The organism is Weizmannia acidilactici (assembly GCF_008974185.1).
Taxonomy (GTDB): domain Bacteria; phylum Bacillota; class Bacilli; order Bacillales; family Bacillaceae_C; genus Weizmannia; species Weizmannia acidilactici.
This window is the reverse complement of sequence record NZ_BKZP01000004.1, coordinates 1-56470: the sequence shown is the minus strand read 5'-3', so window position 1 is coordinate 56470 and position 56470 is coordinate 1. Positions and strand designations below refer to the sequence as shown.

Sequence of the window (56470 nt, the reverse complement as noted above, 5' to 3'; positions counted from 1 at the left end):
TGGCTGCCGGATTCCCGGCGGAAAAAATCCATTTTCACGGGAATAATAAAAGCAGGGAAGAGCTGGAAATGGCGCTTGATGCCAATATTGGTTGTATCGTGGTGGATAATTTTTACGAACTCGGGATGCTGGAAAATCTTTGCGCAGCAAGAAACCGGAAAATCCGGGTCCTGCTGAGGGTGACGCCGGGCATCGAAGCGCATACGCATGATTATATTTTGACGGGACAGGAAGATTCGAAATTCGGGTTTGATTTGCAAAATGGGCAGGCAGAAACAGCTTTGAAGCAGGCTTTGGATTCCAAATGGCTCAAAGTCCACGGGCTGCACTGCCATATCGGTTCACAAATATTCGAAACGGCCGGGTTTGTTCTGGCCGCCCAAAAAATTATGGAAAAACTGGATAAATGGCACAAGCTTTACGGCTATTTTCCGCAGGTGCTGAACCTTGGAGGCGGCTTCGGCATCCGCTACACGAGCGAGGACAATCCGCTCCCGCCCGGTTATTATGTGACAGAGATCGTAAAAGAAGTCAAACATCAAGTAAATATGCGCCGCCTGCCAATGCCGGAAATTTGGATTGAACCCGGCCGGTCGCTTGTCGGGGAAGCGGGGACGACGCTTTATTCGGTAGGGTCGAGCAAAGAAGTGCCGAATGTCAGGAAGTATATTGCCGTTGACGGGGGGATGATCGACAATATCCGGCCGGCGCTGTACGATGCAAAATATGAAGCGGTGCTGGCCAACCGCCCGCTTGCAAAATGCGAGGAAACTGTATCGATCGCCGGCAAATGCTGCGAGTCGGGGGATATGCTGATTTGGGACTTGCCGCTTCCAAAGGCGGGCAGTGACGATCTTCTTGCCGTGTTCTGCACCGGCGCCTACGGTTATTCAATGGCTAACAATTACAACCGCATCCCTCGCCCGCCGGTTGTGTTTGTCGAAAACGGAAAAGATGAGCTTGTCGTCAAGCGGGAAACTTATGAAGATTTGATCCGCAACGACCTTCACCTGCGCGTGCCGCTTGCCGAATGAGGCGCGCGCCCGGGTGGAAAACTTATGCTTGTCTTCCGGCTGCGCTTATGATAAATATGAAGTTGTCGTCTTGCGCCTGTTTACTTTCTCTGAAATAAGCATATACTAATAAGTAAAGCGTTTGAATTAAACTGGATGATTACGAGGGATTCTGTATGTTAATTCGGTATAAGAAATCTTATGATAAGATTGCGATGGGCCTGTTATCATTTATGCCAGATGAAAAAGATTTAAAAAAGCTGCTGCAGACGAAAAATTTGTACGAGACGGAGGACAACTGGCAGCTTTTTTTGTGGAAAGAGGATGATGATATTGTAGGCCTGATCGGAGCCGTGCTGGACGGCGACACGGTTGAAATCCGGCATATCTCTGTAAATCCGTCTTATCGTGATCAGGGGATCGGAAAAAGCATGGTCAAGGCTTTAAAACAAATGTATGAAGGGAAAAAAGTGGTTCCGAATAAATACATTGTCAACTTCTTTCATAAGTGCGCCGAAAATGAAGACCTGTCCTGACCGGGTCTTCTTTTATTTCGGGGTTCGGGGCGGTGTGCCGGATAAATATGGCACTTTTCGGAGTCCGTTTCGCTCAGAAGCGTCGCAAGGTTCACCCGTCCGGGGATCTTCTTGTCCGCTTTTCCTATAGGAGTTTCATAAGTATGTGATCATCAGTAATGAATACGGACAATACCGACTAAAAGAACCCTCCGGCAGAGGCCGGGGGTTCTTTCTCAACAGTTACCAAATATAGGCGCTGCCGACAATAATTAACAAAATAAACAGCACGACAATCAACGCAAAACCGCTGCCCCAGGCAAAACCATCAGCCATGAGATACCCTCCCTCAACATTCATTACATGGTATACTATGTAGGCGGGCCGGAACGTGTATAGACTTTTGCCCATCCAGCCCGTACCCCAAGGTTTCCGTTGGATGTGCCCGGATTTTCGGCTATACTAAGTTTGGACGCTGCGAAAAAGGAACGGTGTAAATTTTTATGGAATATAAAGTGAAAATCGATGCGTTTGAAGGGCCGCTCGATCTACTCCTGCATCTTATCCATCAGCTTGAAATTGATATTTATGATATTCCAATGGCCGAAATCACCGAGCAGTATTTGGATTATATACATACAATGAAACAATTGGAACTTGATGTGGCCAGCGAATATTTGGTGATGGCCGCGACACTTTTGGCGATCAAAAGCAAGATGCTTCTGCCCAATCAGGAACAGGAAGAGCCGGAAGATGAGTTTGTCCCCGAGGAAGATCCGCGCGAAGCACTCGTCGAACGGCTGTTGGAATACAAAAAATACAAGGAAGCGGCCCGCAAATTGAAACGCCTGGAATCGAGCCGCAGCGAAATGTTTACAAAGCCCCCGAGCGATTTGTCGGAATTTGCGGCAGATGCAGGCGGGAAGAAAATCGGCGCCAACGTAACCATATACGATATGATCGGTGCATTAAATAAACTGTTGCGTAGAAAAAAATTGCAAAAGCCGCTGTCAACAAAAATTACGCGGCAGGAAATCTCGATTGAAGAAAGAATGGATGATATTTTAAAGAGATTGGAAGAAACGCCGGGAAGCGTCCATTTTAACGAATTATTTCCTTTTCCGGATAAGGAGCATATCGTCGTCACTTTTTTGGCTGTCCTGGAGCTGATCAAACGGCATGAAATCATCGTAGAGCAGGAAGAAAATTTCGGCGAGATACTGGTTGCGAGAAAAGGAGAGAAGTAATTTGGAAATTGTCCATTGGAAAGGCATTCTGGAAAGCCTGTTGTTTGCTGCGGGGGATGAAGGGCTGTCACTTAAGCAAATTTCCCATGTCATGGAAATCGAGGAATTCGAAGCCCTCGAGGTGATTAACAGTTTAAAAGAGATTTATGAAAAAGATCCGGACCGCGGTATTACCCTTGTTGAGCTGGCAGGTACCTACCAGCTGGCGACAAAAAAAGAGCATGCGCCTTATTTGAAAAAGCTGGTGGAATCCCCGAATGCAAATACGTTATCGCAGGCGGCTCTAGAGACGCTCGCGATTATATCATACAAACAGCCGATTACGCGGATTGAGATCGAAGAAATCCGCGGTGTGAAAACGGAACGGCCGCTGCAGACGCTGATGGCAAAAGGGTTAATCCAGGAAGTCGGCAGGCAGGAAGGGGCGGGACGGGCAATCCTTTACGGTACAACGAAAGAATTTCTCGACCATTTTGGGTTGAAAGATTTAAAAGAACTGCCGCCGTTTCCGGAACAATTGGAGGATGATTTTTCCGAGGAAGAGGCGAATTTGTTTTTTGAAAAATTTAATGTAGATCACAGTGTAAATGGATTTTCACCCTGATGGAAGCAGGCTCCCCAAAAAGTCAGTCGTTGACCCGGGGGAGTCCTTTTTTTGTTTGCGGTTATTTCTTTCCATCCGGCGCATAAACTTGTACAAAGCGTATGTAAGAAAAAGCTGAAAAAAAAGGAGCTTTTTAATGAAACGGTTATTCTTCTATGCGGCAGCCATGATGCTCATTTTTTCGGCCATGCCGCCGGAATCGGCTGAAGCGGCGCCATCCGTGCAGGCAAAAAGCGCCATTTTAATGGACCAGGATACAGGGCGGATTTTATATGAAAAAGGTGCTTATGAGCCGCGCAGCATTGCCTCGATTACGAAAATTATGACGGCCATCCTCGCGATCGAATCAGGCAAGATGGATAAGGAGGTGACAGTCACGGACCGCGCCGTACGTACGGAGGGTTCGTCTTTATATTTAAAGCCGGGGGACAAATGGAAATTAAAGGATTTGGTGTACGGGTTAATGCTCCGTTCCGGAAACGATGCCGCAAACGCCATTGCCGAAAATGTCGGCGGCAGCATCGATGGCTTCGTGTTTATGATGAACGAAAAGGCAAGGGAAATCGGGATGCGCGATACCCATTTTGCCAACCCGAGCGGCCTAGATGACCCCGATGGTGAACATTATTCAACTGCTTACGATATGGTGCTTTTAATGAGATACGCGATGCAGAACAAAACGTTTAGGGAAATTTCCGGCACCAAATTTTACAAAGGCTGGCGGAATAAAAACCGGCTGCTCACAGAGAAATACCGGTACTGTACAGGCGGGAAAACGGGTTATACGAAAATTGCCAGGCGGACGCTTGTGACAACCGCATCAAAAGACGGGCAGCATCTTATTGCGGTTACGCTGAATGACCCCGATGACTGGGATGACCATATCGCCTTGTTTGATTATGGGTTCAGCCATTACGGCAATAAGCTGATTGTGGAAAAAGGCCCTGTTGCCGCTATCCGCAACAAATTTTTCAAAAACCATGTTTATATCAAACGCAATATTGTGTATCCGCTCGCGAGGAACGAAGAAGACGGCGTGAAAGTAGATTTTCGGCTCGCAAAGCCAAAAAAAGAATGGAAAGATCCGGAAAACGTGCCTCAAATCGTCGGGAGGGCCGTTGTTACGCTGGATAACAGGGTGATCAGCAGCACGCCGATATATTACAAGAAGACGCCGTTTAAGGAAAGGAAAACATGGTATAAGCTTTTTAAAGAAACATTATTCATCCAATTGGGGCTGAAAAACTATGGTTAATTATATTTGGATCGGCATGACTGTTATCGGCCTCGTTTTTGCAGGTATCAACGGCAAAATGAAAGAGGTCAACCAGGCGATTTTTGTTTCCGCGCGCGATGCGGTCGCAATTAGCATTGGCCTGATCAGCGTCCTCGTTTTTTGGCTCGGCATGATGAAAATCGCGGAAGTGTCCGGCTTGCTTGCGAAACTTTCACGCTTATTCCGCCCGCTGATTACGAAATTGTTTCCCGAAGTGCCAGAAAACCATCCTGCGATGGGTTATATCCTGTCCAATTTGATCGCTAATATGTTCGGGCTCGGGAATGCCGCCACCCCGCTCGGCATCAAGGCGATGGAACAGCTGCACGAATTGAACGGGCGGAAACCGGAAACAAGCCGGTCAATGATTACATTCCTTGCTTTGAATACATCGGGGCTGACGATCATTCCGGCAACCGTTATTGCCATTCGTATGAATTACCATTCCGCGCAGCCGACCGAAATTGTAGCGCCCACATTGATCGCCACTTTTTCCACGACGATTGCGGCCATTTGTATTGACAGGTTTTTTTACCACAGACGGGCGAAACGGAGGAGATGAAGCGGCATGAGATGGATATCGCTTATATCAATCTGGATGATTCCGGCGATGGTCGGGTTCATCCTGCTTTACAGCACATGGAAAAAAATCCCCGCATATGAAACGTTTGTGGAAGGCGGCAAAGAGGGGATCAAAATTGCCGTTTCCATTATCCCGTTTTTGGTTGGAATGCTCGTAGCGATTACAATATTCCGGGCATCAGGGGCGCTTGAATTTTTTGTCGGCTTTCTGAAACCTGTGCTGAATTTGTTTGGCGTTCCCTCTGAAATCGTGCCACTCGCTTTGATCCGGCCTGTGTCAGGAAATGCCGCGCTCGGGATTATGACCGACCTCATCAAGACGTACGGCCCCGACTCGCTGATCGGGAGAATGGCATCCGTGATCCAGGGCAGTACAGATACTACGCTTTATGTGGTAACCGTCTACTTCGGGGCGGTCGGGATCAGGAAAATGGGCGATGCCTTAAAGGTGGGGCTGCTCGCCGATCTGGTCGGCATCATCATCGCTGTCACAATAGTGCTTTTACTGTTTTAACGGCCGTATTTTTTTGTAGATATGCGCCAAACTTTCTTTGAAATTTTATCCGGTTATGCCATAATGCTAAAAGGAAAGTTTATCCGAAAAAAATATTTGAGGTGTAACGGATGGAACGTTTGCAGAAAATGATTGCCCAATCAGGCATGACATCCCGAAGAAAAGCGGAACAATTGATTATAGAAGGAAAAGTGAAAGTAAACGGGGAAGTCGTAACGAAGCTCGGGACAAAGGTTTCTTCCCAGGATAAGATCGAAGTGGAAGGAATCCCGCTAGAGCATGAAGAAAAAGTATATTACCTGTTTTACAAGCCGAGAGGGGTGATTTCCGCCGTCAGTGATGATAAAGGAAGAAAAGTAGTAGCCGATTATTTCGGGGATGTTGCGCAAAGGGTTTATCCGGTCGGCCGTCTTGATTATGATACATCAGGGCTTCTTTTAGTGACGAATGATGGTGAGTTTGCCAACCTCCTGATGCACCCGCGTTATGAAATCGACAAAACCTATATCGCAAAAGTTGACGGTATCCCTTCAAAACTGGAACTGAAGCAGCTTGAAAAAGGCATCCGGCTCGAAGAAGGCATAACCGCGCCCGCCAAAGCAAAATTGCTTTCCGCAGATAAACGGAAGAAGAAGGCAATCGTCCAATTAACGATCCATGAAGGGAGAAACAGGCAGGTGAGGCGCATGTTTGATAAAATCGGATACCCGGTTGAAAAGCTGCGCCGCGAAGCGTACGGGACTTTGACGCTGAAAGGCTTGAACGCGGGTGAAAAAAGGGAGCTCTCTCCGCATGAAGTGAAGACTTTAAGGGCGCTGGCCCAAAATGGCGCCAAAGCGTCCAAGTAGCGGGCAGTCCAAAGCGTGGCCCCGCTCTTTCTACTTTTATTCACAAAACTTTCAAAAATCAGTAAAAAAACGGGAGAAAATGTTATAATATATGATAGTTATGTGACAGTTTCGGGACAGGGGGATCACAAATGTCACTAACGAAAAAGAGACGCCTTTTGGTCCGTACCGCCATCCTTGCTGTTCTGATCGCGGCTGCAGGATACACGCTTTATGCAAATGCAACGAAAGGGACGCGCGGCAAGCTGCAGGCCGGCGACCAAGCTCCTGATTTTGTGCTGAAAGATTTGAACGGCAAAACATACCGGCTTTCGGATTATAAAGGCCGCGGCGTTTTTTTGAATTTCTGGGGCACTTGGTGCGATCCATGCAAAAAAGAGATGCCCTATATGAACGAACTCTATCAAACTTACAAACAAAAAGGTGTGGAAATTCTTGCCGTCCATGTGAAGGATACGAGATTCCTTGTGGATCAATTTGTGAAACAGTACGGCCTCGACTTTCCGGTATTGATCGATAAAAACGGCGATGTCCAGAACGCTTACAACATCGATCCGCTTCCGACGACCGTTTTGATCGCACCTGACGGAAAGGTCAAAAAAATTATTGTCGGAAACCAAAACTTGTCCAAAAAAGATATTCGAAACATGATGGATATGATCAAGCCTTAGCCGAGGAGAAATGCCATGAAGGAGATCAAGTGTGAGTGCGGACATGTGAATCCGCCGGGAACGATCTTGTGTGAGTCATGCGGAAAAGCGCTAACCGAGGAGGCGGGAAGTGCAAAGCTGCATGATATGCGGTATGACGGGAGTGCGCGCAGGTCGCAGACGTACAAAAAAACGCCGGTTGATAAAATCTGGAATTTTTTTTCTTCAGTGAAAACCGGTGTCTGGCTGATTGTCATTACACTCATTGCCTCTGCGCTTGGAACCGTTTTACCACAAACCGATTACATCCCTTCCAATGTCGCCCCTGCCGTATATTACCAAGATCAGTACGGCTGGTTCGGCAAGCTTTGGTACACGCTCGGATTTGATGATTTGTACGGTTCCTGGTGGTATATGCTTTTGATTGCACTGATCGGCGTGTCACTCGTCATCTGCAGCCTTGACCGGTTTATCCCGCTGAGGCGTGCCCTTGCGAACCAGAAAGCAACGCGGCACGAAGGGTTTTTGAAACGGCAGCGGCTCTATCGGAAAATGGACGGCCCGATCGGTGAAGAAACTTATGCGCAAATCAAACGTAAGCTTGAAGCAAAGCGTTATAAAGTACTGGAAGAAGACGGCAATTTATTTGCCGAGAAAAACCGTTTTTCCCGCTGGGGTCCGTATGTGAACCATATCGGTTTGATCATTTTTTTGATTGGCTGCATGCTTCGGTTTATTCCTGGCATGTATGTTGATGAACTCGTCTGGGTGCGTGAAGGAGAAAAGAAGGTGCTGCCCGGCACAAACGAACAGTATGTGATCCTCAATAAGAAGTTCACGGTGCAGCTCTACAATAAAAAAGACAATCAAAATTTCGAGGCAGCTTTAAACAGAATAGGCAATGTAGCGAAAGATTTCGAGACGGATGTTGTGCTCTACAAACAGGGGGCAAAGCACGTGCTGGGGGAGGAAGCGCCGCTTAAAAAAGTGAAGTCGTACGCCATCCGGGTCAATAAACCGCTGAAATTCGGGGGCTACGCCGTTTACCAGATGGATTACAAGATGGACGAATTCCAGTCTATGTCATTTGCTTTGGAAAAGAAAGCAAACAAAAAAGTGTATGGCACGTTTAAAATTGACTTATACCACCCAAAAAGCGAGTATGACCTCGGCCAAGGGTATAAAGTGAAGCTTCTTGGCTACTATCCTTCGTTCTCTGGATTTGCAAAAAACGGAGAGCCCGAGACCGATTCCTATATTCCGAACAACCCTGCTTTCCTTTTTAGTTTAATCTCCCCTGAACATCCGAAAGGGGAAAAGAGCTTTGTTGCGATCCGGCAGACGGTGGAGCCGCTCGGGAAAAACGATTATAAACTCGCTTTTGCCGGACTTGAAACAAGAAATGCTTCCGCCCTTGCTGTCCGTAAAGATGAAACCCTTTGGGTGCTGGCGTTGGGCGGCGCAATCTTTATGATCGGCGTCGTCCAGGGGGCATACTGGAACCACCGCCGTTTTTGGTTGAAGTGCGAAGGTGGGCCGGTGATGCTCGCGGCCCATACGAATAAAAACTGGTACGGCCTGAAAAAAGAGCTGGAGTGGGTGCTTGAAGGATCCGGCATACCGGTCCCCGTTGACCGCCAGGATAAAAAGAACCCCGGTAAAAAAGATACTGGACGTCCGGCATGAAATAAACGACTTGTTTGCCCTGCAATCGGGATTAGGGAGGGGAAAAATTGGAGAATCTAGTCCATGTCAGCAGCGGGCTGTTGTTTACCGCATTTATTCTGTATTTGGCCGGCACGATGCTTTTTGGCGGTGCGATCCGTTTCCCAAAAAATAAAGACGGTGAAACTGGGGCCGAAAAAAGCGCGCGCTGGGGAAACGCTGCGATTGTTGTAACGGCAGTCGGTTTTATTTGCCAGATTGGGTATTTTGTTATGAGATGGATTGCGTCCGGCCATGCGCCTGTGAGTAATTTGTTTGAATTTACAACTTTTTTTGGTATGATGCTTGTTGGAGCATTTATGGTCATCTATTTTCTTTACAGGATCGCTGTGCTTGGGTTGTTTGCCTTGCCGATCGCACTGCTCATGATCGCCTTTGCCAGCATGTTTCCGAGGGAGATCAACCCGCTTGTCCCGTCGCTGAGAAGTTACTGGCTGCAGATCCATGTCACGACGGCGGCTGCCGGGGAGGCAATACTGGCAGTCAGTTTTGCGGCAGGTTTGATCTATCTCGTCAAAAATATCAATCAGGAGCGTTCGAACAGGCAGACATTTTGGCTCGAATTTGTTATGCTTTGTTTAATCTGCATATTCGGGTTTATTGCTGTCAAAACCGTTTTCGGCGCTTTTCATTATGAGGCAGCCTTTAACTGGGTGGATAAAAACGGCACTTTCAACACGGGGGAAAATGCCCTCATTTACCAAATGCCGGCGCTAATCGGCCCGCATGAAGGGGAACTTGTTACCGCCGGTAAGATGAAACCTTTCTTCTTTGTTCCGGCTTTTATCAATGCAGTGAAATTGAATACGGTTATTTGGTCGGCTATTGCCGGGCTCATCCTTTACGCGCTCATCCGGATCATTTTCAGAAAGCGGATTGGCGCGCTGTTAAAACCGCTGACCAAAAATTTAAATTCCGATTTAATTGATGAAATCGGCTACCGGTCCGTTTTGATCGGTTTCCCGGTTTTCACGCTCGGCGCCTTGATTTTTGCGATGATTTGGGCGCAAGTTGCATGGAGCAAATTTTGGAGCTGGGATCCGAAAGAAGTGTGGGCGCTCATTACTTGGTTGTTTTATGCCGCCTTTCTCCATCTGCGCATGTCAAAAGGCTGGCGCGGCGAAAAATCGGCCTGGCTAGCGGTGATCGGTTTTGCCATTATCCTATTTAATCTTGTAGCGGTCAATCTTGTGATTGCCGGGCTGCATTCATATGCATAAGTGTTGCGGCCTGTTTAATGGGCCGCCCGAAAATTCCGGATGCGGCAGTAAATCGGCTGTAATGGCCGGTCTTTCCGCAATGCGGACGCGGACATTGACTTAGGAGGAATAGCCATGGATCAGGATGTAAAAATTTTAGTTGTCGATGATGAAGAAAGAATTCGGCGCTTATTAAGGATGTATTTGGAAAGAGAAAATTACGCCATCGATGAGGCGGGGGACGGGGACACCGCATTGAAAATGGCTTTGGAAAATGATTACAGTTGCATTTTGCTCGATATTATGATGCCTGGCAAAGACGGTATTGAAGTGTGCCAGGAGTTGCACCAAAAAAAAATGACGCCCGTGATCATGCTGACCGCAAAAGGCGAGGAAGCAAACCGGGTGGAAGGGTTTGAAGTCGGCGCGGACGACTATATTGTGAAGCCGTTCAGCCCGCGTGAAGTGGTGCTGCGGGTGAAAGCACTGCTCCGGCGTTCGCTGCAAACGTCATTTTTAAGCCCGGATACAAAAGCGAAAGATCTTGTCGTTTTCCCGCATATCACGATCGACAATGATGCGCACCGTGTGACGGCGGACGGAAAAGAAGTAAACTTGACGCCGAAAGAGTATGAGCTTTTGTATTTTCTCGCCAAATCGCCGGATAAAGTGTTTGACCGCGAGCAGCTCTTAAAAGAAGTATGGCATTACGAATTTTTCGGGGATCTGCGCACAGTTGACACGCATGTCAAGCGTCTCCGTGAAAAATTGAACAAAGTCTCCGAAAATGCGGCGAAAATGATTGTAACCGTTTGGGGTGTAGGCTACAAGTTCGAGGTCACTGCAGAATGAGGATTTGGCGGACGGTTGTCGGAAAACTGTGGATGACCATCCTGCTGATGGTGGCATTTGTTCTCTTGATCCTTACGGTACTTTTGCTCAAGTTTTTTGAGGATTACCACATCAACCAGATTAAGCAGGATTTGTCGAACACGGCCCAAAAAATCTCCAACATTATGGAGGAGCACCCGAGCGGGCAAGTGGGGAAAGAAATTGCCCTCGGTGTTTTGGATAAAAATGAGAAGGTTATGATCGTTTACAATAAAAAAGACATTTTTTATCCGACCGGTGCGGAGAGCTACAAAGGGATATCGTATCAATCGATTTTAAAGGACAAGCAATTGTCGCAAGTTTTCAGGGGGAAGAAAAAAGTAATGAAAGAATTAACGCCTCCACACAGTTCTTCGCGGAATGAATACAACCATGTCATTGTGACGGCTGTCCCGCTCTATGCGGCTGGCAAAGAACCGGGAGCCGTGTTTGTCTACCAGTCTTTGGAAGCCCTGCAGGAAACGACACAGCAAACGACGAAAATCATTTTGCTGGCCGCGGGCATCGCGATCGTGCTGACAACCGGTTTTGCTTTTTTCCTTTCAACGAGGATCGGCGGTCCGCTCCATAAAATGCGCGAAGCCGCTTTTGAAGTGGCAAAAGGGCGTTTTGACAAAAAAGTGCCGATCTTAACACACGATGAGATTGGGGAACTGGCAACTGCGTTTAATACGATGGGCCGGCAGCTGAAGTTTAACATGGATGCATTAAAGCAGGAAAAAGAGCAACTGAGAAGCATCCTGAGCAGTATGGCCGATGGTGTACTGACGTTTAACCGCGACGGCACGATATTAATTATGAATCCGCCGGCGGAAACGTTTTTGCAGCACTGGTACCACGTACAGGGTGATCAAGCGAAAGATGCCGCGCTGCCGGATGGCCTTTCCGCCCTCTTAAGAAAAGTGGTGGAAACGGAAAAAGAGCAGACGGATGAAATTGAAATAAACGGAAGGTTTTATGTAATGATTGCAAGCCCTCTGTATAACCAATCGCACATCCGGGGCGTCGTCACCGTGATCCGGGATATGACCGAAGAACGGAAGCTCGATAAACTACGCGATGACTTTATTGCCAATGTTTCTCACGAATTGAGGACACCGGTCGCCATGCTGCAGGGATACAGTGAAGCCATTATTGACGATATCGCCGCAAGTGAGGAAGAAAAGAAAGAGTTTGCGAAAATCATTTATGATGAAACGCTGCGGATCGGACGCCTTGTCAACGAATTGTTGGATTTGGCGAGGATGGAAGCCGGGCATTTTTCGTTCCGCATCGAACCAGTTCCTTTTAAAAGTTTTATAGAAAGGGTAACTCATAAATTTAACGGGATTGCGAAAGAAAAAGGGATTGAACTGTTATGTGAGGCATCGGACCGGGACCTTGTCATTGAAATGGACGCTGACCGGATCGAGCAGGTGCTGACGAATTTAATCGATAATGCCCTCCGCCATACTGCCCCGAACGGATATGTGAAAGTGAAGGAAGAAGAAGTGGAAGACGGCGTTTATATCCATGTGGAAGACAACGGCTCCGGCATCCCGAAAGAAGACCTGCCGTTTGTCTTTGAACGCTTTTATAAAGCGGACAAGGCCAGGACGCGCGGTAAATCCGGCACCGGGCTCGGCCTAGCGATTGCAAAAAATATCGTCGAAGGCCATAACGGCCGCATCTTTGTGAAAAGCAAAACAGGAGAGGGTACCACATTTTCCTTTTTCCTGCCGAAAAAAGCTTGATCCTATTAGGGGGACAAGCTTTTTTTTTGCATATTTTTTTCGTTTCTGCGCATGCTAAATGGTAGTTTTGCATGAAAACAATTTGGTGAAAGCTGGAATCGAGGTGGGTTCAATGCCGGGTTACATAAAGATGTTCGTTCATGCGTCCATTGCTGCGGCATGCATCGTCTTGGGCGCTAGGGAAAGTCTGGCGTCTGAAAACGATATACGTGAAACGACAAAAAATTGGATTTTCCCGGCTGGTGGCACGATCAGCGATACGTTCCATACGAGGGGAGGGGCACATAAAGGGATTGATATTGCCGGCAAATACCGGGAAAAAGTTTTCAGTGCCGACAAAGGTATCGTCATCCGTTCGTATTATTCAGCTTCTTACGGAAATGTCGTGTTCATCCGGCATCCTTCCGGGTATGAAACGGTTTATGCCCATCTTGACGAAAGGGTGGTAGAAAAGGGACAGCGCATAGAAATGGGCGGTTTGGTCGGCTATATGGGCACGACCGGCGATTCAACGGGCACCCATCTTCATTTTGAGGTGCATGCGGGGAAATGGACCCTGGATAAAAAGAATGCCATTGATCCGTTTCTTGTTTTCGGTGCGGGTGAACGAGGGCAGTTGGTGTCTGCCAAAGCCCATGATCCGTACGGGATTGCCGCCGCATCGGCACCGGGGCATGCAGCCTATATCGTAAAAAAAGGCGATACGCTTTGGAAAATTTCATTGCTTTACCATACGAGCGTGGACAGGTTAAAAAGCTGGAACAACATGCGTACCGACCAAATCTATGCCGGGCAGGTACTTGAGATAGAAAACGGGAACAATCGATAGAAAATATCGTATAAACTGCTTCACAAATCTGGGGCATCTATGTATAATAAATTGTAGTAAAAATTTCATACGATTTATCTTCGGGGCTGGGTGAAATTCCCGACCGGCGGTGATAAGGCATAGCCTTTCAGTCCGCGAGCCGGTATTTCCGGCAGGATTTGGTGAAATTCCAAAACCGACAGTATAGTCTGGATGAGAGAAGATAAAGGTTGCCAGTGTTTAATACGGTACCGTTAAACGCTTATTTGGATTGTGCCTAAACAAAGCCCCTGACATTTGTCAGGGGCTTTTCATTTGGCCGTCCACGGCACCTTTCTTCCTTAAGATGATAAATCGATCATAAGGAGAGAGGGTTCACATGAAAAAATGGGATTTAAAAAAATTTGTTTCCATCGCTTTGCTTAGTACACTCGCTTTTATTCTTATGTTTATTAAATTTCCGATTCCGCCGTTCCCATCATTCTTAACGGTGGACTTCAGCGACGTACCGGTATTGGTGGCTGCACTTCTTTACGGCCCGATGGCTTCGGTGGTGGCCGAATTGATCAAAAACATCCTGAACTACCTGTCGCTCGGCAGTGAAGCGGGCGTGCCGATCGGGAATGCGGCAAACTTTTTTGCCGGCATACTGTTTGTGCTGCCGACCTACTTTATTTACAGGAGGATGCGGACGAAAAAAGGGATGACTGTCGGTTTAATCGCCGGTACAGTTTCCATGTCCGTTTTCATGAGCATTTTAAATTATTTTGTCATTCTTCCCGCTTATCTGTATTTTATGAATTTTTCGGTCGGCAATGTAAAGCAATATATTGTCGCCGGCGTGCTGCCGTTTAACCTTGTAAAAGGCGTGATCGTCACGATACTCTTCATGCTAATGTTTACAAAGATGAAAAACTGGATTGACAAGCAGTCTACAACCGGCATAAAAAAAATATAATGAAAAAGCAGGCATGAAATGATGCCTGCTTTTTCGGTGGAGGTTTATTCATATTTTAAAGGATCGCCGTCAAAAGGTTTGTCGGAAATTTTAATGGATTCCGTCGGGCAACCTTCAAACGCGTCCATTAAATCATCCTCTAAAACTTCCGGAACTTCCGCAATGCCTTTATTGTCATCTAAGATCACAAAAGATAGACCTTCGTCATCATAGTCGAAAATATCTGGAGCGCTTGCGGAACAAGCCCCGCAAGCGATGCATGTGTCCTTGTCCACAATTGTAAATTTTGCCATCTTTATTCCTCCCCGCTGGTTCAATCTATTTGCGCAAATGGCAACGGATAAAGAAAAACCGGCATCCTTCTGCATAAAACTGCGTGCAGAGGAGTGCCTTCATTTCTATATAATTGTAAAACTATTTCCCTTTTATTTCAATAGGAGAACCTTTTGGACGGGATGAAGTATGTCGAATAAATGAAAAATTTGTAAACAAAACAGCCATTCCATGTTAAAATAAGATATACTCCCTTATTTCAAGCCTTGCCCCAAATATCCCCTTTTAAGCAAAAGAACAGGAGTGGATCCCGATGTCTTTTTTGCAGGCTGTATTGCTGCATTGCTTCACTAACCTTAATGGAGAACGCACCCCTTATGCCATTTTCCATTTATTAAACGGGAAAAAATCGGCGCAAACAATCCAGGATGCCCATTTTTTCCGGATCGGGGAACTGTTCCAAACGTATCCTTTTATCTCCCGTGAGCGTTTCGCAAGGGAAGTCCATTCCATGATATCCGGCGGTTTGCTGCGGCAAAGCGGCCGGGATGCTTGTATCGTCACCGAAAAAGGCGCCGCGCTGTTATTGGAAATCGGAAACATGGGGCTGAAGTTTCCTTATTTAAATGGTTTGAAATACCAGGAGACGGCGAATATGTTTTGGAAAAGGCTGAACCTCGCCACGCAGGTTGTATCCAATTTAATCTATGAAAAAAAAGCCTATTATCCGGTGCAAAGAGATCCGGCGCTTCAGGCATGGTTAAAGCATTGGCTGAAACAGCATGCAAGGCACCGCGCCGGACTTGCGGAAAATATGTATGAAGAATACGCCCGCCTGTTATCGGATCATCCCCCGGAAAAGCCTGATATTTTTGTGCTGCGGCTGACGGGTGCCGGACATATTGGCCGCACAATCGGGCAGGCAGCAGCTCGTTTGGAGCTAGATCCGGCTGAATACTGGTACCGTTTTTTGCATCTCCTTCATTTTATGGTCCGGCGTGTCGCAGAAACTCCCGAAACCTTTCCGCTTTTTTATACAATGATATGCGACGTGCATCAGAAAATGCCGCTGACAAAGTCCGCTTCGAAAACGTTCGAACTGTTGAAAAAAGGGAAATCGATTGCCGAAATTGCCGGCCTAAGGGGGCTGAGGCAAAGTACGATTGAAGACCATCTGATTGAGATTGCGTTAAACGATCCGGATTTTCCCCTCAACCGGTATGTGGCAAAAGAGGACGAAAATAAAATCCTCAACGCGGCGGTTGAGCTTAACACAAAAAAACTAAAACCAATTAAAGAAAAAATCGGGGATGTCCCGTATTTCCAAATCCGCCTTGTTTTGGCAGGAAGGATGGGCCGCAATGGATCTGAACAGCATCCTTAAAACGAAATTCGGTTTCGATCGTTTCCGCGAAGGGCAGGAAGCGGTGATCCGCTCTCTGTTGGGCGGTGCGGATACATTGGCCATGCTCCCGACCGGAACCGGGAAGTCTTTATGCTACCAGCTGCCTGCCTATTTGTTAAAAGGGTCGGTAATTGTCGTTTCCCCGCTTTTATCTTTGATGCAGGACCAGACCGAGCAGATGAAAATGCGCGGGGAAAAAAGTGTTATCGCCTTGAATTCATTTTTGACAGGAACGGAACGGGAGACGGCGCTAAGGCATTTGCAGCGGTACAAGTTTATTTTTATTTCGCCGGAAATGCTGCATCAGCCTTATATTCTTTCACGGATAAAACAGCTTGAAATCGGGCTGTTTGTTGTCGATGAAGCGCACTGTATCTCCCAATGGGGGTACGATTTCAGACCCGAATATTTGAGTCTTGGCGAAGTCCGTAAAAGTTTAGGAATGCCGCTTACCCTGGCCTTGACCGCCACCGCGACGGAACAAGTAAGGGAGGATATTTGCAAATATCTCGAGTTGAGGGCTCCACAGCGTTTTATTTATTCTGTCAACCGACCCAATATCGCCTTTAAAGTGGACTGTACCGGCTCTTACCGCGAAAAAGAAGAAAAACTCATTGCTTATGCGAAAACGTTAAAAAAGCCGGGAATCATTTATTTTTCCAGTAAAAAGGCGGCTGAGGAAATGGCGGAGCGGCTGCGGCTTGAAGGAATCGCCGAAACGGCCGCCTACCACAGCGGTGTCGACCAGGAGCAAAGGATTTTAATCCAGCAGCAATTTATATACGGGCAGATCGGCATTATTTGCGCAACGAGCGCGTTCGGCATGGGGATCAATAAGGCGGATATCCGCTTTGTCATCCATTTCCATTTCCCGTTGCAAATGGAATCTTATTTGCAGGAAATCGGCAGGGCCGGCCGTGACGGTTTGCCGAGCATTGCCATCCTTTTGTACACGGCGGGCGATGAGCTGCTTCCGCTCCAGCTGATTGAATCAGAGCTTCCGACCCATTCCCAAATTGCTGCGTTCAGCGGATGGAAGGGGGATGTAAAGGATGCGGAATTTGCTTTAGGGTGTACCGAGCAGCAGTACAGTTTCCTCCAGCATTACAAAAAACTGCAATTGCCGGAAGAAGAATGGACCCTTAAAGTGGCTTCCATCCGCGACGAAAGGATGGCATACAAGCGCCGCAAGTTAAAGGAGATGGAGCACTGGGTCCGTTCCGAAGCATGCCGCCGGCAGGAAATTTTACGTTATTTCGGGGAACCGGCCTTCTCCGAAAAGGAGAATTGCTGCGATATTTGCGGATTTGATGTCGGCCTGTACGAAGAAAAACAGGCGGTGCAAAGGGTTGCGGAAACGCTGCCGGCATGGGATTTTTTGCTGCAAAAAATATTCAGAAGAAGTGAACAAAATGGTTAGAAAAAAGCAGACAGATATCATTAAGGAATTGAAGGACCGTGAACTGATTTTCCATCTGGTCTTGACGCAGCTGATTCTCATCTTTGTTTCTGTTGTGCTCGGCTTGTTTTTATTTCCGGATGCCGCTTCTTTTTTCCGGCACTTCCGCATAGATTTAAGCGTATGGGGATATGGTTTAGTAAACGGGATCATTGTCGTGATATTGGATTCCGCGCTGATGAAAATCCTGCCGAAAGCTTATTATGACGACGGGGGTTTGAATGAGCGGATTTTCCGCACTCGTTCCGTTCCCGCCATCATAGCCTTGACCGCATTTGTCGCCTTTGCGGAAGAACTGCTGTTCCGGGGGATGATCCAGACGCATTTCGGCCTGGTTTGGGCAAGCATGATTTTTGCCGCCATGCATATCCGCTACTGGAACCACTGGTACTTAATTGCAAACGTGTTGCTGTTGAGCTTTTGGGTAGGGCTCGTTTACGTATTTTCGCATGAAAACCTGCTTGCGGTGATGGTGATGCATTTTACTATTGATTGTTTATTGGGGATCCGCATCAAAAAATGGGGCGTTTAGCCCGCGTTTTGGGAAGGGGTTACCATGTCCGACGAATTATTTGAAAAAGAAATGGAAAAAGGACGGCAGAAGCTTGAAAAAGTGATCGAAAAGAAGCCGTCAGGGCAGCGGAAAGGGACTGAGCGGTATCCGGCCTACGCATCCCGCACGGAGCGGAGGGACCATGGGCGGACGAAAGAGCAGTCCAAAATCCCGCTCATCAATGTACTGGTTGTATTTTTTATGCTTGTACCGGTTGCCGTATATTTTTGTTATACATATTTGTTCCATCGATAATTTTCCTGCTGTTCCGGCTTCCGTCTGTCATGGAATATTGGACAGACGCATATAGTTGGGGATAGGGGTGATCGATATGGAGCCGTCAATCAGCGGGCTTGGCCATGGCACGGATGAAGCAACAAAACAAATGCTCACAAATGTAGTAAAGCGCAAGAAGAAATACGAGCGGTACCGGAAACGCCATCTTGCCGTTTTATGGACAAGCGTTTTTTACACGTTCGGCTGGGCTTATGTTGTCTACCGGTCTTTTGGGGATTCCGGATCCATGTTTGCCACGTTTTCCGGCATAGCCGCCAGTCCTTTCCAAATGTTTTTGCTGCTTTGCGCTGCCGCCCTATGGGGGATGAGCAAAATTTGGTTCGACAAAAGGGAAAAGGCTGAAAAAGAATTCCATGCGCTCCGCTGCGAAATCATTGACAAAAGCAAAGATTTATGGAAAGGGGAAAGTTGGAAGGAGCGTCACAAAGTATTTGAAATGATGCAAAAAGAATTCGACATTAACTTATACCATGAAAATAAATAAAAAGGCTCGGGCGGGGGAAAGCGGATTTTGCAGTCAATAGAAAAAATAAGAAGATGGCGGGCATCTTCTTAAAAAATTTTTTTTCGGTTTCTTTCTTCTATTAAAATTTGCGCGGCTTCCCGGAACCGCTGCGAATGGATGATTTCCCGCTCCCTCAAAAAACGGAGCCCGTCATTTAAATCCGGGTCGTCGCTTAAATTGATGATCCACTGGTAGGTGGCCCTTGCTTTTTCCTCTGCGGCAATATCTTCATATATATCCGCGATCGGGTCGCCTTTTGCCTGGATGTATGTCGCCGTCCAAGGCACACCGGCCGCGTCATGGTAATGGAGTGCTTTTTCATGGTCGACATAATGGCGGTCTAGCCCGGCAGCTTCCAGCTGGTCGGGTGTCGCGTCTTTTGTGAGTTTATACACCATTGTCGCAATCATTTCGAGATGGGCGAATTCTTCCGTGCCGATGTCGTTTAAAAGCCCGATCACTTTATCCGGTATCGTATAGCGCTGGTTCAAATATCTGAGCGCTGCCGCAAGCTCCCCGTCCGCGCCGCCGTACTGTTCGATAAGAAGTTTTGCTAGCTTTGGGTTGCAGGTACTGACCCGGACCGGATACTGCAGTTTTTTTTCATATATCCACATTCGGTTCATCCACTCCTTTTGAAGTTATACTTGCCATGGCCAAGGTGCTTCTTTCCAGTGGAAAGGGTAAGGAGAGTAACTATAACCGAAGCTCGTCAGCGGACCGAACTGTTTTTCAAATTCCTTTTTTACTTTTTTCCTGGCGCCTGTGAGCGTATTATATTGTTCAACGGTTGCCTTGTCGCCTGGATGCGTATCCAAATAAAGGTTCAGTTCCAAAATCGTAAAATCGAGCGCCTGCAGTTCTTCGAGCAATGTATAATATTCTTTCGGAAGCTGTTTCATGATGATCATTCCTTTGCCCGTTCATAAGGGCTGTAATAAGGGTCATAAAGCGGCATCCAAAGTGTTCCGCGCGCCAAAGCTTCTGCAGGCGGAAACTGCGGCAAATTCGGCGGCTGGAATCCCATGTAAAGGTGCGGCGGCGTTGAATACACTTTTTCCTTTATCGGCGGGCAGGGGTCAAACGGCCCGATAAAAGGATGGTATGTTTTAAAAGGTGTGCTCATCACAATCCTCCTGACATTTATAGTCTCTTCCATTTTATGTGCCTGATTCAGCCGCCATGACAAAAATCAAAACGGAATTCTTTTCATCTACCGCGATTAAGATATAATACTGATATAGGCGGAAGTTTAAGGAAAGCCGCGGGAACGTGCCCGGTTTTGTTTTTTGGGCCGGCCCGAGATTTTCAGAATAGGAGCTCATATATGTTCGCATTTTTATGGATTGCGGTTTTGTGCGGAATCATTTTATTGGTATATATGCGGTATGAAGCATCCATGAACAGGCTGATCACACACGAGTTTTGTGTGGATGCCTATCCGGACGGGCAGGAACCGTGCACGTTTTTTTTTATTTCCGATATCCACAGGCGGAAAATCCACCCCCAAATCGTGGAAGAGGTGCTTGGCAAGGCGCGGTTTACCATCATCGGCGGCGATTTGCTCGAAAAAGGAGTGCCACTTGGCAGGGTGGAAGAAAACTTGCGCCTGCTGAAAAAAATCGGCCCCGTTTTCTTTGTGTGGGGAAATAATGATTATGAGATTGATGCGGAAAAACTGAACGGAATTTTTTCCGCATCGGGCGTCCACTCGCTGCGGAATACGGCGTATTTTCTCCATCTAGGTGGGGAAAAGCGGATTGCGCTGATCGGTGTCGATGATTTAACGATGGAGCAGGAGAATCTCGATGAAGCGCTCGAACAAGTGCAGCCGGATGATTTCCGGATTTTAATCAGCCATAATCCGAAAATGGTTTACCAGCTCCACGAATTGGACCATATCCATGTGATGTTAAGCGGCCATACGCACGGCGGTCAGATCCGCCTTTTCGGAATTAGCAGGTACAGGAGCGGTGGCGTAAGAAAAATCCGCAACATGATCCACTTAACAAGCAACGGTTACGGCACCACCCTTGTTCCGCTGCGACTCGGCGCGAAGCCGGAAACGCATTTAATTACAATTAAAAGCAACCGCGGTTCAAGCGGCCTATGAACCTTCTTTCCCCCACTACATACTATATTGGTAAGAGCCGTATGCAGGGGGCGGAAAAATATGAAACTCGAACGGATTTCATCCAACAAAATTAAATACTCCATTTCGTTTGATGAGTTGACGGAACGCGGCATCCTTGTAAATGACCTGGATTCGCCCGTTTGGAACCATTTATTTGATGAAATGCTTGAATTGGCGGATGAGGCATACGATGTTGGCGGGAGCGAAATGCTCTCGATCGAAATATATTCTTTGAGTGTCCATGAAATGGTATTAATTTTGACTTTGGGAGAGGAGGACGAGGCAACATCCGGACGGGATTGGTTTGATGAAGACAACCCGCTGCAGGAAGACGTGTACTGGTTTCAATCCATTGAAGAGGTCATTGCGCTGGCACGATTTTTAAAAAATGTGGGCCAAATCGCCGAAACAAGCCTTTATTGTTTTGAGGAACGTTATTATCTGCTTGTTGAACCTGGGGCAAAAATGGCGCCGTTTTTCCTTGAATACGGGGAACGCGCGAGGATTTCCCCTTTTATGGTACGGGAATACGGCCTTGCAGTGTTTGAAAACGGCGCGCTCCACAGGATCCTCGAGCATTTCCGGTAAACGGCCGGCGTGCATTTGCGGTTTTCATTCGCAAATGAAAGTTGTATACTAATTTTAAAAGCAGATATTTCTTATGTATCTAGGAGGTTTGCGATAATGGCAGCCGATAAGGGTGCAGATCACCAAACAACGGAAGCAAGTCGAGATGTGCTAAAATCAACACAGACAATTATCCATGAGGCTCTTGAAAAGCTTGGATACCCTGAAGAAGTATATGAACTTTTAAAAGAGCCGATTCGCATGTTAACGGTGAAAATTCCCGTCAGAATGGATGACGGTACGGTTAAAATTTTTACGGGGTACCGCGCGCAGCATAACGATGCGGTCGGACCGACAAAAGGCGGCGTCAGGTTCCACCCGGATGTCACGGAAAACGAAGTAAAAGCTTTGTCCATCTGGATGACATTGAAGTGCGGTATCGTCAATCTGCCTTACGGGGGAGGAAAAGGCGGTATCGTCTGCGACCCGCGCAAAATGTCTTTCCGCGAACTGGAAAGCTTGAGCCGCGGTTATGTCAGGGCGATCAGCCAAATCGTCGGCCCGACAAAAGACATTCCGGCACCGGATGTGTTTACGAACTCGCAAATCATGGCCTGGATGATGGATGAGTACAGCCGGATCGATGAATTCAACTCGCCGGGGTTTATTACGGGCAAACCGCTTGTGCTCGGGGGCTCGCACGGCCGTGAATCGTCAACGGCCAAAGGGGTGACTATCTGCATCCGTGAAGCGGCGAAGAAAAAAGGCATAGAATTAAAAGGCGCCAGGGTTGTGATCCAAGGTTTCGGCAATGCCGGAAGCTTCCTTGCAAAGTTCATGCATGATGCCGGAGCAAAAGTAATCGGCATTTCGGATGCTTACGGCGGGCTGTATGACCCGAAAGGCCTTGATATCGACTATTTGCTGGACCGCCGCGACAGTTTCGGGACGGTTACGACGCTGTTCAAAAATACGATTACAAACAAGGAACTGCTCGAGCTGGACTGCGATATTTTGGTTCCGGCGGCCATTGAAAACCAAATTACTGAAGAAAATGCCCATAATATCCGGGCGCAAATTGTGGTAGAAGCGGCAAACGGCCCAACCACGCTGGGGGCTACCGAAATTTTAACGAACCGCGGCATCCTGCTTGTGCCGGATGTGCTTGCATCGGCCGGCGGCGTAACGGTTTCGTATTTTGAGTGGGTACAAAATAACCAGGGGTATTACTGGACGGAGGAAGAAGTCAATGAGAAGCTTGAAAAAGTTCTTGTCCAGTCGTTCGATACGGTTTACAAAACCGCCCAGTTCCGCCGGGTAAATATGCGCCTTGCCGCTTATATGGTCGGCGTGAGGAGGGTGGCGGAAGCCTGCAGATTCAGGGGCTGGATTTAAAAGGATGCGCACGTAAAATCTCCTGTCGTGAAACGGTGGGAGATTTTTCAATGGGTGGCCTTTCATGTTGCGGCCGCTTCAGGGGGAAACTTTTTTACATATCGACAGTTTTCGTGAAAGGGATGAGGAAATATGCAGAAAGAAGATTGTATCATTATCGGGGGCGGCCCGTGCGGATTGGCAGCCGCCATAAGTTTACAGGGAATCGGGAAAAATCCGCTTGTCATCGAAAAAGGGAATATTGTGAATGCCATTTACCATTATCCAACGCACCAAACATTTTTCAGCTCAAGCGACCGGCTTGCGATCGGTGATGTGCCGTTTATTACAGAAAACTTAAAACCGAAGCGCAACCAGGCGCTCACGTATTATAGGGAAGTGGCGAGGCTGAAACAGCTCCGCATCAACCGGTTCGAAAAAGCGGAAAGCGTGGAAAAGCAGGCGGACGGAAATTTTGTTGTAAAGACTTCGAAAAATGAATATGAAACACCTTATGTGATCGTTGCAACCGGGTATTACGACAACCCGAACATGATGGATGTGCCGGGGGAAAATTTAAGTAAAGTGTTCCACTATTTCAAAGAAGCGCACCCGTTTTTTGACACGGATGTCGTTGTCATCGGAGGGAAAAACTCGGCCGTTGATGCCGCTATTGAGTTGAATAAGGCGGGGGCGCGCGTAACGGTCCTGTACCGCGGGGACAAATATTCTGAAAGCATTAAGCCGTGGATTTTGCCGGAATTCGACTCGCTGATCCGCCACGGGAAAGTGAAAATGGAATTCCGCGCGAATGTAAAAAAAATCAAAGAACACAGCGTAGTTTATAAAGCGGGCGGGGAAGAAAAGGAAATCAAAAACGATTTTGTGTTTGCGATGGTTGGTTATCATCCAGACCATTCTTTTCTGCGTGGAATGGGCGTCGAAATCGATCCGGAAACGGGGCGGCCGCAATACCGGGAAGACACGATGGAAACAAATGTCGAAGGGATTTTCATTGCAGGCGTCATTGCGGCGGGAAATAATGCCAATGAAATTTTTATCGAAAACGGACGTTTCCACGGCGGCCTGATTGCTGAAGCGATTCGGGCGCGGGAAAATGTTTAACCGGCCTTTTGTGCCGGAATGGTTTTTCCGGGGCCGGTGTTTCTTTTCCAATCTTTTCGTGTTACGATAAAGATAACACATTAACGGGACGCGGAAACACGATTCCTTAAGAAAAGAGAGGTTGGTTATGCTTGTCCTTTTATCAGCCGGCATCGCCCCCGGGTTTGCCCTGCTCTGTTATTTTTATTTGCGGGACCAGTTCGAACCGGAGCCGATTCTTGCTGTAGCCAAAGCTTTTTTGTACGGTGCGCTCGTAACGCTGCCGGTGATGTTCGTCCAGTTTGTCATCACGCACGAAAACTGGCTTTCGGGCAGTCTCCGGTATGCCTTTTTCCATTCCTCTTTGCCCGAAGAATTTTGCAAATGGCTGATTTTGGCAATCATTGTATTTTATAACAGGGAATTTACTGAACCATTTGACGGAATTGTATACGGCGTCAGCGTTTCGCTCGGTTTCGCCACGATTGAAAACATCTTGTCGCTGTTTTCAGGCGGGGTGTATCTTGCATTTGGCCGCGCATTGCTTCCGGTATCAAGCCATGCTTTATTCGGAGTCATCATGGGTTATTATTTAGGAAAAGCAAGGTTTTCACCGCACAAAAAAGGGTGGCTGTTCCTTTCTTTTGCCCTGCCGTTTACATTGCACGGCTTTTATGACTTGATCATGCTTACCCAGCAAAAATGGCTGTATTACATGATCCCGTTTATGTTCGGGCTCTGGTGGCTCAGCCTGAAAAAAGCAAAGCAAGCGCACAGCCTTTCCGCCCAGCATTTTGCGCAGGAAGCTGCAGGAACGCAGCAAACTTTATAATCTTTTTGGAATTTCTCTGTTTCTTATTTACGGTTGATGATCGCTTTCCGCGGTCTTATCCAGGCCTCCTTGCCCGTACTTCACTGCGGGGTTTCTTCTTGCCCGCTTTTCCTGCAGGAGTCTCGTAAATTCCGCGATCATCAACAAGGTCAATTACCTATTCATCATACATAACTTAAAAGGGGTGTCCTTGGTCAGTTACTGACTTTGGGACATCCCTTTTTAATTTTCCGGCAGGATACCAGCCGTACAAAAGCTTTTGCATAAAATTCCCGCATTCTCCAAAAACTACGGTTAATTCTTCACCAATTTTGGGGGTATGCGGAATGAAATACAACGGCTGTATGAAATTCCTGATCGTGCTGGCGGCTATGGCAGCGCTTTATACTGCCGGAAGTGCAGAGCCAGCATACGCATTCACGGATCAGGTTATCCAAAAAGGGGCGGTTGGGGACGATGTGATTGAACTGCAGGCGAGGCTGCAATATATAGGTTATTACAGGAGCGCCATTGACGGTGTTTTCGGATGGAGTACATACTGGGCTCTGAGAAATTTCCAGGCGGCTTTCGGGCTTCCGGTCGACGGGCTGGCGGGCGACCGAGTCAAAGCAAAACTCGTGAAAGCATCGAAATATGACGCCGCTTACGTGAAATCCATGGTCAACAGCGGTAAAAAATTTACGTATTACGGCGGTGCGAAAAAACAAACTTCAAACATGTCCGTAAATAAAGCCGCCACAACATCCAATGTGCCGAACGGCTTTTCGCAAAACGATATCCGCCTCCTGGCTCAGGCCGTTTATGGCGAAGCACGCGGCGAACCGTATGAAGGGCAGGTGGCGGTGGCGGCGGTCATCCTGAACCGGGTCGACAGCCCGTCTTTTCCGAACACGATTTCCGGCGTCATTTTTGAGCCTGGCGCATTTACGGCTGTTTCCGACGGGCAGATTTGGCTGACGCCGAACGATACGGCGAAAAAAGCCGCCTTGGATGCAATCAACGGCTGGGACCCGTCGGGAAATGCGCTTTATTATTTTAATCCCGCGACTGCAACGAGCAAGTGGATCTGGTCGAGGCCGCAAATTAAGCAAATTGGCAAACATATTTTCTGCAAGTAAGGGGGATCAAACATGGCAAAACGGATATTGATCGTTGTACTGGCCCTTGGGCTTGCGGGGACGGCGGCCTGGGCTTACAAGGAGCACCGCGATAAGCAGGCGGTTTTATTGAATGCCGAAAATACGTACCAAAGGGCATTTCATGATCTTACTTATAAAATGGATCTGCTTCACGATGAAATCGGCAACACGCTCGCGATGAATTCGCAAAAATCGCTTTCGCCGGCATTGGCGGAAGTGTGGCGCCTGACATCGGAAGCGCATGCCGATGTCGGCCAGCTGCCTTTGTCGCTGCTTCCGTTCAATAAAACGGAAGAGTTCCTGGTCAATATCGGGAACTTCAGCTACCGGACAGCCGTGCGCGATCTGGACAAAGAGCCGTTAACAGACAAAGAGTATGCTTCGTTAAAAAAATTGTATGCGCAAAGCCGTGATATTCAGGATGAATTGCGAGATGTCCAGAAAAACGTCCTGCAAAACAATTTGCGCTGGATGGATGTCGAGCTGGCGCTTGCCACCGGGAAGGAAGCGAAGGACAATACGATTATCGACGGGTTTAAGACGGTGGAAAGGACGGTTAAAGGCTACGACAATGCAGACTTGAACAGCCCTTCTTTTGCGAACTTCCAAAACCGCGATGATAACTATAAACATTTACAAGGCAGGATGGTCAGCAAAAAAGAAGCAATTGAAACAGCCAAAAACTATGCGGGCATCAAAAACACCCGGTCCGCTGAAGCGAAACCGAATGAAAAAGGCGCGCATTTTTCCTTTTACAGCGTATCGCTGAAAGACAAAGACGGTCATGAAATTACCGCCGACATCACGAGAAAAGGCGGATATCCGATCTGGTTTTTTCACAAGCGCACGATCGGCAGACAAAACATTAGCTTAAACGAAGCATCGCAAAAAGCCGCCCAATTTTTAAACAAGCACCATTTTGAGAAAATGGAGATGTTTGAAAGCTCGCAATATGATAACATAGGTGTCTTTTCCTTTGTTGCGAAACAAGGTGATGTGCGGATTTATCCGGAAACGGTTAAAATGAAAGTGGCGCTTGACAATGGACAAGTCGTCGGGTTTATGGCCGATGACTTTCTAAGGAGCCATCAAAAACGGGTCATTCCAAAGCCAAAAATCAGCGAAAAAGAGGCGAGAAGCCGTGTAAATCCGAAGCTTAAGGTAATGGAAAAACGTCTTGCCATCATCACGGGCGATTTAAACCGTGAAGTACTTTGCTATGAATTTTTGGGCGTATTGAATGATGATACGTACCGGATTTATATCAATGCCGAAAACGGGGACGAAGAAAAAGTGGAAAAGCTGAAAGATACGGAAAGGACGTACGGCAAGTCCATTTAGCCATTGCCCGGCAAATTCGGCCGGGCTTTTTTGGCGGAAGAATCATCGGCAAGTGAATTTCTCAACAAAAAACATGCAAAAAATGGTACAAAATGGCCCCGCCTATGTCATAATAAAATTGGAATCGTTTAGAAGGGGTTTTGGAACATGTTAAAAGTCGGGATGCCATTGGCGCTTGAGGACAAAGACACAGGCAGGAAATACAGATGCAAAATAGCCGACATCCGGGACGGGGGCATCTATATTGATTACCCGATCGACGTGGAGACGAACCGGATCGTATTTTTGTTAATCGGGCAGGCGCTGTTCGTGGAATTTGTTTCGGATAACCGGATTGCCTACCGTTTTTCGGCAAAAATCACCGGCAGGGAACTCGGCAATATCCCGATGCTCATTTTATCAGAACCAGCTCCGGAACAAATCCGTAAAATCCAGCGCCGGCAGTATGTCAGGGTGGATGCGGCGCTCGATATCGCGCTCCGCTTTCCCGAATCCAATATTAAAATGACAGCGGTAACGAAAGATATCAGTTCTGGGGGCTGCGCCGTCTACATTCCGGAAGGTGTACGGCTCAGGGAGAATGAAGAGGGGAAAGCGCTGCTCGTACTGCCGATGAAAGACGGCCATGTGTACCTGAAAATGTTGATTTCCGTCGTCCGGCTTTTTGAAAGCAGCGGCAAACCCGTGGTATCATTAAAGTTCCTTGATACGACCGCCTTGGACAGGCAGCGCATTATGCGGTTCTGTTTCGAACAGCAGGTGGAGCTGCGTAAAAAAGGATTTGCCGGATAACAAATATGTTTCATGGATAGGAGGATTCCCCATTTTATGGTACACTATAAAAGGGTGTAACCTTTTATCCGTTGCCCCAGCGGCAAATGGTCATGCTACAGCAACAAGAGAGAATAGGGTGAATTCGTTGTATGAAGAAAATCAATATTGCCATCGACGGTCCCGCAGCGGCCGGGAAAAGTACGGCGGCAAAAAAAGTTGCCGAGAAATTGAATTATATTTACATTGATACAGGGGCTATGTACCGGTCACTTACATACAAAGCGCTTGAGAACGGGGTTGATGTGGAAGATGGCAAAGCGCTTGCGGAACTTTTGTACAGGACCGAAATCCGCCTCATGTCCGGGGAGTGCGGCCAGGTTGTTTTCGTCGACGGAGAAGACGTTACCGGAAAAATCAGGGAAAGGGAAGTGACGAATTCAGTTTCCGCCGTTTCAAAACACCGCACCGTCCGGGAAGAAATGGTGAAGCGTCAGCAGGCACTTGCCAAAGGCGGCGGTATTGTCATGGATGGCAGGGATATCGGCACGAGAGTTTTGCCGGATGCCGAATTGAAAATTTTCCTGCTTGCCAGTGTCGATGAGCGTGCGGAAAGGCGCCATGCCGAAAATTTGGCGAAAGGAATCCCTTCCAACCTCAACGAGCTGAAACGCGAAATTGAGGAGAGGGACAGGCTTGATTCGGAGCGTGAAGTTTCGCCGCTGTGCAAAGCGAAGGACGCCGTCGAACTGGATACGACCCATCTGGGCATTGAAGAAGTTGCGGACAAAATCCTTGAATTGGCGCGGGAAAAAATTGCCCAATAAACGTGCAGCTTCTTTGCTTGACAAAATGCAAAATTTGTTAGAAATTTTATAGGAAAGAGTTTCTTTTTGAATAATACGAATTTAATTTGAAAAGAACGGGTATATTCAATTGTAGTTGAAGCGCCGGATAAGGAGGAAGTACATATGTCAGACGAAATGAATGAAATAGAAGTAAGGTCCCTCTCCGTAGGGGACAAGGTCAAAGCGGCCGTGGTCAGAGTGGAAGAAAAACAGGTGCTCGTTTCCATTGAAGGAAGCAAAGTGGACGGCATCATCCCAATCAGCGAGCTTTCCAATCTCCATATTGAAAAAGCCTCGGATGCCGTAAAAGAAGGGGACGAGCTGGATCTTGTCGTCACGAAAGTGGAAGAGGACGCCGTCATTCTTTCGAAACGGAAATACGATGCCGAAAAAGCCTGGGATGAGTTAAAGGAAAAATTTGAAAACCAGGAAATCATAGAAGCGGAAGTGAATGAAGTTGTAAAAGGCGGCCTTGTTGTTGACCTCGGCGTACGTGGCTTTGTCCCGGCTTCCCTCGTGGAAGACCATTTTGTGGAGGACTTTTCCGATTATAAAGGGAAAACGCTGTCCTTTCTCATCGTTGAATTGGATGAGGAAAAAAACCGGCTGATTTTATCGCACCGTGCCGTTGTCGAAAAAGAAAAAGAAGAAAAGCGGCAGGAAGTGCTTGACCATCTGGAAGCCGGGCAGGTTTTGGAGGGGACCGTGCAAAGGCTGACGAGTTTCGGCGCTTTTGTCGATATCGGCGGCATTGACGGGCTTGTGCATATTTCCCAGCTTGCCCATGAGCGGGTGGAGACCCCGTCCGACGTTGTAAAAAAAGGGGAAACCATAAAAGTAAAAGTGCTGTCGGTTGACCGTGACAACGGGCGGATTTCACTTTCGGTCAAAGAAACGCTGCCGGGCCCGTGGGAAGGTATCGCGGAGAAAGCGCCGAAAGGTATTGTCCTTACCGGCACCGTAAAGCGCCTTGTTTCCTTTGGGGCGTTTGTTGAAGTTTTCCCTGGTGTTGAGGGATTGGTCCACATTTCGCAAATTTCCCACAGGCATATTTCCACCCCGCATGAAGTGCTGAAAGAGGGGCAGCAGGTCAAGGTCAAAGTGCTCGATGTAAACGAAAAAGATCACAGGTTGTCATTAAGCATCAAAGAACTGGAACAGGCGGATACAGAGGCGGATTACGATCTTCCTGAAGAAAATACCGGCTTCCAGCTCGGTGATGTGGTCGGTGACCAGTTGAAAAAATTTAAACAGTAAAAAAGAGTGCGCAACGCACTCTTTTTTACTGCCTTTTGCGCGCTTCTTCCGGGCTTTCGAGACGGGTTGCCCCGGCGTAATGGAACGCCTGGTCGCGGTCGCTTTCCACCCGTCCGCTTTTACGTAGTTTTTTCTCCTGGCGGTCTTTGCCCATAACACTCACCCCCGCTTATAGTATGGCTAAAAAATCATCAATGTTGCGATTAGTCCGGCGCAATCTTTCCCATAATGGAAATAAAAGGAGGTGCGCCATGGACGGTTCGCTTTTTTTGGGCATCATGTGGGGAATTTGGATTTGGGCGACATTTTTGCTGGAAAAAGGGCACCCTTTGAGACTTACGTCCGCTGTCCTTTCTTTGTTTTTCATTATTGCTTTTCCTTACCAATTGTCGGTGGGCGGCTTAAAGCTGCAATGTCCTTTAGCCGTGATGCTTGCTGCAGGGTACTTATTTTTGGCGCGGTTTTCAGGTTTTGCGCTTTTTTACCGGCTCGCTGGCGTATGGATTGTTATGACGGGCTATGCGGGGCTGCTTTTGTTTGAAATGTATGATCCGGTATGGATTTTGGCGGACCGCACATTTTGTTACAGCATTTTATTGTTTATCCTCGTGCACCTGATTTTTGATTCGCCGCTTACCGGCATTGCAACCGCTGTGATCGGGACGGCGCAGGGGGAAATCATTTACTCGCTGATTTTGATGAAATGGGGCTTTTCCCAGACGGCCGGCGCGCCTCCGTACTTGGATATGATTGGATTGTTTCTTGCCTTCCAATGCGGATGGGGAATGTTTAACCATTGTTTCAATGCTTTATCCGGAAAAGTGGGTGCGAAAAAAGAAAAACAGGGTTAGTTTATTGTCGTATTGCCTGGGCGGGAAAATATTGTTAAACTACTAAAGTTGATATTGTTTGCGAAATGAGACAGAAAGGGTGAATCATGTGGCAAAACCGGTTGTGGCAATTGTTGGGCGCCCGAATGTGGGAAAATCGACCATTTTTAACCGCATTGTCGGCGAAAGGGTTTCCATAGTGGAAGATGTCCCGGGAGTGACGAGAGACCGCATTTACAGCTCAGCTGAATGGTTGACCCATGAATTTAATATTATTGATACAGGTGGCATCGATATCGGGGATGAACCGTTCCTCGACCAGATCAGGCAGCAGGCCGAGATCGCCATACAGGAAGCGGATGTCATTATTTTTATCACAAGCGGCAGGGAAGGCGTCACTTCAGCTGATGAAATGGTGGCAAAAATTTTATATCGTTCGAAAAAGCCGGTTGTGCTGGCCGTCAACAAAATTGACAATCCCGAAATGCGTGCGCAAATTTACGATTTTTACGCATTGGGCTTCGGCGACCCGTTCCCGATTTCCGGCGCGCACGGCCTCGGGCTCGGCGACCTGCTCGATGAAGTTGTCAAGCATTTCCCGGAAAAAACCGATGAGGATTACGGCGAGGATGTGATTAAATTTTGTTTTATCGGCAGGCCGAATGTCGGGAAATCGTCTTTGTTTAATGCAATCTTAGGGGAAGAACGCGTCATCGTCAGCGACATCGAAGGAACAACAAGGGACGCTGTCGATACCGTCTATACTTATGAGGGCCAGACTTATGTTATGATTGATACAGCGGGTATGCGCAAAAAAGGGAAAGTCTATGAAAACACGGAAAAATACAGCGTGCTGCGCGCATTAAGGGCAATTGAACGGTCGGATGTGGTCTGCGTTGTGCTGAACGGTAAAGAAGGGATCCGCGAACAGGACAAGCGGATTGCGGGATATGCCCATGAGGCCGGCCGGGGCGTGATCATTGTTGTGAATAAATGGGATGTCGTCGAAAAAGATGAAAAAACGATGAATCAGTTCACGGAAAAAATCCGAGACCATTTCCAGTTTCTCGATTATGCGCCGGTCATTTTTGTGTCGGCAAAGACGAAAAAGCGTCTCAACCAGTTATTTCCGCTGCTCCAGACGGTCAGCGAAAGCCATGCGATGCGCGTACAGTCGAGCGTGTTAAATGAAGTGATAGCGGATGCGGTGGCAATGAACCCGACCCCGACAGATAAGGGGCGGAGGCTGAAAATTTTTTATGCGACGCAAGTGTCTGTCAAACCGCCGACGATCGTTGTCTTTGTTAATGATCCCGAACTGATGCATTTTTCCTATGAGCGGTTTTTGGAAAACCGTATCCGCGATGCATTCGGGTTTACCGGAACGCCGATCAGGATCATTACCCGCGCGCGCAAATAAAAAAGAAGAAGGTGTTTCTTTTGTCAAACGATAAAGTGATCGCAGTGCTCGGGGCGGGCAGCTGGGGAACTGCCTTGTCCATCGTTTTGGCCGACAACGGTTATCGGGTCAGGCTGTGGGGCAATAAAAAAGAGCAAATTGACGAAATTAACCGTACCCATATGAACGCGTTTTATTTGCCGGGGATCGAGCTTCAGCCCGAAATTAAAGGGTATTTTTCGCTGGATGAAACGTTAAAGGGCCTTGATACCATTGTGCTTGCCGTGCCGACAAAAGCGATCCGCGATGTTTGCCGGCAGATTGTGGAAGTGCGGAAAATGCCGCTTTCCATCATTCACGTCAGCAAAGGGATAGAGCCGGGTTCGCTGATGCGCATTTCCGAAATGATTGAGGAAGAAATCCCGGAAGCGGTCCTTCAAGATGTGACTGTTCTCTCCGGACCGAGCCATGCCGAAGAAGTCAGCCTGCGCCATCCGACAACCGTAACCGTTTCGTCGAAAAAGATGCAGGCCGCCAAAAAGGCGCAGGATATTTTCATGAATTCTAATTTCCGGGTATATACGAATCCGGACATCATCGGGGTCGAAATGGGCGGCTCATTGAAAAATATTATTGCGCTTGCCGCCGGGATTTCGGACGGCCTCGGTTACGGCGACAATGCGAAAGCGGCCTTGATGACGAGGGGGCTTGCGGAAATCGCCCGGCTCGGCACGAAAATGGGCGCAAATCCTCTAACGTTTTTGGGGCTTGCCGGGATCGGAGACCTGATCGTTACATGTACGAGCGTGCATTCACGCAACTGGCGGGCCGGCAATATGCTCGGCAAAGGAAAAAAACTGGATGATGTGCTAAACAGCATGGGCATGGTGGTTGAAGGTGTCCGGACGACGAAGGCCGCCTACCAGCTCGCCCATAAATTTAATGTAAAAATGCCGATTACAGATGCCCTCTACCATGTTTTATTTGCGGATCTCAATCCGAAAGAAGCGGTTGACCATTTAATGGGGCGTTTGAAAAAGCATGAAATGGAAGATTTAATGGACATGCTCGATGAACAGTTCCAAGGTTGATAGCTTGCCGTTGCATGGACGGAAGTAGGCTTTCTTATGATGCCAAGAAGGCCATGCATGCATATTCTTTAAGGAAAATGAAAAAGCTTTAAACTGGCAGGCTGGGTATTTGTCATTTTTTTGCCGGAGCGCATGTATTTGTTGCCCCGGCTTTTGTTTTGCCGCCAATTATTGGAAAATTTGAAAACTTATGATATAATGTCCGCAAAGTTTTACGGAAAAATGGCGGTATTTGTAAAATGCAAAGGGGGGGGTAATTTTGTCACGGGGGATGGCAAACATGTGGATCTCGCTTTTCGGCATGGGTCTCTTCTTTTTGGCCATGGTCATGATCATGGCCAGCAGGTACAAGCTGAAATCAAGTGTGATGAAATGGGCAGCAGCGGCCTTGGCTTATGCGTGTCTTGCTGTCGGCGGCCTGATCATGGCCTATATCGTGCTGAGCGGGCCGGCAAATTAGATCCGGAGGGGGGATGGTTTTTGGGATTTAAGAAACTGCTTTTGGTGTTATCGGCGGCATTTTTTTGCGCTTTTTTAGGCGGCTGTCTGTATCCGCAGGCAGAAAAGGCGGGAAGCGGGATCCTGGATGATGCGCAGCTTGCAATGGTGCAGAAAGCGGTCGAAGAGTACCGGAAAGATAACGGCGGCCTGCTTCCGATCATAACGAAGGGGCAAAATACGCCGGTTTACCAAAAATACCCGATTGATTTTAACAAGCTGAAGGCGCCGAAAAACTATTTGCCGGAACCGCCGGCAAACGCCTATGAAAGCGGAGGAACCTTCCAATATATTATTTTTGATCCGGAAAAAAAGCCTACGGTGAAAATTTATGACGTCCGCATTCCGGATAAAATAAGAGAACTGCAGATCAGGATTGCTTCCCAAGGTTACCCGCCGTTTAAAAAGGAGATTGCAAGAAACGTATACACCTTGGATTTTAAAAAACTGGGCTACAAAAAAGCCCCATATGTCGTATCGCCGTATACGCACCAAAAACTTCCGCTTGTCATTACGGGAAAAGGGGAAATCTATGTCGATTACCGGAGGGATCTAGCCAAGGCTTTAAAAAGTAGCAAACGCCCTTTTAAAAAGGGAGAGGATATCCGTGTGCTTTTAACGGAGGGATCCCCTTACGTTCCCGCATATTCCCTTCCTTATACAGTCAATGAAAAAAATGAGCCGGTATTTATGGCAAATTAGTCATAACCCTTTCTTCTGCCAATATATTGTTAGAGAAAGGGTTTATTTTTTTACGGGTTATGATCATGATTACATCCCGCTGTTCACAAGGTATTTTAAAGCGGAATCCGTGGGACTCCTGCGGGAAAAGCGGGCCGGTCGAGTCCCCGCAACGAGATGCGCCGGATGGGGGGATCGGACCGCCCGTAGAAAGCGAGCGGATTCTGCTGTAATAACCCTTCATCAGGCCCTTTTCTGTAAATCTATAAAAAAATTCATTTCATAGACATAAGGCGGTCGGACAACATCATACACATATAGTGTCCTATCATCAACTCAATGATGCTTTGTCCCGGGAACGAATGTGGGGAGGGAATCTTTTTGGAAAAGGTAGATATTTTTAAAGATATTGCAGAACGTACAGGTGGCGATATTTATTTAGGCGTTGTAGGCGCAGTCAGAACAGGCAAATCCACTTTCATCAAAAAATTCATGGAACTGGTCGTGCTTCCGAATATTGCAAATGAAGCGGACAGAACCCGGGCGCAGGATGAACTGCCGCAAAGCGCGGCCGGGAAAACGATTATGACAACCGAACCGAAATTTGTGCCGAACCAGGCGGTCGCCGTCCATGTCGATGAAGGGCTTGACGTGAACATCCGGCTTGTCGACTGCGTCGGCTATACGGTTCCAGGCGCAAAAGGGTATGAGGACGAAAACGGGCCGCGCATGATCCACACGCCTTGGTACGAAGAGCCGATTCCTTTCCATGAAGCGGCGGAAATCGGCACACGAAAAGTGATCCAGGAACATTCCAGCATCGGAGTCGTCATTACAACGGACGGCACGATCGGCGAAATTCCGCGCGAAGATTACGTGGAGGCGGAAGAACGGGTTGTTGCGGAATTAAAAGAAGTCGGGAAACCGTTTATCATCGTCGTGAATTCGGCAAAGCCGCACCACCCGGAAACGGAAATACTGAGAAAAGAACTGCAGGAAAAATACGATCTGCCGGTTTTGGCGATGTCCGTTGAAAGCATGCGCGAGGCCGATGTCTTAAATGTGTTGCGGGAAGCGCTGTTTGAATTCCCGGTTCTGGAAGTAAATGTAAATCTACCGAGCTGGGTGATGGTGTTAAAAGAGAACCACTGGCTAAGGGAAAATTACCAAAACTCCGTGAAAGAATCGGTGAAAGACATTAAACGGCTTCGCGATGTCGACCGCGTTGTGCAGGCGTTTAACGAATATGACTTTATTGAAAGTGCGAGCCTTGCCGGCATCGAGATGGGTCAGGGGGTTGCGGAAATCGACCTCGAGGCGCCGGATGAACTGTATGACCAGGTCTTAAAAGAAATTGTCGGCGTCGAAATCCGCGGAAAAGACCATCTGCTCGAACTGATGCAGGATTTTGCCCATGCAAAGTCAGAGTACGACCAGATTTCCGATGCCTTAAAAATGGTGAAACAGACCGGTTACGGTATCGCTTCCCCGTCCTTGCAGGATATGAGTCTTGACGAACCGGAAATCATCCGCCAGGGGTCGCGTTTCGGCGTCCGGCTCAAAGCGGTGGCGCCTTCCATCCACATGATCAAAGTCGATGTGGAATCGGAATTTGCGCCGATCATCGGGACGGAAAAACAGAGCGAAGAACTTGTGCGGTACCTCATGCAGGATTTTGAGGATGACCCGCTGTCGATTTGGAATTCCGATATATTCGGCCGCAATTTAAGCTCGATCGTCAGGGAGGGGATCCAAGCAAAACTGTCGCTCATGCCGGAAAACGCCCGCTATAAACTGAAAGAAACGCTTGAACGGATCATCAATGAAGGATCGGGCGGCCTGATCGCCATTATTTTGTAAAGGGGATACGCGGTATTCCCTTTTTTGTTGCCTGTAACCCTGGATTCCTCCATTTCCACCTTTCATTTTTGGAAAAAAGATGAAAAGTTTCCCTCTATTAGCGAATTTTTCTTGCACCCACCATGCGATTATGATAATCTTTTAACAGAATTGGTGTTGCTGAAATGCCTAATTCTATCGGTTTTTAACGTTTAATATGATGAAAAACCGTATACAATGATGACTAGAAACTGGAAATGCCTTCTAAGTTTCTCTGGGAGGAGGTGAATGGAATGAACAAAACTGATTTAATCAATGCGGTGGCGGAAGCTACGGAACTTTCCAAAAAAGACACCACAAAAGCAGTTGATGCTGTTTTCGATACAATCCAAAATGCATTGGCAAAAGGAGACAAAGTCCAATTAATCGGTTTTGGCAACTTTGAAGTGCGCGAACGCGCAGCCCGAAAAGGAAGAAACCCTCAAACCGGTGAGGAAATCGAAATTGCAGCAAGCAAAGTGCCTGCATTCAAACCGGGAAAAGCGCTTAAAGACGCAGTAAAATAATTACATATGTTTGGCTTTGAGCGAAAAAAAGGCTGCCTAGGCAGCCTTTTTTTAATACAGGCTCCAGGAATTCCAAAAAAGGATGCACCTGTGTTTTGCAAATTTTCCGGATTACGGCTGTAAAAACTGGGCAAAATAAAAGTACCTTTTAAATTCGTGCGTTTTTTCAACAATCCGCTTTGACTGGCCCCTGCACTATGATAAGATTAAACATATATTATGGATTTTACGGAAAAGAGAGAGAAAGGAGGGGCAGGATGAAAGCAGATTCGCAGGCGGATTTTATTGTGGTAAAGGCTTTGCAGGACGGTGTGAGTGTGATCGGGTTGTCAAGGGGCACTGACACAAAACTAAACCATACGGAAATGCTGGATCAAGGAGAGGTGCTTGTAGCGCAGTTTACCGAACATACTTCCATGATCAAGATCCGAGGGAATGCGCAAGTTTTAACAAGCATCGGGGATTTGGAAAGCGGGCCGGAAAAATAAACCGAAACCAATTTCTTAACGGCCGATTTCCATATGTGATATAATTAACTACAGCTTAATTTTAGGCGAGATCAACGAAGAAACGGGGAAAGGGTTATGTCATTGCTTGAACGGGAGCAGCAAGTTGCCGCGATTAAAAAATTGATAGAGCAGGAAGTTGCACATGATTATTTGAATCAATATATCGATGCCCCGTACATAGATGAAGACCGGATATTGCTGTTAACCACAAGCCTTGCGGGGCAGCCGTATTCGGAAAATGAAGTGAAGCAGTTTGTTGCGACCGCCATGCTGATCCAAATTGCCCTTGATACCCATGAAAAAGTGACCAATGTGAACGAAAAGCAGAGAAACCGCCAGCTGACGGTATTGGCAGGGGATTATTTCAGCAGCCTGTATTACAAACTGCTCGCAGGTGTGCGCAATGTGAAGCTTGTCGGTGTGTTGGCGGAGGGGATTAAATCCGTCAATGAGTATAAAGTGATGCTTTACCGGCTTGATGATTCCGATGCAGAAACATTCGTCGGCCATTTGAAAAAAACCGAATCCGGGATCATCACGAAATTTATGCAGTTTTTTAATTCGCAGCCGCTCATCCGTTTAAGCGAAGAACTGCTTTTGTTTAACCGGCTGTTAAGGGAAAAAGAAATGGCCGAAAGCGGCGGTTATTCCATGCTGCTTGATGCGCTCAAAACATTTACCTTTCCCGGCGAAAAACGGCCTTTTCAACAGCTGCCGCATGACAAAAAACGCATATTGTTTTATCGATGCGAAAATATCGTGAAAGAAAGTTTTCATGCGCTGCAGGGCGCCAGTGAAACTGTATCCGGCGCAAACCAAATGCTTTTGGACAGAATCCGCCTGCTGCTGGGCCGGTACGCCAATACAACGAGATTATATGCGGAAGAAGGGTAAAACTGATGATGCCAAAAGAAGAACGGGTTCACGCTGTTTTTGAAAAAATCTCAAAAAACTATGATTATATGAACTCGGTGATCAGCCTCAGGCAGCATAAAAGATGGCGCAATGAGACGATGAGAAAAATGGCTGTTAAAAAGGGGAGCACCGCACTTGACCTTTGCTGTGGCACGGCGGACTGGACGATTGCCCTGGCGGAAGCCGCAGGGGAAAGCGGTAAAGTGACCGGGCTCGATTTCAGCGAAAACATGCTTGAAGTCGCAAGGAAAAAAGTGGATGCGCTTCAGCTGAAAAATGTCGAACTCATTCACGGCAATGCAATGGAACTACCGTTTGAAGACAATACATTTGATTATGTGACGGTCGGGTTTGGATTAAGGAATGTCCCGGATTACAGGCAGGTTTTGCGCGAAATGCACAGGGTTCTGAAGCCGGGCGGCATGGCGGCCTGCCTCGAAACGTCCCAGCCGACAGTGCCGGGGTACCGGGAACTTTATTATTTTTATTTTCGCCGGATCATGCCGCTCCTTGGGAAATGGTTTGCCAAAAGCTATGAAGAGTATTCATGGCTCCAAGAGTCGGCGCGGAATTTCCCGGGAATGGAAGAACTGGCTGAAGCTTTTTCAGAAACGGGATTTGGGCGTATTTTGTATAAGCCGTTTGCCGGCGGCGCCGCGGCAGCGCATATCGCTTTTAAAGAGAAATCATGATCGGGTGGAGACGGAATGAAAGTACAAATGCTGTATTCGTTTTTAAAAAAGGACATTGATCTCATTGAAAAAGAATTGGAAAATGCCGTTGCTTCGAACTCCACTTTAATCAAGCAGGCCTCCGTCAACCTGTTGAAGGCAGGGGGGAAAAGGATCCGCCCTGTGTTTGTGCTGCTTGGCGCCAAATTCGGAAACTACGAAATTGAACGCGTAAAAAATGTGGCGGTTGCTTTGGAGCTGATCCATATGGCGTCTCTTGTGCACGACGATGTCATTGACGATTCCAAACTGCGCAGGGGAAAGCCGACTGTGCAAGCCGAATGGGACAACAGGATAGCGATGTATACGGGAGACTATATTTTGGCAAGCGCCCTTGAGTATATTACAAAAGTGGACGACTTGTCCGCACATCAAATTTTGGCGGATACGCTTGTCGAAGTATGTGTCGGTGAAATCGAACAAATCAAGGATAAATACCGGTTCAACCAAAATTTGCGCTGCTATTTGCGGCGGATTAAGCGGAAAACAGCTTTGCTGATTGCAGTCAGCTGCCAGCTGGGGGCGATTGCGGCGGGCGCAAGCGACAAGATCCACCGGCAATTGTTCCGTTTCGGCTACAATGTCGGCATGAGCTACCAAATTATCGATGATATTTTGGATTTTACCGGCACGGAGAAGCAGCTCGGGAAACCTGCGGGAGAAGACCTGCGCCAGGGCAATGTAACGCTGCCAGTGCTCTTTGCCATGGAGGATCCCGCTATTAAAAAGCGGCTCGAAAACGTCCACGAGCATATGCCAAAATCTGAACTGGCTGCAACGATCGACATGATCAAACAATCCGGTGCGATCGAAAAATCGTATGAAGTCAGCCGGTGCTACCTCGTCAAGGCGCTCGATTCGCTTCACGGGCTTCCGGACAGCCGTTTTAAAAAAACTCTTGAGGATCTGGCGCGGTATATGGGAAAAAGGAAATTTTAACAAGGCTAATCGGGAGGGTGCCGCCGGGGTGCCCCCTTATTTTTCGTTCCGGGAAAAATCGAAGCGCTTACTTGAAAAATATTGAGATTTTACCGGCAAAATGATACTATCTTTTATGGCTGTACATAATTCTGGAAATCAAAACGAATGGAGTGGATGTATTTTGGAAAGGACTTTTTTAATGGTAAAACCGGACGGGGTACAAAGGCAGCTGATCGGGGAAATCGTTTCCCGTTTTGAAAAAAAAGGATTCCGCCTTGTCGGGGCGAAGCTCATGCAAATTTCGACGGAGCTTGCCGAGAAACATTACGCGGAACATAAAGAGCGGCCTTTCTTCGGCGACCTGGTGGAATTTATCACTTCCGGCCCGGTCTTTGCAATGGTTTGGGAAGGTGAAAATGTCATCGCGACTGCACGGCAAATGATGGGCAAAACAAATCCGGCTGAAGCCGCGCCGGGAACGATCCGCGGCGATTACGGCATGATTGTCAGCAAAAATATCATTCATGGGTCGGACTCCGAAGAAAGCGCAAAACGCGAAATTTCGCTGTTTTTCCGCGAAGACGAGCTGCTTTCTTACAGCCGGCCTCTTGATTCTTCCATCTATTGACCGGCAATTCACAGTTTGGCGCATTTTTTCTCCGCGCCAATCTTTTTTTATGCTAAAATATGCATATACAATCGGCTCTTAATCGGCCTTAAACACGCGGCTATGTTAAAATTTATTGTTGATTATCGCGAAATTTGCTTGTTTTCCGTACGCGTCGCGAGCCTCTTCGCTTGATACCTTGCTGCGGGGTCTTGCCTGGCTTGCTTATCCCGCAGGAGTCTAAGAAATTAGCGATCGTCAACATTGATCACGAACATAGCCAAACAAATTAGAAAAACCATGGGGAAATGCATGATGAGTATTGGACTGGATGATTACGGCCGTTTCATTGCGCAGATGAAAAAGAAAACAGGGATTGATTTATCCCTTTATAAAGAAGCGCAAATGAAAAGGCGGCTAACAACTTTATATGAAAAAAGGGGCTTTTCCTCTTTCTGCGAGTTCTTTCAGGCATTGGACCGGGATGAACGGTTGCTTGAAGAATTTTTGGACAGAATGACGATAAATGTTTCAGAATTTTACAGAAATAAATCAAGATGGGATGTTCTCGAACAGAAAATACTGCCCCGTTTGCTGAAAGAAAGGGGAGACAGGTTAAAAATCTGGAGTGCGGCCGCTTCGACGGGCGAAGAACCATATACGATCGCCATGATCCTATCGAAATTTATGCCGCTTGACAAAGTGAAAATTTTGGCGACGGATATCGACAAAAATGCAATTGAAAAAGCTTTGGCAGGGGTTTATTCCGAGAGATCGATCATGGAAGTCCCGCCGGAGATGAAACGGAAGTACTTTAAAAAAAGCGGCGGCAACTTTTACCAAATTGCGGATGAAATTAAGGGAACTGTTACCTTTAAGCGCCATAATTTGCTTGCAGACCCGTATCCGGATGCGGATTTGATCGTCTGCCGGAATGTCTTGATTTATTTTACCGAAGAAGCGAAAAACATGGTTTACGAAAATTTCAGCCGTGCGCTGCATCAAAACGGCGCCTTGTTTGTCGGCAGCACGGAACAAATTTTTAATCCGGCTGCGTACGGGTTTGAAATAGAAGATACTTTTTTTTATAAAAAAATATAATGCGGCCGGAAAATTTATGTTTTAAATTTTCAAATGATATATCCGAATCCGAAATATTGTGATATAGTATAACATATGTAATGCTTTAAAGTGATGAAGGGGGACGTCAAATGAGATATTTAACGGCTGGAGAGTCGCACGGGCCGGCGCTGACCACGATCATCGAAGGGCTTCCTGCGGGGCTGCCATTAACCGCGGAAGATATCAATACCGACCTTGCAAGAAGGCAGAAAGGGTACGGGCGCGGCCGGAGAATGCAGATTGAAAAAGACAGGGCCGTCATTTCCGCAGGCGTCCGCCACGGTTTTACCCTCGGTTCGCCGGTAGCGTTGACGGTGGAAAACAAAGACTGGACCCACTGGACGAAAATCATGGGCATTGAGCCTCGCACGGAGGATGCGGAAGAAGTGAAACGGCGCGTCACACGCCCGCGTCCGGGGCATGCCGATCTGGTCGGCGGGATCAAATACGGCCATAGGGATATGCGCAACGTTTTGGAAAGGTCTTCTGCGCGGGAGACTACGGTCCGCGTTGCGGCGGGGGCTGTCGCGAAAAAACTGCTGAAGGAACTGGGGATTGAAGTCGCTTCCCATGTGCTCGAAATCGGGGGCGTGCGCGCGGAGCATACGCAGTACCGCTCTTTGGAAGACTTACGGGAAAAAGCGGAAGCGTCCCCGGTGCGCTGCTATGATGATGAGGCTGCCCAAAAAATGATGGAAGCCATTGATGAAGCGAAGAAAAAAGGGGATTCGATTGGCGGCATTGTCGAAGTGGTGGCAACAGGCATGCCTGCCGGGGTCGGGAGTTATGTGCATTACGACCGGAAGCTCGATGCAAAGCTTGCACATGCCATTGTCAGCATCAACGCGTTCAAGGGCGTGGAGTTCGGGCTTGGCTTTGAAATGGCGCACCGTTTCGGCAGTGAAGTCCATGATGAAATCATCTGGTCGGAAGCGGAAGGTTATACGCGCAAAACGAATCGGCTCGGCGGCTTTGAAGGCGGGATGACAACGGGGATGCCGATTGTAGTCCGCGGAGTAATGAAGCCGATCCCGACGCTTTATAAACCGCTGCAAAGCGTCGATATTGAAACGAAAGAACCGTTTGCGGCCAGCATCGAACGTTCCGATAGTTGCGCGGTACCCGCAGCGAGTGTCGTTGCCGAAGCAGCAGTTGCCTGGGAACTGGCTGAAGCGATCGTCGGCCAATTTTACAGCGACCGGATGGATGTGCTGAAACAAACAGTGGACGCGCAAAGAGAATACGGAAGGTTGTTTTAAATGGAATCGATCATCATTGACACAGAGACAAAACAATATCCGGTATACATAGGCAGCGGCCTGCTTGAAGAGCTCCGTCCGCTTGTTGAAAAATATACGCGCGTTATGGTTATTACTGACAAAAATGTCCGATCGCTCCATTTGGATGCGTTGCTAAATCATCTGCCGGAAGGGGCGGAAAACTGCGTGTTTACAGCGCCGGCCGGGGAAGATGCAAAAACGTTTGAAGTATATAAAGATGCTTTAACTTTTGCCGTCCGGCACCATTTGGACCGCAAATCGTGCATCCTGGCTTTCGGCGGGGGCGCGGTCGGTGATCTGGCCGGTTTTGTGGCTGCGACTTATATGCGGGGGATCGCGTTCATTCAGATCCCGACAACGATTTTGGCCCATGACAGCGCGGTCGGCGGCAAAGTGGCCATCAACCATCCGCTCGGGAAAAATCTTGTTGGCGTATTTTACCAACCTAAATTTGTGCTGTACGATACCGATTTTCTCCGTACGCTGCCAAAAGTGCAGCGGTTAAGCGGATTTGCCGAACTCGTCAAGCATGCGTTTATTTCGGATGAAGCTTTTTTGTCGGAACTGAAAAAAGAAGTACCGGACGGAGACCATATTTTATCACCCCGGCTGCCGGAACTGTTGAAAAAAGGTATCAAGGTCAAAGCCAATATTGTCCAAAAAGATGAAAAAGAGACGGGAGTGCGCGCTTTTTTGAATTTCGGGCACACGCTCGGTCATGCGCTTGAAGCACACGGCGGATATGGGGCCATTACGCACGGGGAAGCGGTCATGACCGGAATGGTGTATGCCCTTATGATCAGCAGGAAGCAGGCCGGCCTCCAATTCAATTTGGAAAAATTCACGGGCTGGATTGGGCAGCTCGGCTACGATTGGAAAATCCCGTCTGGTGCCAAATTTAAAGAAATTTATGCCTACATGGAGCGGGACAAAAAAACGATTGCCCAAAAGCCACGGTTTGTCCTTTTAAAATCCATCGGCGAACCGGAGCTTGCGGAAGTGGACAAGGAACTGCTCAGGAGCTTGTTTGAACTTCAGCAGAAAGGGAGGCTTGCATAAATATGATTCGCGGCATACGCGGGGCTACGACGGTCGACAGGGATGAAGAAGGGGCCATCCTTGCCGCCGCGGAAGAATTGATGAAGGCTTTGATTGAAAAAAACCAAATTGAGCCGGAGCGGGTGGCTTCCCTCTTTTTTTCGGTGACAGCGGACATCCGCGCGGCTTTCCCGTCCAAAATCATGCGTAAATTCCATGATTGGAAATATGTGCCGATCATGAATATGCAGGAAATTCCGGTTGAAGGAAGCCTTGCCGGGTGCATCCGGGTGCTAATCCATGTTGACACCGAGTTGGCGCAGGATGAAATCAAGCATGTTTATTTGCGCCGCGCATCCGTGCTTCGTCCGGATTTAAAAGTATTGGAATAGGAGTATAAACAATGAAATGGAGAACACAGATTACAGATTTAGAGGCATATGTGCCCGGAAAAACGATAGATGAAGTAAAAAAACAGTTCGGCCTGGATTCTATTGTGAAACTGGCATCCAATGAGAATCCGTTCGGCTATTCCCCGAAAGTGGATGAAGTTTTAAAAAACTTCCATGCTTCTTTTACTTTATATCCTGACGGGTATGCGACCCGGCTGAGGGAAGAAATGGCCGCCTTTTTGGGGGTCAGTGAAAAACAGCTGATTTTCGCGAACGGTACGGATGAGCTCATTCAAATCGTTTCAAGATCGCTGCTGGAGCCGGGCAAAAATACTGTCATGGCAGCTCCGACTTTTTCCCAATATCGCCACAATGCTGTGATTGAAGGGGCGGAAGTGCGGGAAGTGCCTTTAAAAGGCGGCCGGCATGATCTTGATGCAATGCTTGAACAAATCGATGAAAATACGGCAATTGTCTGGATTTGCAGCCCGAACAATCCGACGGGAACGTATACAACCGAAAAAGAATTAACGGCTTTTCTTGACCGGGTGCCGGAAGAAGTGCTCGTTTTTCTCGATGAGGCGTACGGTGAATATGTAGTGGCAGATGACTATTACGATTCCCTGCAATTATTCCGGAAATACAGCAACCTGATCGTCAGCCGCACATTTTCAAAAATTTACGGGCTTGCCAGTTTCCGTGTCGGATACGGGATTGCAAATGAAGCGGTCATCAGGGGGCTTGAGCCGGTCCGCCCGCCTTTTAACACAAACGTGCTCGGACAGATGGCGGCGATGGCGGCCATCAAAGACCAGGATTTTATCCGGGAATGCCGGGAAAAAAACCGGCGGGGGCTTCAGCAGTTTTATGATTTCTGTGGCCGTGCGGGGCTCTTCTACTATCCGTCGCAGACGAATTTTATTTTAATAGATTTCAAGTGTGACAGTGATAAAGTGTTCCAGTTTTTATTGCGGCACGGGTATATTGTGCGCTCCGGAAAACCGCTCGGGTTCCCGACATCGGTACGGGTCACGGTCGGGACGGAAGAACAGAACAATGGCGTCATCCAAAAAATGGGGGCTTTTCTTAAAGAGCTGCCTTCCGTGTTGCAATAACGCGATATTAGCCGATTTTGCCGTCCGGGCTTTAAAACGGTATTGAACAGGCCGCAACTGGCGGCGTTTCTAAAGTTTGATCTTTCGGGCGGCCAGCTTCCATAAGCTTGCGCCGTTTGACATGATATGAGGTGGATATCCCTTGCAAGGAAAAGTTTTCGTGATCGGGCTCGGCTTAATCGGGGGGTCCATCGCCCTTGCCATTAAAAAAGAACACCCTGAAGCCACGGTCATCGGGTTTGACGCCAGACTGGAAGAAATGAAGATGGCAAAAGCGATGATGGTGGTGGACGGCTATGTGGAAAACATCAAAGGTGGCGCAGCCGGGGCCGACTTGATCATTTTAGCGACGCCGGTGCTTGTGACGGAAAAACTGGTCCGGCAGTTGCTGCAGATGGAATTGAAAGAAAATGTGATCGTGACGGATACGGGCAGCACAAAAGAAAGCATCATGGCACAGGCTGTGCAGTTTAAAGAAAAAGGCATCGTGTTTATTGGCGGGCACCCGATGGCCGGTTCGCATAAAAGTGGTGTGACTGCCGCCAAACCTACCCTTTTTGAAAATGCTTTTTATTTGCTCGCGCCGTACGATAAACGTTCAAAAATGAAAACGGAAGAATTGGAGCGCTGGCTGAAAGGGACGCGCGCCAACTTTATTACGGTATCGCCGGAAGAGCATGATGAAATGGTTGCGATCATCAGCCATTTCCCGCATGTGGTTGCAGCGTCTCTTGTGCATCTTGTCAAGGATGCGGATGCGGAATACCCGCTTTTAAAAAGGCTTGCTGCCGGGGGATTCCGCGATATCACAAGGATTGCCTCTTCAAGCCCGCAGATGTGGGCGGATATCTCGATCGGCAACCGGGAAAACCTGATTGCCCTTTTGGACCGTTGGACGGAAAATCTGCAAAAAGTCAAAAGGGCGCTCGAGGAAAGCAAGTACGATGATTTGTTCCGCTTTTACGCGGAAGCGAAACAATACCGCGACCGCCTCCCGATCAGCGGTTCCGGCGCCATTCCTTCGTTCTATGATTTATTCGTCGATATTCCGGATATCCCGGGTGTCGTATCTGAAATTACGAATAAATTGGCGGAAAAAGGCATCTCGATTACCAATATCCGCATCCTTGAAACGCGGGAAGATGTTTACGGCGTACTCAGGATCAGTTTCCGGTCGGAAAAGGACCGCGATAACGCGTTAAAGCTTTTAAAGGAAGAAACCCCGCATGAAGTATATATTCAATAGAAGGTGGTGTTCGCCATGCTGAAATTATCGCCTGCTGAAAAAGGATTGAAAGGGACGATTGAAGTTCCCGGAGACAAATCGATTTCGCACCGTTCGGTGATGTTTGCATCCGTTGCCGAAGGGAGGACAACCGTCGAAAACTTTTTACCCGGCGCCGATTGCCTGAGTACCATCGCGTGTTTTCAAAAACTGGGTGTTACAATCGAACGACACGGGAACCGGGTTGTCGTCGAAGGGAAAGGCTGGAACGGGCTGGAGGAGCCAAAAACCGTGCTGGATACCGGAAATTCTGGAACGACCACCCGCCTGATGCTCGGGATACTCGCAGGCCGTCCTTTCCACTCCGTGATAATCGGCGATGACTCGATCGCAAGGCGGCCGATGAACCGTGTCACAAAGCCGCTCCGCGACATGGGCGCACACATTGACGGCAGGGAAAACGGCAATTTCACGCCGTTATCTGTAAGAGGCGGTGCGCTGCGCCCGATCGATTACCGGATGCCTGTTGCGAGCGCGCAAGTCAAATCGGCGGTCCTTTTAGCAGGGCTCCAGGCGGAAGGAATCACGCGCATCCATGAGCTGCAGCCGACGCGCGACCATACGGAACGCATGATCCGTGCATTCGGCGGAAGCGTGGAAACGGACGGGAAAACGGTAGCCGTTCGTGGTGGGCAGGCTTTGAACGGCACCGATATTTTTGTTCCCGGGGATATATCCTCTGCTGCTTTTTTTATGGCTGCCGCCTGCATTGTCCCGGGAAGCGAAATCATCCTGCCGAATGTTGGGCTGAACCCTACGCGTGCCGGGATCATTGAAGTGCTGGAAAAAATGGGTGCTTCTCTTGAAGTGATAGATAGAAGTGATACAAAGCAGGGTGAACAAAAAGGAACTGTGAAGGTCCGGTTTTCCGCATTAAAAGGGGTGGAAATCAGCGGTGCCCTCATCCCGCGCTTGATCGATGAAATTCCAATCATCGCTCTTCTCGCCACCCAGGCGGAAGGAACGACAGTCATCAAAGACGCGCAGGAACTGAAAGTAAAAGAAACGAACCGCATTGATACGGTTGTTGAAGAACTGAAAAAACTGGGCGCCAAAATCGAAGCAACGGAAGACGGCATGGTCATTGAAGGCCCTAATCGGCTTTTGTGCGGTGCAGTGGACAGCCGCGGGGACCACCGGATCGGCATGATGCTGTCTGTTGCTTCCCTGATCTGCCGGGATGCTGTTTATTTGGAAAACGCAGAAGCCATCAATGTGTCGTATCCGGGCTTTTTCGGCGACCTGAAATCCGTTCTGTAAAGTGAATAAAGTTTGTCAAGTGGCGGAGCGGCGGGCCGCATGGTTCCGGCGCTCCGCCATTTTTTCGCATAAAATAAAGGAATTTTAACATACGATGGAGAAATATTTTGTATGGATATATCCAAATAAAGGCAGACTATTTGCCCTGGCCTTCAAAATTTTTTATGATAAAGTTAACATACAGGAATATACATCAAAGAATATTGGATTAGAGGAAGGTTTTCATGAGCTTAGTTGAACAATTGTTGGATCATTTGGAAGAAGGCCGGCTCGAGAAGGCGAAGAAAGAGTTTGAAGATTTCCTTTCTCTCGGATCGGACGAAGAAAAATATGCGCTTGCCGAACAGCTGATGGGCCTTGGCTTCCTGAATGAAGCCCAGCAATTATATAAAGATCTGCTGGCGTCTTATCCGGACGATGGCGAGCTGATCATCCTGATGGCGGAAACGCTCATTGACATGGATAAAGAAGAAGAAGCAATTTTGTATTTGGACCGCATTTTGGAGACGGACCCCGATTACCCGCGCGCATTGCTTTTGCTCGCCGACTTGTACCAAATGCAGGGACTGTATGAAGTCAGCGAGAAAAAATTGCTGGAAGCATGCACGCTTTTGCCGGAAGAACCGGTTGTCCATTATGCCCTGGCGGAGTTTTATGCTTCGGAAGCCCGCTATGCGGAAGCGGTCCGGGATTATGAGTGGCTTTTGGACAAAGGCATTGAAACGCTGGGGGACACAAATATCCACGGGCGCCTTGCCGAAGTTTTAAGTGCTGCTGGCGCGTTTGAGGATGCGCTCCACCATTATGAACATGCAATGGAAAGCCGCCTTGAAACGAATACTTTATTTGGATATGCCCTGACCGCCTACCAGGCAGGGTTTTATAAAAAAGCGATCGAACTGTTTGAGGAGTTGAGGGAACTCGATCCCGGTTACAACCCGCTGTATCTTTATCTCGGCCGCGCTTATGAACATGAGGGAATGCTTAAAGAAGCACTTTCATCCGCCGAAAAAGGCTTGCGTGAGGATGAGTTCAACAAGGAGCTTTACCATTTTGCCGGAAAAATCGCAGTAAAACTCGGCCGCGAAGAAACGGCGGAACAGTATTTCCAAAAAGCGCTGGAACTTGACCCGGGTTATCTCGATGCAGCCTTGTCGTATAATCAACTGCTTTTGCACGAGGAGCGGTACAATGAAGTGGCGGAGAGAACGGTGAAGATGGAAAAAGAAGGCGATACCGATCCGCAGCTTTACTGGAATCTAGCTGTTTCATTCCGGCACCTTGAAGAATATTCGCAGGCATTAAAGTATTATGGGTACGCATATAATGATTTACAAAACGACCCTGAATTTCTTGAGGATTACGGCTATTTCCTGATTGAGGAAGGAAGAAGGGAACAGGCTGCAGGCATTTTCCGCAGGCTGCTTGAGGAAGACTCGGCAAACGATGAATGGATTTCCCTGCTTGAAAGGCTGGAAGACGGGGTGTAACGGTCCGGGCGGCCGTCCCCGTCCCGCCAAACATTTTCGTAGGCGGTTTGCAATGGAAAAAGGTATAATAAAGATGTAAGCTATGACTTTATCAAAAATGCATCTTTTCCGCGCAATCACGCGGCCATTCAATTTGCAGAGGAGGGATTACCATGGCTCTCACCCCTGTTTCAATCAACGAGAAGAAGGAGTTTATTCGCTGGTTTTTAAATCATTACCAATTAAAGAGAAGAGAATCGGTTTGGATTTTAAATTATTTGATGAGCCACGACCAGCTGATGGAAAAAGTCCATTTTGTTGAAGAAGCGCATCTATGCCCGCGCGGTATCATCATGTCCACCCACTGCGTAGACAATGTGCCGTTCCGCTTTTATAAAGATAACATCATGACAACGGACGCGGAAAAATCTTTCCATGATATCCGGTTAAATCGCGATGAGGATATATACATCCAACTCAACTTTAAGCAATCCCATCTGTCTTACCAGTATGCGGCAGTGCTCGAGGAAAACCCTTATATGCCGAAAGACCTGCATATCAATGATTCTGACCGGCAGTTGGTGGAGAAATTATTGGAGCAAAGCATTAAAGATTTTAAACGCAATCAATTGCTGGAAGAAATTGATAAGGCGCTGGATGAAAAAGATTACGTGCGCTTCGTCGAATTAAGCGAACAGATAAAAAAACTGGATGCATGAAAAGTGCTCCCGTGTTTTTTGTTCTGAAAAATGAAAGGGGTATCATATTGCTTTGGTGCGCAAAAGATATGGAATTATATGTACAGGAACGTCCCTTTATTGATACGGCCGTTCTGCCGCTTGTTCCCGTTTCCTTTGATAGAAACATCAGGCAGCTGGCTTCCCAGTTTGAATGGATACAATTTGTGGCTGGCTGCCTTGAATCTCAGTTTAAGGGCCGGATCGTCCTTCTGCCCGCTTTTTCCTATTTGCAGCATACGGCCGCGGAAAGTGCCGGAGCAATGCTTTTGGCATGGGAAGCGGAAATGACCGAAAGCGGGTTCCGGCATATTTTTTACTTGACGAGCGACCCAAGTTGGCAACCCTTCCAGTCTGAATTGAACGGTTCCGTTGTCTGGCTACCGGCTGTCCCGCTTGAACATATGGAGCAAAAACACCGGGAAACGGTCGTGGATGAACAGGTTAAACAATTGATCTCCATTATTGTCCGTGAATGGCAGGAGGATAAAACATAACTATATCAAAATATCAGTTTATTTTGATTAGAAAGATATCAGACACAAATTCGACATATTTTCATTGACCACTTGGAAAGTTTGATCTATGATATTGTTGTATCTATTTGGAATTTCGGAACAATTGAATCGATACTGCCGTAAGGGGGGAACAGGGTGAGTAAAGATCCGGTTTCAAGAAGGCAATTTTTAAATTACACGCTCATGGGTGTAGGCGGTTTTATGGCTGCCGGAGTGGTCATGCCGATGCTTCGCTTTGCCGTTGACCCGGTGCTTGAAGTGGAAGCGGCCGGTAATTTCCATGCTACAAAATTGAAAGTTTCCGATATTACAAGCGAGCCGCAGCGCGTTGATTTTAAATACGAGCAGACGGACGGCTGGTACAAGTCCGATGTGACGCAGACGGCCTGGGTTTATAAGGACGAAAAAGGCGATATTGTGGCGCTGTCCCCGACGTGCAAGCATTTGGGCTGCACCGTGAACTGGAGTACGAACAAGCAACATCCGAACCAGTTCTTTTGCCCATGCCACGGCGGCCGGTACGAAAAAAACGGGAAAAACGTGCCGGGCACACCGCCTGCCGCGCCATTGGATGCATATCCTACGAAAGTAAAGGGCGGGTATTTGTATTTGGGTAAACCGCAGCCAAATCCGTATGTGAAGTGAGGGGGAAGAGATGCTTAGCAAATTGTATGACTGGGTGGATGAACGTCTGGATATTACACCGCTCTGGCGGGATATCGCAGACCACGAAGTGCCGGAACATGTCAACCCGGCGCACCATTTTTCGGCATTTGTCTATTGCTTCGGGGGTTTGACGTTCTTTATTACGGTGATCCAAATTCTTTCCGGCATGTTTTTGACAATGTACTATGTCCCGGATATTAAAAATGCCTGGAATTCCGTCTACTATTTGCAGCATGATGTGGCATACGGCCAAATCGTCAGGGGGATGCACCACTGGGGGGCAAGCCTCGTCATTGTCATGATGTTTTTACATACGCTGCGTGTGTTTTTCCAGGGTGCTTACAAAAAACCGCGTGAACTGAACTGGATTGTCGGCGTATTGATTTTTTTTGTCATGCTTGGGCTCGGCCTGACCGGTTATTTGCTTCCTTGGGATATGAAAGCGCTTTTTGCGACAAAGGTGAGCTTGCAGATTGCGGATTCCGTCCCGTTGATCGGCCCGTACATTAAAACGCTTCTGGCAGGCCATCCGGATATCGTCGGGGCGCAGACGTTGACAAGGTTTTTTGCCATCCACGTCTTTTTCCTGCCGGCGGTTTTGCTGCTTTTGCTTGCCGCCCACTTTTTGATGATCCGCAAGCAGGGGATTTCCGGTCCGCTGTAATGTAAAAAACGATTGATCACGGGCAAAAGGAGGGGAAAGGATGCACCGCGGAAAGGGAATGAAATTTGTTGGCGATTCCAGGGTTAGCGCGGTACGCAAACCGAATGTCCCAAAAGATTATTCGGAGTATCCCGGTAAAACGGAAGCTTTCTGGCCAAATTTTTTGTTAAAGGAATGGTTCGTCGGCGCAGTTTTTCTCGTAGGTTTCTTATGCCTGACCGCCGCTCACCCGGCGCCGCTCGAACGGATTGCGGATCCGACCGACACAAGTTATATTCCGATGCCGGACTGGTATTTTTTATTCCTATATGAACTGTTAAAATATTCGTATTCATCCGGCCCGTACCAGGTGATCGGTCTGGCCATCCCGGGGGTTGCTTTTTTAGCACTGCTGTTGGCGCCGTTTATTGACCGCGGGACTGAACGCCGGCCGCTCAAAAGGCCGCTGGCAACTGGGTTTATGCTGCTTGCGGTTTGCGCAATCTTTTATTTGACATGGGAAGCTGCCGCCCACCATGACTGGAAAAAAGCAAAAGAGCAGGGGAAAATCGTCAAGCAGGTGGCAATCGACAAAAATTCGGATGGCTATAAAATTTTTGCCAAGCAGACTTGTGTAACCTGCCATGGCGGGAACCTCCAAGGAAGTGAGGCGGCGCCTTCCCTTGTGGGTACCGGACTGAGCGCAGATGAAATTGCAAAAATTGCCAGGAAAGGGAAAGGAAATATGCCTCCCAACCAATTCAAAGGATCGGACCAGGATTTGAAAAAATTAGCCGATTTTATTGCGGGATTAAAATCGGAGTAGTTTCGTTTACGAAGAGCCGGCATGTCCGGCTTTTTTCGTTTTCATGCAAATGGTACAATAGGAATATCTTTTTTTGAAAATGAGGGAAAACAATGATCTTACAAGCATTTTATGCCATGTTGGCGGACCGGCGTGTCATATGGGCTTTGTTTTTCATCAATATCATTGGCACCATTTACGGTTATGTCTGGTATGGATGGCAGTTGAAAGCTACGCCGCCGCAATTTTTGCCATTTGTGCCGGACAGCCCGACCGCCAGTCTTTTCTTTGTTTTTGTGCTGCTTTCATTTTTATGGCGGAAGCATAGGCCGTATTTAGAGGCGCTCGCGATGGTGACGCTTTTTAAGTACGGGATTTGGGCGGTTGTGATGAATATATTGATGCTGCTTGTGAACGGCAATTTGCCTTGGCAGGGTTATATGCTGATTGTCTCCCATTTTGCGATGGCCGTCGAGGGCATGTTGTATGCGCCGTTTTACAGATTTAAAATGAAACATCTTTTGGTTGCCGCGGTTTGGACTTTGCATAATGACATTATTGACTACGTGTTTATGCAGTTTCCGCGTTACGAAGATTTATACATGTACATACGCGAAATCGGTTATTTTACATTTTGGCTAAGCATCTTTTCACTTTTCACCGCTTATGTGCTTGCGATCAGGAGCAGTCGGCCCAAATTGGAACTTTAGGCGTGCGCCTTTTCCCCGCCGTGTTTTATTTCAGGCAAAGGAATAAAAAATCCGTACGCACGTGCTCAGCCTCCGCTTTTTTTGGTCTACTCTTGTCCGGCCCTTCATAGATTAGTAACAGTATGAGGGGGGACAAGGATGAGGAGAAAAGTAGCGATCCTTCTTTGTGTGTTAATGTTATGCTTTGCCGGAAAAAGTATTGCGAAAAGCCCCGCAGGATCGATGGCGCGTTTAAACGATTTAAGCGATGAAGCCCTGCAGCTTACAAAAAACGGGCAATATGAAGAAGCGAAAAATGTGCTTCGCGAATTTTCGGATGAATTTGCCAAGCAATCACTGAATGATAAACATTTGACGATGGACGAGCTGAGAATTTTGACGGTTACACATGACGAAGCGGTGAAAGCTTTAACAAAAGCAAGCGTGCAGCCTGAAGAGAAAGTGGATGCCTGCACATCGTTCCGCCTCGTTGTCGATGCTCTTCAATCGAAATACCAACCGCTTTGGACGGAAATGGAAGAACCGGTGATGGCTTCGTTTGCGGAGGTCAAAAAAGCCGCCGCATCGGGCAACACAGAAACCTATAACGAGAAGTTAAACCAATTTTTAAAACAATTTTCAGTTATCGAGCCGAGTTTAAAAGTCGATCTCCCGGTGGAAGAGCTGCAGCGTCTCAATTCAAAAATTTCATTTATTGACAAGTACCGGGCCGAAGTGATGAACGGTGGGTCCGGGGCAAAAGAATTGGATGCGCTTCAATCAAATTTAAAGCAGCTGTTTTCCAAAATGAAAGAAGATGAAGCAGATCCTTCGCTCTGGTGGGTGATGATTTCGACAGGCAGTATTATTATCTTGACTTTATCGTACGTCGGATGGAGAAAATATAAGGGGCAGAAAGAAGAGCGTCAACAGACTGATCATGTGGATTGACCTTTTGACCCTGTTTGAATACAATAGAGTAAAGACAACCATGGAGGGTGGCAAATGTCGTTTCTAATTTACTATCTCATTTTGGCGATTATTCCGATCTGGGCCCAAATGAAGGTAAAAAGGACATACAGTAAATATGAAAGGGTCTATAACGCTTCCGGCATGACAGGTGCTGAAGTGGCAAGAATGATTTTGGATGAGAACGGATTGTACCATGTGAAAGTGCTGGAGCACAGCGGTTTTTTGAGCGACCATTACAACCCGATTGATAAAACCGTCAACTTATCGACGTCCAACTACCACGGCAGGTCCATCGCCGGGGCAGCAGTTGCGGCGCACGAATGCGGGCACGCCATCCAGGATAAGGTGAGCTACGGCCCGCTGCGGTTACGCCACCGCCTTGTTCCGGCGGCAAATCTCGGCAGCAACGCATCCTGGATTTTCATTTTGATTGGCTTGTTCACCCATGCGACAGGGATGTTCCTGCTCGGGATCATATTAATGGCGCTTGCCGTTCTGTTCCAGCTCGTGACATTGCCTGTCGAATTCAATGCTTCTTCACGCGCGTTGAAGCAGGTGACCGCTCTCGGCATCATCCGCGACGGCGAAGAAAGGGAAGCGCGCCAGGTGTTGTCGGCCGCGGCACTGACGTATGTGGCGGCGGCAGCCGTTGCGGTGATTGAACTGCTGCGTTTAATCCTCATCTTTTCCAACTTGAACGGAAACAATAACAACAATAATTAATGCGTTTCGCGGGCTTCCCGTCTGCTTCGGCAGTGCGGGAAGCTTTTTTGCTGTATTGCCGCACACCCCCAAATATAATATAATGATATAGTTTGGTTGTCCCCAACCCGTGGTTCGAAACCATCCCACGCAAAAAAACTAAGGAGAAGATGTACAATGAAATTAAGAACTTTGGCAGTCAACGGCATTTTGGCGGCTTTGTATATTGCCGTGACCTTTTTCATCCAGCCGTTCGGATTTACGAATGTCCAGTTCCGTATTTCCGAAATGTTTAACCATCTTGTTGTATTTAACAAAAAGTATATGATCGGCATTGTTTTAGGGGTGTTTTTAGCGAATTTGTTTTTCTCGCCAATGGTGGCATATGATTTAATTTTCGGCACAGGCCAGTCCATTATTGCATTGCTCATCACGATTTTTTCAACCAGTTTTATAAAAGGCATTTGGGCAAGGATGATGTTCAATACGGCCGTGTTTACAGTCACAATGTTTATGATTGCATGGGAATTGAACCTTGCTTTCCATTATCCTTTCTTCTTGACATGGCTGGCAACCGCTGCGGGTGAGTTTGCTGTCATGCTTGTCGGCGCACCAATCATGTATGCCATCAATAAACGTGTCCGTTTTGAAAAATTGATTTAAATATAGATGTGCCCAACAAAAAGAGCTGCTGGCACCGCGCCGCAGCTCTTTTTTCCGGTGCGCCTGGCATGGTTGCACTCTATAGGGTGAAAGTCCCAAATCACG

The 56470-nt window shown here is 47.7% G+C and carries 65 protein-coding genes and 2 riboswitches (1 of these 67 cut by a window edge); of the genes, 59 read left to right on the top strand and 6 right to left on the bottom strand.

Going from position 1 to position 56470, the window contains the following annotated elements; translation table 11 throughout:
* Positions 1 to 1034 carry the 3' portion of a diaminopimelate decarboxylase gene (lysA, locus tag BpJC4_RS02740; RefSeq protein WP_151679580.1) on the top strand. Its footprint begins 286 nt before the window's first position, so 1034 of the gene's 1320 nt are visible here — the last part of the coding sequence; the start codon falls outside the window, past its left edge; it ends in the stop codon at positions 1032 to 1034.
* A 155-nt stretch (positions 1035 to 1189) separates the two neighbouring features.
* Entirely contained in the window at positions 1190 to 1549 is a 360-nt protein-coding gene (locus tag BpJC4_RS02735) for a GNAT family N-acetyltransferase (protein ID WP_151679505.1), read from the top strand.
* Positions 1550 to 1771: 222 nt separating this feature from the next.
* Here the strand turns inward: BpJC4_RS02735 and BpJC4_RS02730 are convergent, their stop codons facing one another.
* Positions 1772 to 1864, bottom strand: coding sequence for a YjcZ family sporulation protein (locus BpJC4_RS02730; protein ID WP_151679504.1), 93 nt, complete (start codon positions 1862 to 1864; stop codon positions 1772 to 1774).
* Between the two features lie 167 nt (positions 1865 to 2031).
* On the opposite strand from BpJC4_RS02730, the gene BpJC4_RS02725 reads away from it, so the two are divergent.
* The 13 genes from BpJC4_RS02725 to BpJC4_RS02665 all read left to right on the top strand — a co-directional run bounded on the left by BpJC4_RS02725 (position 2032) and on the right by BpJC4_RS02665 (position 14563).
* Positions 2032 to 2775 carry a segregation/condensation protein A gene (locus tag BpJC4_RS02725; protein ID WP_151679503.1) on the top strand — a complete coding sequence of 248 codons (744 nt, stop codon included), beginning with the start codon at positions 2032 to 2034 and terminating at the stop codon, positions 2773 to 2775.
* A 1-nt stretch (position 2776) separates the two neighbouring features.
* Positions 2777 to 3379: an SMC-Scp complex subunit ScpB gene (scpB, locus tag BpJC4_RS02720; protein WP_151679502.1), complete on the top strand. Its 603-nt coding sequence runs from the start codon at positions 2777 to 2779 to the stop codon at positions 3377 to 3379.
* A gap of 136 nt (positions 3380 to 3515) precedes the next feature.
* Positions 3516 to 4634 carry a D-alanyl-D-alanine carboxypeptidase family protein gene (locus tag BpJC4_RS02715; RefSeq protein WP_151679501.1) on the top strand — a complete coding sequence of 373 codons (1119 nt, stop codon included), beginning with the start codon at positions 3516 to 3518 and terminating at the stop codon, positions 4632 to 4634.
* A complete protein-coding gene (locus tag BpJC4_RS02710; protein WP_151679500.1) occupies positions 4627 to 5217 on the top strand; it encodes a nucleoside recognition domain-containing protein in 591 nt (196 codons plus the stop codon). The genes BpJC4_RS02715 and BpJC4_RS02710 overlap by 8 nt, the downstream gene beginning before the upstream one ends.
* Positions 5218 to 5223: 6 nt before the next feature.
* Positions 5224 to 5751: a spore maturation protein gene (locus tag BpJC4_RS02705; RefSeq protein ID WP_151679499.1), complete on the top strand. Its 528-nt coding sequence runs from the start codon at positions 5224 to 5226 to the stop codon at positions 5749 to 5751.
* A 110-nt stretch (positions 5752 to 5861) separates the two neighbouring features.
* On the top strand, positions 5862 to 6599 hold the full coding sequence (locus tag BpJC4_RS02700) for a pseudouridine synthase (RefSeq protein WP_151679498.1): 738 nt from the start codon (positions 5862 to 5864) through the stop codon (positions 6597 to 6599).
* Positions 6600 to 6730: 131 nt separating this feature from the next.
* Positions 6731 to 7270: a thiol-disulfide oxidoreductase ResA gene (resA, locus tag BpJC4_RS02695; RefSeq protein WP_151679497.1), complete on the top strand. Its 540-nt coding sequence runs from the start codon at positions 6731 to 6733 to the stop codon at positions 7268 to 7270.
* A gap of 15 nt (positions 7271 to 7285) precedes the next feature.
* A complete protein-coding gene (locus BpJC4_RS02690) occupies positions 7286 to 8935 on the top strand; it encodes a cytochrome c biogenesis ResB family protein (RefSeq protein ID WP_151679496.1) in 1650 nt (549 codons plus the stop codon).
* Positions 8936 to 8982: 47 nt separating this feature from the next.
* Entirely contained in the window at positions 8983 to 10194 is a 1212-nt protein-coding gene (gene ccsB / locus BpJC4_RS02685; protein WP_151679495.1) for a c-type cytochrome biogenesis protein CcsB, read from the top strand.
* Between the two features lie 114 nt (positions 10195 to 10308).
* Positions 10309 to 11025, top strand: a complete 717-nt coding sequence (locus BpJC4_RS02680) for a response regulator transcription factor (RefSeq protein WP_151679494.1) — start codon at positions 10309 to 10311, stop codon at positions 11023 to 11025.
* Positions 11022 to 12797, top strand: coding sequence for an ATP-binding protein (locus BpJC4_RS02675; protein WP_151697501.1), 1776 nt, complete (start codon positions 11022 to 11024; stop codon positions 12795 to 12797). Before BpJC4_RS02680 ends, BpJC4_RS02675 begins: the two co-directional genes overlap by 4 nt.
* Positions 12798 to 12909: 112 nt before the next feature.
* Positions 12910 to 13626, top strand: coding sequence for a peptidoglycan DD-metalloendopeptidase family protein (locus BpJC4_RS02670; RefSeq protein ID WP_151679492.1), 717 nt, complete (start codon positions 12910 to 12912; stop codon positions 13624 to 13626).
* 72 nt (positions 13627 to 13698) lie between these two features.
* A riboswitch (FMN riboswitch) is annotated at positions 13699 to 13834 on the top strand.
* A 150-nt stretch (positions 13835 to 13984) separates the two neighbouring features.
* Positions 13985 to 14563, top strand: a complete 579-nt coding sequence (locus BpJC4_RS02665; protein WP_151679491.1) for an ECF transporter S component — start codon at positions 13985 to 13987, stop codon at positions 14561 to 14563.
* A 44-nt stretch (positions 14564 to 14607) separates the two neighbouring features.
* Here BpJC4_RS02665 and BpJC4_RS02660 read toward each other — a convergent pair whose 3' ends face one another.
* On the bottom strand, positions 14608 to 14856 hold the full coding sequence (locus tag BpJC4_RS02660) for a ferredoxin (protein ID WP_151679490.1): 249 nt from the start codon (positions 14854 to 14856) through the stop codon (positions 14608 to 14610).
* Positions 14857 to 15149: 293 nt separating this feature from the next.
* Here BpJC4_RS02660 and BpJC4_RS02655 point away from each other — a divergent pair, with 293 nt between their 5' ends.
* From BpJC4_RS02655 to BpJC4_RS02635, 5 genes are all read left to right on the top strand, one after another.
* Positions 15150 to 16220 carry a YpbB family protein gene (locus tag BpJC4_RS02655; protein ID WP_151679489.1) on the top strand — a complete coding sequence of 357 codons (1071 nt, stop codon included), beginning with the start codon at positions 15150 to 15152 and terminating at the stop codon, positions 16218 to 16220.
* Complete coding sequence (locus BpJC4_RS02650) at positions 16198 to 17661, top strand: RecQ family ATP-dependent DNA helicase (RefSeq protein ID WP_151679488.1); 1464 nt, start codon at positions 16198 to 16200, stop codon at positions 17659 to 17661. The genes BpJC4_RS02655 and BpJC4_RS02650 overlap by 23 nt, the downstream gene beginning before the upstream one ends.
* The gene (locus BpJC4_RS02645) at positions 17654 to 18232 is read left to right on the top strand and encodes a CPBP family intramembrane glutamic endopeptidase (RefSeq protein ID WP_151679487.1); all 579 of its coding nucleotides are present in this window, start codon (positions 17654 to 17656) and stop codon (positions 18230 to 18232) included. Before BpJC4_RS02650 ends, BpJC4_RS02645 begins: the two co-directional genes overlap by 8 nt.
* 24 nt (positions 18233 to 18256) lie before the next feature.
* Positions 18257 to 18508 carry a hypothetical protein gene (locus tag BpJC4_RS02640; protein ID WP_151679486.1) on the top strand — a complete coding sequence of 84 codons (252 nt, stop codon included), beginning with the start codon at positions 18257 to 18259 and terminating at the stop codon, positions 18506 to 18508.
* Positions 18509 to 18584: 76 nt separating this feature from the next.
* Positions 18585 to 19034 carry a YpbF family protein gene (locus BpJC4_RS02635; RefSeq protein ID WP_151679485.1) on the top strand — a complete coding sequence of 150 codons (450 nt, stop codon included), beginning with the start codon at positions 18585 to 18587 and terminating at the stop codon, positions 19032 to 19034.
* Between the two features lie 68 nt (positions 19035 to 19102).
* On the opposite strand, the gene BpJC4_RS02630 is transcribed toward BpJC4_RS02635, so the two are convergent.
* From BpJC4_RS02630 to BpJC4_RS02620, 3 genes are read right to left on the bottom strand one after another with little or no spacing between them, the layout of a single operon-like run.
* The gene (locus tag BpJC4_RS02630) at positions 19103 to 19672 is read right to left on the bottom strand and encodes a manganese catalase family protein (protein ID WP_151679484.1); all 570 of its coding nucleotides are present in this window, start codon (positions 19670 to 19672) and stop codon (positions 19103 to 19105) included.
* A 24-nt stretch (positions 19673 to 19696) separates the two neighbouring features.
* Positions 19697 to 19957, bottom strand: a complete 261-nt coding sequence (locus BpJC4_RS02625; RefSeq protein WP_151679579.1) for a spore coat protein CotJB — start codon at positions 19955 to 19957, stop codon at positions 19697 to 19699.
* Positions 19958 to 19962: 5 nt separating this feature from the next.
* Positions 19963 to 20181, bottom strand: a complete 219-nt coding sequence (locus tag BpJC4_RS02620; RefSeq protein WP_151679483.1) for a spore coat associated protein CotJA — start codon at positions 20179 to 20181, stop codon at positions 19963 to 19965.
* 201 nt (positions 20182 to 20382) lie between these two features.
* On the opposite strand from BpJC4_RS02620, the gene BpJC4_RS02615 reads away from it, so the two are divergent.
* From BpJC4_RS02615 to rpsA, 10 genes are all read left to right on the top strand, one after another.
* Positions 20383 to 21168, top strand: a complete 786-nt coding sequence (locus BpJC4_RS02615; protein ID WP_151679482.1) for a metallophosphoesterase — start codon at positions 20383 to 20385, stop codon at positions 21166 to 21168.
* A 60-nt stretch (positions 21169 to 21228) separates the two neighbouring features.
* Complete coding sequence (locus tag BpJC4_RS02610) at positions 21229 to 21777, top strand: adaptor protein MecA (RefSeq protein WP_151679481.1); 549 nt, start codon at positions 21229 to 21231, stop codon at positions 21775 to 21777.
* 96 nt (positions 21778 to 21873) lie between these two features.
* Positions 21874 to 23151, top strand: coding sequence for a Glu/Leu/Phe/Val family dehydrogenase (locus tag BpJC4_RS02605; protein ID WP_151679480.1), 1278 nt, complete (start codon positions 21874 to 21876; stop codon positions 23149 to 23151).
* Between the two features lie 132 nt (positions 23152 to 23283).
* The gene (locus BpJC4_RS02600) at positions 23284 to 24255 is read left to right on the top strand and encodes a YpdA family putative bacillithiol disulfide reductase (RefSeq protein ID WP_151679479.1); all 972 of its coding nucleotides are present in this window, start codon (positions 23284 to 23286) and stop codon (positions 24253 to 24255) included.
* A 127-nt stretch (positions 24256 to 24382) separates the two neighbouring features.
* Complete coding sequence (gene prsW, locus BpJC4_RS02595; protein ID WP_151679478.1) at positions 24383 to 25066, top strand: glutamic-type intramembrane protease PrsW; 684 nt, start codon at positions 24383 to 24385, stop codon at positions 25064 to 25066.
* A gap of 371 nt (positions 25067 to 25437) precedes the next feature.
* Entirely contained in the window at positions 25438 to 26184 is a 747-nt protein-coding gene (sleB, locus tag BpJC4_RS02590) for a spore cortex-lytic enzyme (protein ID WP_253693369.1), read from the top strand.
* Positions 26185 to 26196: 12 nt separating this feature from the next.
* On the top strand, positions 26197 to 27546 hold the full coding sequence (ypeB, locus tag BpJC4_RS02585) for a germination protein YpeB (RefSeq protein WP_151679476.1): 1350 nt from the start codon (positions 26197 to 26199) through the stop codon (positions 27544 to 27546).
* Between the two features lie 147 nt (positions 27547 to 27693).
* Positions 27694 to 28338 carry a flagellar brake protein gene (locus tag BpJC4_RS02580; protein WP_151679475.1) on the top strand — a complete coding sequence of 215 codons (645 nt, stop codon included), beginning with the start codon at positions 27694 to 27696 and terminating at the stop codon, positions 28336 to 28338.
* Positions 28339 to 28469: 131 nt separating this feature from the next.
* Positions 28470 to 29144 (top strand): (d)CMP kinase, encoded by a 675-nt coding sequence (cmk, locus tag BpJC4_RS02575; protein ID WP_151679474.1) that lies wholly within the window; start codon positions 28470 to 28472, stop codon positions 29142 to 29144.
* Positions 29145 to 29288: 144 nt separating this feature from the next.
* Positions 29289 to 30422, top strand: a complete 1134-nt coding sequence (gene rpsA / locus BpJC4_RS02570; protein WP_151679473.1) for a 30S ribosomal protein S1 — start codon at positions 29289 to 29291, stop codon at positions 30420 to 30422.
* A gap of 25 nt (positions 30423 to 30447) precedes the next feature.
* Here rpsA and BpJC4_RS02565 read toward each other — a convergent pair whose 3' ends face one another.
* Positions 30448 to 30576, bottom strand: coding sequence for a YpzI family protein (locus tag BpJC4_RS02565; protein ID WP_151679472.1), 129 nt, complete (start codon positions 30574 to 30576; stop codon positions 30448 to 30450).
* 97 nt (positions 30577 to 30673) lie between these two features.
* On the opposite strand from BpJC4_RS02565, the gene BpJC4_RS02560 reads away from it, so the two are divergent.
* The 29 genes from BpJC4_RS02560 (at position 30674) to BpJC4_RS02420 (ending at position 56365) form a co-directional block, all read left to right on the top strand.
* Positions 30674 to 31273, top strand: a complete 600-nt coding sequence (locus tag BpJC4_RS02560) for a YphA family membrane protein (RefSeq protein ID WP_151679471.1) — start codon at positions 30674 to 30676, stop codon at positions 31271 to 31273.
* 88 nt (positions 31274 to 31361) lie between these two features.
* Complete coding sequence (gene der / locus BpJC4_RS02555; RefSeq protein WP_151679470.1) at positions 31362 to 32672, top strand: ribosome biogenesis GTPase Der; 1311 nt, start codon at positions 31362 to 31364, stop codon at positions 32670 to 32672.
* Positions 32673 to 32692: 20 nt separating this feature from the next.
* On the top strand, positions 32693 to 33742 hold the full coding sequence (locus BpJC4_RS02550; protein ID WP_151679469.1) for an NAD(P)H-dependent glycerol-3-phosphate dehydrogenase: 1050 nt from the start codon (positions 32693 to 32695) through the stop codon (positions 33740 to 33742).
* Positions 33743 to 34001: 259 nt separating this feature from the next.
* Positions 34002 to 34202: a DUF2768 domain-containing protein gene (locus BpJC4_RS02545; RefSeq protein WP_151679468.1), complete on the top strand. Its 201-nt coding sequence runs from the start codon at positions 34002 to 34004 to the stop codon at positions 34200 to 34202.
* Positions 34203 to 34222: 20 nt separating this feature from the next.
* Positions 34223 to 34942: a YphF family lipoprotein gene (locus BpJC4_RS02540; RefSeq protein ID WP_151679467.1), complete on the top strand. Its 720-nt coding sequence runs from the start codon at positions 34223 to 34225 to the stop codon at positions 34940 to 34942.
* Between the two features lie 360 nt (positions 34943 to 35302).
* Positions 35303 to 36781, top strand: a complete 1479-nt coding sequence (spoIVA, locus tag BpJC4_RS02535) for a stage IV sporulation protein A (protein ID WP_151679466.1) — start codon at positions 35303 to 35305, stop codon at positions 36779 to 36781.
* Positions 36782 to 37053: 272 nt separating this feature from the next.
* Positions 37054 to 37326, top strand: a complete 273-nt coding sequence (gene hbs, locus BpJC4_RS02530) for a non-specific DNA-binding protein Hbs (RefSeq protein WP_151679465.1) — start codon at positions 37054 to 37056, stop codon at positions 37324 to 37326.
* A gap of 257 nt (positions 37327 to 37583) precedes the next feature.
* Positions 37584 to 37814 (top strand): trp RNA-binding attenuation protein MtrB, encoded by a 231-nt coding sequence (gene mtrB, locus BpJC4_RS02525; protein ID WP_151681771.1) that lies wholly within the window; start codon positions 37584 to 37586, stop codon positions 37812 to 37814.
* Positions 37815 to 37910: 96 nt separating this feature from the next.
* The gene (locus BpJC4_RS02520; RefSeq protein ID WP_151681772.1) at positions 37911 to 38729 is read left to right on the top strand and encodes a heptaprenyl diphosphate synthase component 1; all 819 of its coding nucleotides are present in this window, start codon (positions 37911 to 37913) and stop codon (positions 38727 to 38729) included.
* Positions 38730 to 38734: 5 nt separating this feature from the next.
* Entirely contained in the window at positions 38735 to 39442 is a 708-nt protein-coding gene (locus tag BpJC4_RS02515) for a demethylmenaquinone methyltransferase (protein WP_151681773.1), read from the top strand.
* A gap of 15 nt (positions 39443 to 39457) precedes the next feature.
* Entirely contained in the window at positions 39458 to 40420 is a 963-nt protein-coding gene (gene hepT, locus BpJC4_RS02510) for a heptaprenyl diphosphate synthase component II (protein ID WP_151681774.1), read from the top strand.
* Between the two features lie 163 nt (positions 40421 to 40583).
* A complete protein-coding gene (ndk, locus tag BpJC4_RS02505; protein ID WP_151681775.1) occupies positions 40584 to 41030 on the top strand; it encodes a nucleoside-diphosphate kinase in 447 nt (148 codons plus the stop codon).
* Positions 41031 to 41324: 294 nt separating this feature from the next.
* Positions 41325 to 42110: a CheR family methyltransferase gene (locus BpJC4_RS02500; protein WP_151681776.1), complete on the top strand. Its 786-nt coding sequence runs from the start codon at positions 41325 to 41327 to the stop codon at positions 42108 to 42110.
* A 110-nt stretch (positions 42111 to 42220) separates the two neighbouring features.
* Positions 42221 to 43390 (top strand): chorismate synthase, encoded by a 1170-nt coding sequence (aroC, locus tag BpJC4_RS02495; RefSeq protein WP_151681777.1) that lies wholly within the window; start codon positions 42221 to 42223, stop codon positions 43388 to 43390.
* Positions 43391 to 44470: a 3-dehydroquinate synthase gene (aroB, locus tag BpJC4_RS02490; protein ID WP_151681778.1), complete on the top strand. Its 1080-nt coding sequence runs from the start codon at positions 43391 to 43393 to the stop codon at positions 44468 to 44470.
* 2 nt (positions 44471 to 44472) lie between these two features.
* A complete protein-coding gene (gene aroH, locus BpJC4_RS02485) occupies positions 44473 to 44841 on the top strand; it encodes a chorismate mutase (protein ID WP_151681779.1) in 369 nt (122 codons plus the stop codon).
* Positions 44842 to 44852: 11 nt separating this feature from the next.
* Positions 44853 to 45956: a histidinol-phosphate transaminase gene (hisC, locus tag BpJC4_RS02480; protein WP_151681780.1), complete on the top strand. Its 1104-nt coding sequence runs from the start codon at positions 44853 to 44855 to the stop codon at positions 45954 to 45956.
* Between the two features lie 142 nt (positions 45957 to 46098).
* Positions 46099 to 47202 (top strand): prephenate dehydrogenase, encoded by a 1104-nt coding sequence (locus BpJC4_RS02475; protein ID WP_151681781.1) that lies wholly within the window; start codon positions 46099 to 46101, stop codon positions 47200 to 47202.
* A 15-nt stretch (positions 47203 to 47217) separates the two neighbouring features.
* Positions 47218 to 48501 (top strand): 3-phosphoshikimate 1-carboxyvinyltransferase, encoded by a 1284-nt coding sequence (aroA, locus tag BpJC4_RS02470; RefSeq protein ID WP_151697500.1) that lies wholly within the window; start codon positions 47218 to 47220, stop codon positions 48499 to 48501.
* Between the two features lie 224 nt (positions 48502 to 48725).
* Positions 48726 to 49991, top strand: coding sequence for a tetratricopeptide repeat protein (locus BpJC4_RS02465; protein ID WP_151681783.1), 1266 nt, complete (start codon positions 48726 to 48728; stop codon positions 49989 to 49991).
* A gap of 152 nt (positions 49992 to 50143) precedes the next feature.
* A complete protein-coding gene (locus BpJC4_RS02460) occupies positions 50144 to 50689 on the top strand; it encodes a ReoY family proteolytic degradation factor (RefSeq protein ID WP_151681784.1) in 546 nt (181 codons plus the stop codon).
* 68 nt (positions 50690 to 50757) lie between these two features.
* The gene (locus BpJC4_RS02455) at positions 50758 to 51204 is read left to right on the top strand and encodes a YpiF family protein (protein ID WP_253693973.1); all 447 of its coding nucleotides are present in this window, start codon (positions 50758 to 50760) and stop codon (positions 51202 to 51204) included.
* A 156-nt stretch (positions 51205 to 51360) separates the two neighbouring features.
* On the top strand, positions 51361 to 51870 hold the full coding sequence (locus tag BpJC4_RS02450; RefSeq protein WP_269467546.1) for a QcrA and Rieske domain-containing protein: 510 nt from the start codon (positions 51361 to 51363) through the stop codon (positions 51868 to 51870).
* Positions 51871 to 51880: 10 nt separating this feature from the next.
* Positions 51881 to 52555: a menaquinol-cytochrome c reductase cytochrome b subunit gene (gene qcrB / locus BpJC4_RS02445; protein WP_151681786.1), complete on the top strand. Its 675-nt coding sequence runs from the start codon at positions 51881 to 51883 to the stop codon at positions 52553 to 52555.
* 40 nt (positions 52556 to 52595) lie between these two features.
* On the top strand, positions 52596 to 53360 hold the full coding sequence (locus BpJC4_RS02440; protein ID WP_151697499.1) for a menaquinol-cytochrome c reductase cytochrome b/c subunit: 765 nt from the start codon (positions 52596 to 52598) through the stop codon (positions 53358 to 53360).
* A 92-nt stretch (positions 53361 to 53452) separates the two neighbouring features.
* Positions 53453 to 54049 (top strand): lipoprotein heptaprenylglyceryl N-acetyltransferase LhaT, encoded by a 597-nt coding sequence (gene lhaT / locus BpJC4_RS02435; RefSeq protein ID WP_151681788.1) that lies wholly within the window; start codon positions 53453 to 53455, stop codon positions 54047 to 54049.
* 138 nt (positions 54050 to 54187) lie between these two features.
* Positions 54188 to 54979, top strand: a complete 792-nt coding sequence (ypjB, locus tag BpJC4_RS02430) for a sporulation protein YpjB (RefSeq protein ID WP_151681789.1) — start codon at positions 54188 to 54190, stop codon at positions 54977 to 54979.
* Positions 54980 to 55033: 54 nt separating this feature from the next.
* A complete protein-coding gene (locus tag BpJC4_RS02425) occupies positions 55034 to 55723 on the top strand; it encodes a zinc metallopeptidase (protein WP_151681790.1) in 690 nt (229 codons plus the stop codon).
* A 103-nt stretch (positions 55724 to 55826) separates the two neighbouring features.
* Positions 55827 to 55871, top strand: a riboswitch (PreQ1 riboswitch).
* Between the two features lie 8 nt (positions 55872 to 55879).
* Positions 55880 to 56365 (top strand): QueT transporter family protein, encoded by a 486-nt coding sequence (locus tag BpJC4_RS02420; protein ID WP_151681791.1) that lies wholly within the window; start codon positions 55880 to 55882, stop codon positions 56363 to 56365.
* Positions 56366 to 56470 lie beyond the last annotated feature (105 nt).

Coding starts and splice junctions, on each gene's coding strand:
- BpJC4_RS02735 (WP_151679505.1), top strand. CDS start 1,190: ATGTTAATTCGGTATAAGAAATCTTATGATAAGATTGCGATGGGCCTG.
- BpJC4_RS02730 (WP_151679504.1), bottom strand. CDS start 1,864: ATGGCTGATGGTTTTGCCTGGGGCAGCGGTTTTGCGTTGATTGTCGTG.
- BpJC4_RS02725 (WP_151679503.1), top strand. CDS start 2,032: ATGGAATATAAAGTGAAAATCGATGCGTTTGAAGGGCCGCTCGATCTA.
- BpJC4_RS02715 (WP_151679501.1), top strand. CDS start 3,516: ATGAAACGGTTATTCTTCTATGCGGCAGCCATGATGCTCATTTTTTCG.
- BpJC4_RS02710 (WP_151679500.1), top strand. CDS start 4,627: ATGGTTAATTATATTTGGATCGGCATGACTGTTATCGGCCTCGTTTTT.
- BpJC4_RS02705 (WP_151679499.1), top strand. CDS start 5,224: ATGAGATGGATATCGCTTATATCAATCTGGATGATTCCGGCGATGGTC.
- BpJC4_RS02700 (WP_151679498.1), top strand. CDS start 5,862: ATGGAACGTTTGCAGAAAATGATTGCCCAATCAGGCATGACATCCCGA.
- resA (WP_151679497.1), top strand. CDS start 6,731: ATGTCACTAACGAAAAAGAGACGCCTTTTGGTCCGTACCGCCATCCTT.
- BpJC4_RS02690 (WP_151679496.1), top strand. CDS start 7,286: ATGAAGGAGATCAAGTGTGAGTGCGGACATGTGAATCCGCCGGGAACG.
- BpJC4_RS02680 (WP_151679494.1), top strand. CDS start 10,309: ATGGATCAGGATGTAAAAATTTTAGTTGTCGATGATGAAGAAAGAATT.
- BpJC4_RS02675 (WP_151697501.1), top strand. CDS start 11,022: ATGAGGATTTGGCGGACGGTTGTCGGAAAACTGTGGATGACCATCCTG.
- BpJC4_RS02670 (WP_151679492.1), top strand. CDS start 12,910: ATGCCGGGTTACATAAAGATGTTCGTTCATGCGTCCATTGCTGCGGCA.
- BpJC4_RS02665 (WP_151679491.1), top strand. CDS start 13,985: ATGAAAAAATGGGATTTAAAAAAATTTGTTTCCATCGCTTTGCTTAGT.
- BpJC4_RS02660 (WP_151679490.1), bottom strand. CDS start 14,856: ATGGCAAAATTTACAATTGTGGACAAGGACACATGCATCGCTTGCGGG.
- BpJC4_RS02655 (WP_151679489.1), top strand. CDS start 15,150: ATGTCTTTTTTGCAGGCTGTATTGCTGCATTGCTTCACTAACCTTAAT.
- BpJC4_RS02650 (WP_151679488.1), top strand. CDS start 16,198: ATGGATCTGAACAGCATCCTTAAAACGAAATTCGGTTTCGATCGTTTC.
- BpJC4_RS02645 (WP_151679487.1), top strand. CDS start 17,654: ATGGTTAGAAAAAAGCAGACAGATATCATTAAGGAATTGAAGGACCGT.
- BpJC4_RS02640 (WP_151679486.1), top strand. CDS start 18,257: ATGTCCGACGAATTATTTGAAAAAGAAATGGAAAAAGGACGGCAGAAG.
- BpJC4_RS02635 (WP_151679485.1), top strand. CDS start 18,585: ATGGAGCCGTCAATCAGCGGGCTTGGCCATGGCACGGATGAAGCAACA.
- BpJC4_RS02630 (WP_151679484.1), bottom strand. CDS start 19,672: ATGTGGATATATGAAAAAAAACTGCAGTATCCGGTCCGGGTCAGTACC.
- BpJC4_RS02625 (WP_151679579.1), bottom strand. CDS start 19,957: ATGAAACAGCTTCCGAAAGAATATTATACATTGCTCGAAGAACTGCAG.
- BpJC4_RS02620 (WP_151679483.1), bottom strand. CDS start 20,181: ATGAGCACACCTTTTAAAACATACCATCCTTTTATCGGGCCGTTTGAC.
- BpJC4_RS02615 (WP_151679482.1), top strand. CDS start 20,383: ATGTTCGCATTTTTATGGATTGCGGTTTTGTGCGGAATCATTTTATTG.
- BpJC4_RS02610 (WP_151679481.1), top strand. CDS start 21,229: ATGAAACTCGAACGGATTTCATCCAACAAAATTAAATACTCCATTTCG.
- BpJC4_RS02605 (WP_151679480.1), top strand. CDS start 21,874: ATGGCAGCCGATAAGGGTGCAGATCACCAAACAACGGAAGCAAGTCGA.
- BpJC4_RS02600 (WP_151679479.1), top strand. CDS start 23,284: ATGCAGAAAGAAGATTGTATCATTATCGGGGGCGGCCCGTGCGGATTG.
- prsW (WP_151679478.1), top strand. CDS start 24,383: ATGCTTGTCCTTTTATCAGCCGGCATCGCCCCCGGGTTTGCCCTGCTC.
- sleB (WP_253693369.1), top strand. CDS start 25,438: ATGGCAGCGCTTTATACTGCCGGAAGTGCAGAGCCAGCATACGCATTC.
- ypeB (WP_151679476.1), top strand. CDS start 26,197: ATGGCAAAACGGATATTGATCGTTGTACTGGCCCTTGGGCTTGCGGGG.
- BpJC4_RS02580 (WP_151679475.1), top strand. CDS start 27,694: ATGTTAAAAGTCGGGATGCCATTGGCGCTTGAGGACAAAGACACAGGC.
- cmk (WP_151679474.1), top strand. CDS start 28,470: ATGAAGAAAATCAATATTGCCATCGACGGTCCCGCAGCGGCCGGGAAA.
- rpsA (WP_151679473.1), top strand. CDS start 29,289: ATGTCAGACGAAATGAATGAAATAGAAGTAAGGTCCCTCTCCGTAGGG.
- BpJC4_RS02565 (WP_151679472.1), bottom strand. CDS start 30,576: ATGGGCAAAGACCGCCAGGAGAAAAAACTACGTAAAAGCGGACGGGTG.
- BpJC4_RS02560 (WP_151679471.1), top strand. CDS start 30,674: ATGGACGGTTCGCTTTTTTTGGGCATCATGTGGGGAATTTGGATTTGG.
- hbs (WP_151679465.1), top strand. CDS start 37,054: ATGAACAAAACTGATTTAATCAATGCGGTGGCGGAAGCTACGGAACTT.
- mtrB (WP_151681771.1), top strand. CDS start 37,584: ATGAAAGCAGATTCGCAGGCGGATTTTATTGTGGTAAAGGCTTTGCAG.
- BpJC4_RS02520 (WP_151681772.1), top strand. CDS start 37,911: ATGTCATTGCTTGAACGGGAGCAGCAAGTTGCCGCGATTAAAAAATTG.
- BpJC4_RS02515 (WP_151681773.1), top strand. CDS start 38,735: ATGATGCCAAAAGAAGAACGGGTTCACGCTGTTTTTGAAAAAATCTCA.
- hepT (WP_151681774.1), top strand. CDS start 39,458: ATGAAAGTACAAATGCTGTATTCGTTTTTAAAAAAGGACATTGATCTC.
- BpJC4_RS02500 (WP_151681776.1), top strand. CDS start 41,325: ATGAGTATTGGACTGGATGATTACGGCCGTTTCATTGCGCAGATGAAA.
- aroC (WP_151681777.1), top strand. CDS start 42,221: ATGAGATATTTAACGGCTGGAGAGTCGCACGGGCCGGCGCTGACCACG.
- aroB (WP_151681778.1), top strand. CDS start 43,391: ATGGAATCGATCATCATTGACACAGAGACAAAACAATATCCGGTATAC.
- aroH (WP_151681779.1), top strand. CDS start 44,473: ATGATTCGCGGCATACGCGGGGCTACGACGGTCGACAGGGATGAAGAA.
- hisC (WP_151681780.1), top strand. CDS start 44,853: ATGAAATGGAGAACACAGATTACAGATTTAGAGGCATATGTGCCCGGA.
- aroA (WP_151697500.1), top strand. CDS start 47,218: ATGCTGAAATTATCGCCTGCTGAAAAAGGATTGAAAGGGACGATTGAA.
- BpJC4_RS02465 (WP_151681783.1), top strand. CDS start 48,726: ATGAGCTTAGTTGAACAATTGTTGGATCATTTGGAAGAAGGCCGGCTC.
- BpJC4_RS02460 (WP_151681784.1), top strand. CDS start 50,144: ATGGCTCTCACCCCTGTTTCAATCAACGAGAAGAAGGAGTTTATTCGC.
- BpJC4_RS02455 (WP_253693973.1), top strand. CDS start 50,758: ATGGAATTATATGTACAGGAACGTCCCTTTATTGATACGGCCGTTCTG.
- qcrB (WP_151681786.1), top strand. CDS start 51,881: ATGCTTAGCAAATTGTATGACTGGGTGGATGAACGTCTGGATATTACA.
- BpJC4_RS02440 (WP_151697499.1), top strand. CDS start 52,596: ATGCACCGCGGAAAGGGAATGAAATTTGTTGGCGATTCCAGGGTTAGC.
- lhaT (WP_151681788.1), top strand. CDS start 53,453: ATGATCTTACAAGCATTTTATGCCATGTTGGCGGACCGGCGTGTCATA.
- ypjB (WP_151681789.1), top strand. CDS start 54,188: ATGAGGAGAAAAGTAGCGATCCTTCTTTGTGTGTTAATGTTATGCTTT.
- BpJC4_RS02425 (WP_151681790.1), top strand. CDS start 55,034: ATGTCGTTTCTAATTTACTATCTCATTTTGGCGATTATTCCGATCTGG.
- BpJC4_RS02420 (WP_151681791.1), top strand. CDS start 55,880: ATGAAATTAAGAACTTTGGCAGTCAACGGCATTTTGGCGGCTTTGTAT.